We start from the raw sequence: 56277 nt of genomic DNA, 5'->3' as shown, positions 1-56277 counted from the left end.
GAGGCACCTCCAAGGGGCTGTACTTCCTCGCGGACGATCTGCCTGCCGATGCTGCCGCGCGCGACGCCGTACTGCTCGCAGCGATGGGCTCGCCCGACGACCGTCAGATCGATGGGATGGGCGGTGCGAATCCGCTCACGAGCAAGGTCGCCATCGTGTCTCGCGCCACGCGGCCCGATGCGGACGTCGACTATCTCTTTGCACAGGTCGTGGTCGACGAAGCGCGTGTCGACTACGGACAGAACTGCGGCAACCTCCTGGCAGGCGTGGGACCGTTTGCGATCGAGCGGGGGCTCGTAGCCACCGCAGGGGACGTGACCGACGTCGGCATTCACATGGTCAATACCGGGCAGGTGGCAGTCGCGACCGTGCAGACCCCGGGCGGCGTAGTGAAGTACGACGGCGACGTCGCCATCGACGGCGTGCCGGGTACGGCCGCCCCGGTGCCGTTGATGTTCCGCGACACGGCAGGCTCGTCTTGCGGCGCGCTGTTTCCGACCGGGCAACGTCAGGATGTCGTGGAAGGCGTCACGGTGACGTGCATCGACAACGGTATGCCGCTCGTGCTCATGCGCGCGGCAGACCTGGGGAGTACCGGCGCGGAGTCCTGCGAACAGCTCGAATCGGGCGCGGCGTTTCAGGACATGCGAGACAGGATCGAGGCGATTCGTCTGGCCGCCGGTCCGCGCATGAATCTCGGCGACGTGCGCTCGCGCACGGTGCCCAAAATGTGTCTCGTTGCCCCGCCGCAGGCCGGTGGTGCGCTCGCGACGCGTTGTTTCATTCCGCACCGTTGCCACTCGTCCATTGGCGTGCTGGCAGCGGTCAGTGTAGCGACGGCCGCAGCACTGCCGGGCACCGTCTGCCACGAGATGGCGGTGGTGCCTGACGGCGACGCTCCGCTGCTTGCCATCGAACATCCGACGGGCGAATTCACGGTGCGTCTGGTACTTGGCGCCGGTGTCGACGGCGGGCCGGACGTTACCGGCGCCGGACTATTGCGCACTGCTCGCTGGCTGTTCGACGGTGAGGTTTGCATACCCGCTCGAGTCTGGGCGCAGGGAGGGAAGTCATGACCATCGAACGTCCCCCGTTGCTCATGCTTCCCGGCTTGCTTTGCGACCAGGTGGCGTGGGCCGCGACTGCCGCGCTGCTGCCGCAATACGATTGCCGCGTTCCCGCGTGGGGCGCACTCGACAGCATCGAGGCGATGGCCGATCACGTGCTGGCGAGTACGTCCGAGCCGCGCTTCGCCCTCGCCGGGCATTCGATGGGCGGACGCGTAGCGCTCGAAGTCGTGCGTCGCGCTCCGCAGCGCGTGACGCATCTCGCGCTGCTCGACACCGGTTATCAGGCGCTGCCCGATGGCGAAGCTGCCGATAAGGAGCGCAGTGGGCGCGCGGCATTGCTCGCTCGTGCGCGCGAGGCCGGTATGCGTGCGATGGGACAGGTGTGGGCGACCGGCATGGTGCATCCCGACCAGATCGGCACGCCGCTCTTCGATGCGATTCTCGACATGATCGAGCGCAGCAATCCCGATCAGTTCGCCGCACAGATTCATGCGCTGCTCGGACGGCCGGATGCGACGTCGCTGCTCGGCGAGGTGCGTTGTCCGACGCTCGTGCTGTGCGGACGTCAGGACACCTGGAGCCCGCTCGCGCGACACGAAATCATGGCCGCCCTGATGCCGGACGCCGTGCTGCACGTCGTCGAACACAGCGGTCATATGAGCCCGATGGAGCGACCGCAAGACGTGGCCGATGCCATGCATGCGTGGCTCGCGCGTCCGGCGTCTTCCGAAGCACTCGCAAAGGAGCGGCCAGCATGACGCACGACACCACGCATCAGGACATGACATCCGGCGTCGATCCGAAGGCGCTCGACGTGCTGCTCGCGAAACAAGCGTGCCACGACCTCGTGATGCGCTTCGTGGCGTGTAACGACCGGCGCGATCCGCAAGGACTCGCCGCGCTGTTCGCCGACGAAGGCGTGCTCGTGCGCCCCAATGGCGACACGCTCGTCGGACCGGCCGCCATTGCGGCCGCCTATGCCGACCGGCCGGCGGACCGGCTCACGCGCCATCTCGTGGGCAACGTGCTGATCGACGTGACGTCGCCCACGGGGGCGATCGGCAGCAGCACGGTGCTGCTCTGGAGCGGATCGGCGCAGGACACGCCGGGGCCGTTCGGCCGTCCGGCGCAGGGCCGGCAGGTGATGGGGGAATTCGAAGATACGTTTGTCCGGACCGTGCAGGGCTGGCGCATTGCCCGCCGTGAAGCGCGTTTCACTTTCATTCGCGAGGCGTGAGGAAAAAACAGCACCGCACGTCGCGCCAAAAATCACCGGGGATCGATGCCGAAAGCGTAGTTCAGGAGGCGGCAGCGATCACCCGGCAGCGCAACAAGCGCAGGGAAAGGGCAGTACCTGAGTCGGCCGTAGTGCCGTCTTGAAAAAGGCTGGGCCGGCGACATTGCCACCGGTCCGGAGGTTGAAGTCTGTAGTTGCTGTGTATTTCAAAAACAAGGGGACAGAAGTGAAAGTGAAACACGCATTGGCCGCTGGCCTGCTGCTGGGTGCAGGCCTGGCTCACGCTCAAAGCAACGTGACGCTGTACGGGATCGTCGATACCGGTGTCGCTTACTACAACAACGCCGCCGGGGGCGGCAGCTTCATCGGCGAGCCGACGCTCACGGGCAAGGTGCCGTCGCGCTTTGGCTTCAAGGGTGTCGAGGATCTGGGCGGTGGTCTGAAGGCCGTCTTTACGTTGGAAAACGGCTTCCAGCCGGGCACCGGCAGCCTGAACTACGGCGGGCGTCTGTTCGGCCGTCAGGCGAACGTGGGGCTGTCGGGCGCATGGGGTACGTTCCTCATTGGCCGTCAGAACAACATGACGTTCTATGTCACGGGCAACGCCGACGTGATCGGACCGTCGATCTTCTCGCTGGCCAGTATCGACCCATACATCGCCAACGCACGTAGCGACAGCGCCGTCGGCTATATGGGCAAGTTCTCCGGCGTCACGCTCGGCGCGACGTACAGCTTTGGACGCGACGGCTCGGCCGCAGGGGGGCCGTCGGCCACGAACTGCGCGGGCAACGTGGCGGGCAACTACCAGGCGTGCAAGCAGTTCACCGGCCTGATCGGCTACGACTACGAGAACTTCGGCATCTCGGCCTCGTATGACCAGATGCGCGGCAACACGGGCGCCGCGGCACCGCTGACCAGCGCGAAGTACACCGACTCGCACTCGGTCGTCAATGCTTACTACAAGTGGTCGACGGGTCGCGTGGGCGGCGGCTGGATTCACCGCAACGTGAGCGCCGACGCAGCATCGCTGCGCTCGGACATCTACTTCATCGGCTTCACCTATCTGCCGACGATCACCTGGGCGTTCGACGCGCAGGCCATTCGTTATCAGTTGAAGAGCCGCGCCAACGCCACGATGCTTATCGGCCGCGCCACCTACTCGCTCTCGAAGCGCACGTCGCTGTATGGCATGGCCGGCTGGGTGGCGAACAGCCAGAACGGCGCCGTGGCCATTGCCGCAGGCGGCTCGGTCGTCACCGGTGGCAATCAGTTCGGTACGATGCTGGGCATCCAGCACACGTTCTGAGCGGTGGCTCTGACGACGCCAGAAAGCGCGGCATCGCGAGCGATTGACGCGCGTGAAACGTCCGGGGGGGCGTTTCACGCGTGATGCGATGCTGCGTCACTCCCTGCTGCGCGGCATACGACGTGGTGGCGGTGCCGCGCGCCACGAGAGAGTGATCCGGCAGACGTCGTGCGGCATGACCGTGCGCAGCCGAACATTCCCCGAGCTGCGCCATTGCGCATGATTTTCCTGCCCGGCCCGGGCAATGAGACTCGCCGCAAGCGAAGGTCTTCCCGGGCCGCATTTTTTCCGCTGTACGCGGAATTCCCCCGCGTGTACCTTCCTCGCCTGCTGTGCGTTTTGTGTTCCGAACCTGCCTCTCAATGATCTGCGTATGACCCAACCGAAGGCACCCTCCGCGCCGCTCGCCGAAGGAATGGCGGCGAGTGCCAGGCGTATCGCCGTGCCGTCCATTTTGATGGGGACCTTCCTCGGGAATCTGGACGCGTCCATCGCCAATGTCGCGCTGCCGACCATCGCGCGCGATCTCGTGGCCGATCCGGCGTCGACCGTGTGGGTCGTCAACGCATATCAACTGATTTTCGCGATGGCCGTGCTGCCGCTGGCGGCGCTCGGCGAGAAGCTCGGCTATCGGCGCGTCTTCCTGTTCGGCGTGGCCGGCTTCACGCTCGCTTCGGTCGGCTGCGCCCTTGCACCGAGTCTCGCCTGGCTTGTCGCGGCGCGTGTGGTGCAGGGTCTGTGCGGCGCGTGCATGTCGACCATCGTGCCCGCGTTGCTGCGCATGGTGTTTCCGCCCCAGATGGGTGGGCGTGCCATTTCACTGCTCGCGCTTACCGTGGCGTTATCGACGGCTGCCGGACCCAGCGTGGCAGCCGTCATCCTGTCGCTTGGCGACTGGCGCTGGCTGTTCGCCATCAATCTGCCGATCGGGCTGATCGCGTTTGCCGCGTCCTACCGATTTCTGCCGCACACGCCGGGGGCCGAGCGCCGCATCGATGTGCCCGGTGCCTTGCTCAACGCGGCCGCGCTCGCGCTCGTCATCGTTGGGGTGGGGCATGTGGGCGAGGGAGGGCATCACGGAGTGGCGGCGCTGCAGATCGTGCTCGGTCTTGTGGTGGCAATGATTCTCGTGCGCCACCAACGCACTCTCGCGACACCGTTGCTGCCGCTCGATCTGATGCGCGTGCCGGTGCTGGCGCTCTCGTCGCTCACGTCGGTGGCGTGCTATATGTCGCAGACACTGTCGTACGTCGGCATGCCGTTCCTGCTGCAACACACCCTCTCGCGCAGCGAGGGCGCGACCGGTTTGCTCATCACGCCGTGGCCGCTGGTGATCGTGTTCATCGCGCCGCTTGCCGGACGACTGTCGGATCGCTTCGACAGCGCCCGCATGAGTGCCCTCGGGCTGGGGGTGTTCGCGCTGGGACTCGCCTCGCTGGCGTGGCTGCCGGTGGATGCCGGGGATTGGGGCATTGCCGCGCGCATGGCGGTTTGCGGGCTGGGGTTCGGTTTCTTTCAGACGCCCAATAATCGCATCATCATGATGGGGGCGCCGCGTGAGCGAAGCGGTGCGGCGAGCGGGCTGATGACGATTGCACGCACGGTCGGCATGACGCTCGGTGCCGCGGTCGTGGCGCTGCTCTTCGACCTCTATGGGGATGACGGGGCGCGCGCCGCGATGGTGACGGCGACCGTTCTGGCCGCGGTTGGCGGCGGGGTGAGTCTGCTACGCATGCGGGCCAAGTCGCGCTGCGGGCACGACGGTGAGCGGGTGAGCGGATAAGCGGGTAAGCGTATAAAGGGGGTAAGCGGGTAAGCGGGTAGCGCAGGCAGACCTCGGGTCGCCGGTACGGCCATCAGGCCGGCTCGGCCGATTTGTCAAAGCGAGCCTCGCGCGCTAGCATCGTGCCTTGCCGTGGCTGCACCGCGCTCTCCGGCAAACAGGGCTAGTGCCCCAGGCGGTGTGGTCATCTTCACGTATCTCCTCGCATGAGTTCGCTATCTCCGTGCCTTCTTCTCACGTTCTGAGCCGGCGACGCCGGGCGCCTCGTGCGCGCAGCGAACACGGCGCGCGCGGTCCGGTCTGGCTGTTCGATCTGGACAACACGCTGCATCGCGCGTCGCACGCGATTTTTCCGCGCATCAACCGCGCGATGACTGCCTATATCGTCGAGAAGCTGGGCCTGTCGCAGGATGAGGCCAATCGCCTGCGCACGTCCTATACGGAGCGATACGGGGCGGTGCTGCTCGGCCTCATCAAACATCACGCCATCGATCCGCACGAGTTTCTGGCGCGTGTCCACGAGTTGCCGCCGCTCGTTGAGGTGCTGCGCGCCGAGCGTGGTCTCGCCCGTCTGCTCGCCGGACTGCCGGGGCGCAAGATTCTGCTGACCAACGCGCCCGCGCACTACGCGCTGCCGATCGTTGAAGCGCTGGGCATCCGGCGCCATTTCGAGCGCTGCGTGAGCATCGAGGACATGGCGGACCGGCGTGCCTGGCGAGCCAAGCCCGACGCGATCATGTTGCGCCGGCTGCTGGTGCGCGAGGGACTTGCACCGCATCGCACCTGGCTGGTCGAGGACACGCGTTCGCACCTGAAGCACTTGCGGCATTTCGGCATCAGGACGGTCTGGATCACGGGGCATCTGCCGGTCAGAAACAGCCTTGGCGACGCGATGCCGCGCAGTGGGCGCCCACACTACGTGGATATCCAAGTACAATCTCTGCGCGAGTTACGGGCGCGCCTAGCGACCGGGGTCTTAGCCCAGGCAGCCCGACAATCAAATCCCTACCGATAACGACCAGACGATGCAGCAGGAAAATTCTTCGAGCGGTGCCGGGTACGGCGCTGCCGATGCGCTGGAGGCCGCGCCCGCGCCGGTAAAGACAACCCGCCCGAAGCCGGGCGAGCGCCGCGTGCAGGTGCTGCAGACCCTCGCGGCCATGCTCGAGACGCCCAAGGGCGAGAAGATCACCACGGCCGCGCTCGCCGCGCGCCTCGATGTCTCCGAAGCCGCACTCTATCGCCACTTCGCAAGCAAGGCCCAGATGTTCGAGGGCCTGATCGAGTTCATCGAACAGACCATCTTCGGTCTGATCAATCAGATCTCCGCGCAGGATCAGGACGGCGTGACACAAGCGCGCGCCATCGTGCTGATGCTGCTCGGTTTCGCCGAGAAGAACCCGGGCATGACACGGGTGCTGACCGGCGAAGCGCTCGTCGGTGAGCACGAGCGTTTGCAAGAGCGTATGAACCAGTTGCTCGACCGCATCGAGGCGTCGCTGCGCCAGGTGCTGCGTCTGGCGGCTGCGCAGGGCACGTTGCCCGAGACGTTCGACGCCAACTCGCGCGCCAACCTGCTCGTGTCCTACGTGCTTGGCCGCTGGCATCGCTTCGCGAAGAGCGGCTTCAAACGCTCGCCCGCCGAAGGTGCCGAGCCGCAGGTCGCCGCGCTTCTGCGCTAAGACCGGGGGGTCTGCGCCCTCGGCGCAGATTACGCTATACTTTTGCAACCCGTGACGGGGCCGCCGGCGCTTTGGACCGGCCCTGTCGCGGTGATTGGCGCGCCGATTTGGTGACTCGCTTGCGGGCGCGCGGATGACGCTGCCGGGGTTTCCCGGGCAGTGGCATTCATTAAAAATGCGGCTAAAGAGGTCGTTCGCGCGCACCCCGCCGTTTTTCCGTCGACCCCTTTTCCCGCACAGAACGCTTCAGGACGCCGTCCGTCGATCATTCTCGACAGCGACGCCGGCCACGGCATGTTTCGGACAGGGATTTATGGAATCTTCAATCGGAATCGTCACGCCGCAGCGGATGCATTTCGCTGAGCCGCTGGCGCTGCAGAACGGCAGCACACTCGCGGGCTACGACCTGATGGTCGAGACCTATGGCGAATTGAATGCCGATCACAGCAACGCGGTGCTGGTTTGTCACGCGCTCAATGCGTCGCATCACGTCGCCGGTATCGCCGCCGACAATCCCAAGGACATCGGCTGGTGGGACAACATGGTCGGTCCCGGCAAGCCGCTCGACACCAATCGGTTCTTCGTCATCGGGGTGAACAACCTCGGCTCGTGCTTCGGCTCGACCGGACCGATGAGCCTCGATGAAGCGACCGGCACGCCCTACGGCGCGCGCTTCCCTGTCGTGACTGTGGAAGACTGGGTCAACGCGCAGGCGCGCGTGGCCGACGCGTTCGGCATTCACAAATTTGCTGCGGTGATGGGCGGCAGTCTCGGCGGCATGCAGGCGCTCGCGTGGAGCATCATGTATCCCGAGCGTGTCGGTCACTGTCTGGTGATCGCTTCCACGCCGAAGCTCTCTGCACAGAACATCGCGTTCAACGAAGTGGCGCGCTCGGCCATCCTTTCCGATCCGGATTTCCACGGCGGCAATTATTACGCACACGGCGTGGTGCCGCGTCGCGGGCTGCGGGTGGCGCGCATGATCGGTCACATCACCTATCTGTCCGATGAGGACATGGCGACCAAGTTCGGCCGGGCGTTGCGCCGCGCCGAAGCGCTGGTGGACGGCGTGAAAGCCGAGGGCAATGGCAACGGGCAGGACGATGGCTATCGCTTCAGCTTCGACGTGGAGTTCGAAGTGGAGTCGTACCTGCGCTATCAGGGCGATAAATTCGCCGAGTATTTCGACGCCAATACTTATCTGCTGATTACGCGCGCGCTCGATTACTTCGACCCGGCGCGCACCGTGGGCGGCGACCTGGCGAAGGCGCTGTCCCACACCACGGCCAAGTACCTCATCGTGTCGTTCACGACCGACTGGCGTTTTGCGCCCGCTCGCTCGCGCGAGATCGTCAAGGCGCTGCTCGATACGCGCCGCACCGTGAGCTACGCGGAGATCGATGCGCCGCACGGCCACGACGCCTTCCTGCTCACCGATTCGCGCTATCACAATCTGGTGCGCGCCTATTACGAACGTATCGCCGAGGAGGTTGGGGTATGAGTCAGCCCACTGTACCGGTCACCACCGCTCAGGCTGCGCATCTGGCCGCGTCGCGCGACCGTATTTCGGCGTCGCTGTCCGACCGGCCGGATTTCCGGGTCATCGCGCGATGGATCGAACCGTCGTCACAGGTGCTCGATCTCGGATGCAGCGACGGCTCGCTGCTGCGCCTGTTGATGGATGAGCTCGACGTGAGCGGCTACGGCATCGAGATCGACGATGCCGGGGTGCTCGCCTCGGCACAGCGCGGCATCAACGTCGTTCAGCAGAATATGGAAGACGGCCTGAAGCTCTTCGAGGATCAGAGTTTCGATACCGTCATCCTGTCGCAGACGTTGCAGACCATTCACCGTACGGCGGATATTCTGCGCGAGACGGTGCGCGTCGGGCGCGAGGCGATCGTGTCGTTCCCGAACTTCGGATACTGGCCGCACCGCCTGTCGGTGTTGCGGGGCCGCATGCCGGTGTCGAAGAGCCTGCCGTTTCAGTGGCACAACACGCCGAACGTGCGTGTGCTGACCATCAAGGACTTCGAGGCGCTGGCGCCGGATGTCGGCGTGAAGATTCTCGATCGCGCCGTGCTGCATAACGGGCGACTCGTGTCCGTGGGCGCGAACTGGCGTGGTAGTCTTGCGGTCTATCGCGTCAAGCGTTCCTGAACCGACGGCAGCTAACGGGGCAGCGAAGCGCCGGGCCCCTGACGGCTGAAGACACCCGGGGGCCGGGTGCCGCGCACCGCAGGCGGCTGGCCCCAACTGTCCTTTCCATGACCGATTCGCTGCCGCCCGACGACGGGCGCGTCTTTCACCCCACGCGGATGCTCATCTGCGTGATTCTCGGCTTCACCTCCGGCTTGCCGTTGTTCATCCTGCTCAATCTCGTGCAGGCATGGCTGCGCAGCGAGCACGTGGATCTCAAGTCGATCGGCCTGTTCGCACTGATCCAGTTTCCCTACACGTGGAAGTTTCTGTGGGCGCCGCTCATGGACCGCTTCGCACCCAACGTTTTCGGATGGAAGCCGGGCCGGCGGCGCGGCTGGATGTTCGTCACGCAATTGCTGGTGGCCGGCGCAGTGGCGGTCATGGGGACTTATTCGCCGCAGCGCGACCTGATGACGATCGCCGCGCTGGCGGCGGCGCTGGCGTTCTTCAGCGCGAGTCTCGACATCTGTTTGGATGCCTATCGACGCGAGTTGCTCTCCGACCGTGAGCAGGGGCTGGGCACGGCCATGCACGTGAACGCCTACAAGGTGGCAGGGCTCGTGCCGGGGTCGCTAGCCCTCATCATGGCCGACCATTTGCCCTGGTCGCAGGTGTTCTTCGTGACGGCAGCGTTCATGCTGCCGGGCATCGTGATGACGCTCGTCGTCAAGGAGCCGGAGATTCGCGGCACGCCACCGAAGACGTTGCGCGAGGCCGTGGTGGAGCCGTTTCACGAGTTCGTCACGCGCGGCGGCTGGTCGCAGGCGCTGCTGGTGCTCGCGTTCATCTTTCTCTACAAGCTCGGCGATTCGATGGCGACATCGCTGGCCACGTCGTTCTATCTCGATCTGGGGTTCACGAAGACGCAAATCGGCGTCGTGGCCAAGGCGACAAGCCTGTGGGCCAGCGTGGCGGGTGGCATCATCGGCGGGATCTGGCTGATCAAGCTCGGCATCAATCGCGGGCTGTGGGTCTTCGGGGTGCTGCAACTCGTGTCGGTGCTCGGCTTCGCATGGCTCGCGGAAGCCGGACCGGTCGTCACGGGACTCGGTGCGGTGATTGCGTTTGAAGCTTTCACAGCAGGGCTGGGTACGGCGGCATTTACCGCATACATCGCCCGCACGACAGACCCACGCTATACGGCGACGCAGTTCGCGCTGTTCACGAGTCTGGCGTCGGTGCCGCGCACGTTCGCCAACGCAGGCACCGGCTATATCGTGGATGGCGTTGGCTGGCTGACGTTCTTCCTCATTTGCACGGCACTTGCGCTGCCCGGCATGCTGCTGCTGCCGAAGGTCGCGCCGTGGGGCGCGGACGGTGACGGCGGCGATGGCGTGCCCGCAACGAGCGGCTCACGCTGACCGAGAGGGGGGCTGGGCGGCCCGTCCTGGACGCGGCCGCGCTGACGCGGCGTCGTTCAGGCGCCGCGGAAGGCGACCTTCTGACGCGTAACGACCTGAGTGGCGATGTCAGCGTCGTCCGGAATCGGCTCCCAGAAGAAGTCCCACTGGAAGATCGGGAGAAAGTTGAATTTTCTCGAGCGGAAGATGCCTCGGTTGCGTTTGAATTCGCTGTACCGATCCCCTTTGAACTGCCGATTCACCGACGTGAATGGCAAGAGGCGTTCCGCAATGTCCGGGAAATCCAGATTCGGACGTTCGTCCCGGAGCTTTTCGAGCGCTTCGAACTGATCCCGGCAAATGATCTGGATGGCAGTCTCCGGCATCTCGTAGCGCTGGGCCCACATGACATGCCAGCCCGACCGCGTGTCATTGATGAAATCCACGAGTTGCTGGCTCAACGTGTAGGCATCGGATTCGATATGGACGATCTTGTCCGCTCCCATGGCCCGCGCAATCGTCACCGAATGAAGGAAGCTGCGCCACCATCCGGGATACAGGCTCATGCTCTGCCGCCCCAGATTCTTATCGAACCGCACGATGCCGTGTACGGCCTGATGCGCCGAAGGGTCGCTGTTCGCGGGCACCGTCTGGATAATCGCGGCCGGCGGCAGATAGGGCGAACCGTCGTCGATCATGAGGATCTTGTCGGCGTTGATCGGTCCGTTCCGGTAGTAGTCGAGCCAGCGCCGATATCGATGCTGCCAGGCATCGGCATCCTTCATATAGCTGGTGCAGAACAAAAGCGTCTTCATCGTGCGATCCGTTACAGCGTGTGGTCGTAGTCAACCGTTAGCGGTGCGTGATCGCTGAACTTGATGTCGCGGAAGACCGAGGTCGCTTTTGCCTTGCCCGCGATGCCCTGCGTGGCGATCTGATAGTCGATGCGCCAGCCGACGTTCTTCGCATAAGCCTGTCCGCGGTTGCTCCACCACGTGTACTGGTCGGCACGCGGGTCGAGCGTGCGGAAGACGTCGACATAGCCGTGGTCGTCGAACAACTGCGTGAGCCAGGCGCGCTCTTCGGGCAGGAAGCCCGAGTTCTTCAGATTGCCCTTCCAGTTCTTGATGTCGATTTCCTTGTGCGCGATGTTCACGTCGCCGCACAGGATGACTTCGCGCCCTGCCGCCTTGAGCGCCAGCAGATGCGGCATGAAGTCGGCCATGAAGCGGAATTTGGCGGCCTGACGTTCCTCGCCGCTCGATCCCGACGGGATGTAGACGGAGATCACCGAAAGATTGCCATAACGGACTTCGACGTAGCGGCCTTCGGCGTCGAACTCAGCGTTGCCCCAGCCGACGACGATGTCGTCGGGCTCGCGTCGCACGTACACGCCAGCGCCGCTGTAACCCTTCTTTTCCGCGTAGTGGAAATAGCCCTGATAGTCGTGCGGCTTGAGGAAGTCCGGCGTCATGTCAGGCAACTGCGCCTTGATTTCCTGCACGCAGAGGATGTCGGCGTCCTGCTTGCCGAACCACTCGAAAAAGCCCTTCTTGGCGGCCGATCGCACGCCGTTCAGATTCGCGGTAATGATGCGCATGAGTGTCGATGCGCCGCGCTGGCGCGGCAAGGGGAAAATGTCAGCGGCAAGGATACCGCAATCGCAGCGTGGTGTCGGACGACGCAGGCGCCGGCCCTTGTGGCCGCGCCGTTTCGCGTTTCAGGCCGAAGACTGGAGCGTCACGGGCTTCGGGCGCCGCCAGCGATGGCCGCCTGCGCGTCACCGTCGCCGCCAGGGCCGAGGATGTCGCGCGCGAGCGCCAGCCAGCGCCGGGCCGCGTGCGACAGATACGAGTCGCGCCGCCACGCCATCGCCAGATCCCACGGGATCTCCGGATCGCGCACATCCGTTATCACGAAACGTTTCGGATCGAGCCGCGCGCAGAAGGGCTCAGGCAGCAGCGCGATGCCCACGCCGTTGTCCACCATCGACGCAATGAAGTCCCATTGGCTCGAACGTCCCGCAATCTTGGGGGTGAAGCCCGCGCGGCGACACGCGGCAATCACCCACTCGGACAACGCAAACCCTTCGCCGTAAAAGACGAACGGCTCATCGCGCAACTCGCCCAGACCGACCGAGGCGCGTCCCTCCCAGCGCGACTCGCGCGGGGCAATCAGGCGCAACTGGTAATGGCATACCGGCAGCACGTCGAGAATCGTGGGGTCGACCGGCAGCAGCACCGCGCCCAGCTCGATATCGCCCGCAAGCAACGCCTGCTCGATAGCGCGTGAGCCAGTCTCGAAGAGCTTCATCTCGATATCCGGATAGTGCTGATGAAAGGCACCGATCACCGGAATGAACAGATCGCCGCCGAGCGGCGGAATCCCGATCGACAATTCACCGCGCGCAACCGTCTCGAGATCGGCCAGTTCCTGCTGCAGCCGGGCGTAGGCGGCGAGCACGTCCTGACCGCGCTCGAAGACGACGCGTCCCGCGTCGGTCAACTGAAGCCGGCGGCCCAGGCCGCGCTCTTCGCGCAACATCAGCGGCGTTCCCAGTTCGTCTTCCAGCGCCTTGACCATCTTGCTCACGGTCGGCTGGGTGACAAACAACGCTTCCGCCGCCGCCGTGAAGCTCTGCTGTCGCACAACTTCCACAAATCCTCGCAACGCGCGCAGTTCCATTTTGGTTCTCTCTTTCGCACCAAAGTGGTGCTATTTGGCGGAAAGCCCCGTCCCGTCAGGCTTTCTTATGCACGATTAGGGTTAATACTTAAATTATTCCAATTTGGAATCGTTTTGATAATACTAATTCATTATATTTATGTTGCGGTGCTTCCTATACTGCACTTCATATTGATGCCAAACCCGGGAGCCCGCCATGACCAAGATGATTGCCAGCCGTCTGTATAGCCGCAGCAAGCGCATTGTCGACGTGGTTTGGCAGATCGCGCTGCTCACGGGTATCTATCTGGTGGCGGATGCTGCGGCGCGTCATTTTCATTTGCCGCTACCGGGCGGCGTGCTGGGGTTGCTGACCGTCGTGGCGCTGCTCATGAGTGGTGTGCTCAAGACGGAGAAGATCAAGCGCGGTGCCGACTGGTTTCTGGCCGAGATGATCCTTTTCTTCGTGCCGATGGTCGCGGCCGTCATGCAATACACCGATCTGCTGCGTCACGAAGGCTTGCAACTGCTCGCCGTGATCGGCGTGGGCACGGTGCTCGTGATGGTGTCGACGGCGCTGGCTGTCGATCTGGCCTGCCGTGCGGAGCGCCATCTGAAGCGCGCCCTCGTTCGCATTCCGGCTCGCCGCGCGCATGCGCACGACGCCCGCTGATGCTGCGCGAGCCGATCGTCTTTCTCATCACTCAACTTAGCGCTTGCCGGGTCTTGCCATGAATCATACGGCGCTCCTGCTGCTCGTCCTCACCGTCGTCTTCTATTACGTGTCGAAGCGCCTTTACGCGCGTTTCGGCAAGGTGTGGCTCGGCCCGGCCATTCTCGCGCCCGTGCTGCTTATCGCCGTGATGGTCGGCGGCGATATTTCCTACACGACGTACATTTCCGACTCGCGCTGGCTTGTGTGGCTGCTCGGCCCGACGACGATTGCGTTTGCCGTACCGATCTACGAGCACCGCGACATCATTCGCCGGCACGCGTTCGCGCTCATCGTCGGCGTGCTCGTCGCGATGATCGTGGCCGTAGGCAGTTCCTTCGTACTCGCCCGTCTGTTCGAGCTGCCCCCCGAGATGGCGCGCAGTCTGCTCGCCCGCTCGATCTCGACGCCGTTTGCCCTCGCCGTGTCGGATCAGGTCGGCGGTTCGCGCGATCTGGTGGGGCTCTTCGTCATCATCACGGGGTTCATCGGCATGCTGCTTGGCGAGGCGTTGCTCTCGTGGCTGCCGCTGCGCACTCGCATGGCACGCGGGGCACCGTTCGGTGCGGGCGCTCATGGCTTCGGTACTGCCAAGGCTCGGCAGATCGGCAGCGAAGAGGGCGTGGTGGCCAGCCTCGTCATGATGATCAACGGCATTCTGATGGTGTTCGCCGCGCCGCTGCTCGCCCATTTGCCGATCTGATGGTTTGACGGTCTGACCGGGCGGGGCAGGTGCGCCACCGCGAGCGGGTCTCGCGGCTGTCGTCTTCCACGCAAAAAAATACCCTTCAGGCGTCGCCTTGCCCCGACGCCACGCATCAGTTTTGCTACAATGCCGGGATCTTGAGGAGCGTTGCGACAGCCATCGTGCTGCCAGGCTCAAGATCCTTCCTATTGGCCCCGCCGGCCGCCGGTTTGCCCCGGATAGCATGGCGTGTGAGCCTCAAGAACGGCGCTCACGTCCCACTATCTAGTCTTTATTTAGAGAAAAGGAGGCGTGATGAACGCCGTAGTCGATTCGAAATTCTCCGATTTCCACGTTGCCGATATCAATCTCGCGGGTTGGGGCCGTAAGGAACTGACGATCGCCGAGAGCGAAATGCCGGGTCTGATGGCCACGCGTGCCGAGTTCAAGGCCAGCCAGCCGCTCAAGGGCGCGCGCATCGCCGGCTCGCTGCACATGACCATCCAGACGGGCGTGCTCATCGAAACGCTGGTCGCGCTGGGCGCCGAAGTGCGCTGGGCCTCGTGCAACATCTTCTCGACACAAGACCACGCCGCTGCGGCGATCGCTGCCGCCGGCATTCCTGTGTTCGCCTTCAAGGGCGAGTCGCTCGACGAGTACTGGGAATACAGCCATCGCATCTTCGAATGGCCGAACGGTGAGTTCGCCAACATGATTCTCGACGATGGCGGTGACGCCACGCTGCTGCTGATTCTGGGCAGCAAGGCCGAGAAGGATCTGTCGGTCGTTGCCAATCCGACCAACGAAGAAGAAGTCGCGCTGTACGCCTCCATCAAGCGTCACATCGCGATCGATCCGCAGTGGTACAGCAAGCGCCTGTCGCAAATCAAGGGCGTGACCGAAGAAACCACCACGGGCGTGCATCGTCTGTATCAGATGGAGAAGGACGGCACGCTGCCGTTCCCGGCCATCAACGTGAACGACTCGGTCACCAAGTCGAAGTTCGACAACCTGTACGGCTGCCGTGAGTCGCTGGTCGACGGTATCAAGCGCGCGACCGACGTGATGATTGCCGGCAAGATCGCCCTCGTGGCGGGTTACGGCGACGTGGGCAAGGGCTGCGCCCAAAGCCTGCGCGGTCTGGGCGCCACGGTGTGGGTCACGGAAATCGATCCGATCTGCGCGCTGCAAGCCGCCATGGAAGGCTACCGTGTGGTGACGATGGAATACGCCGCCGACAAGGCCGACATCTTCGTGACGGCCACGGGTAACTTCCACGTGATCGACCACGACCACATGGCCGCGATGAAGCACCAGGCCATCGTGTGCAACATTGGCCACTTCGACTCGGAAATCAACGTGGCGTCGACCCGCAAGTACGAGTGGGAAAACATCAAGCCGCAGGTCGATCACATCATTTTCCCGGACGGCAAGCGCATCATCCTGCTGGCAGAAGGCCGCCTCGTGAATCTGGGCTGCGCCACGGGCCACCCGTCGTTCGTGATGAGCAACTCGTTCACCAATCAGACGCTCGCACAGATCGAACTGTTCGTCGACGGCGCCAAGTACAAGAACAGCGTGTACGTGCTGCCGAAGCATCTGGACGAGAAGGTCGCGCGTCTGCACCTGGGCCGTATCGGTGCCGACCTGACCGTGCTGACCGACGAGCAGGCGAAGTACATCAGCGTCGACAAGAACGGTCCGTTCAAGCCGGCGCACTATCGCTACTGATCGGCATCGAGCCCGGACCTGTGTGTCAGGAATGCACGGGTGACGGGTAACGGTATGGCGCGGCGGTGCCGTTTGCCGCCGCGCCGGGCTTTACCACTGCCGGTGCCGGGATCGACATCCCGCACCGGCCTGTTCTTCGGAGCTTGCTATGCGTCTGCTGCTGATTTGGCTCATCAATGCCATCGCGCTTCTCATCCTGCCGTACATCGTGTCGGGCATTCAGCTCAAAGGCATCGGGACGGCGCTGATCGTCGCGATCGTGCTTGGCCTGATCAACGCGTTTCTGCGGCCGCTGCTCGTCGTGCTGACGCTGCCGGTCACGGTGCTCTCGCTGGGGCTGTTCATCTTCGTGATCAACGCCTTGCTGTTCTGGCTGGCGTCGCATGTCGTGAAGGGCTTCGAAGTCTCGGGATTCTGGGCGGCGCTCTTCGGCTCGCTGCTGTACAGCTTGATTTCGTGGATTCTGTCGGCGCTGGTGTTCGGCGGCGACCGCGCCACCAACGTGTAAGTGTCGACGCGCATTCGTCGACGGTGCTTTGCAGGAAACCGGTAGTCATGTCGCAAGCTCTTCGTGCCGATCAGGCGCTCGTCTCGCGTGGGCTGGCCGCGTCACGCACGGCTGCTCAACGTCTCATCGAGGCCGGACGCGTCTACTACGCGGGCACCGAAACGGCGCTGAAAAAAGCCAGTCAGGCGGTGGCGAGCGACGAAGCGCTCGAAGTGCGTGCGGCGGCCGACGGGTTGCCCGGCGAAGACCGCTACGTATCGCGCGGCGGGTTGAAGCTGGCCGGTGCGCTTGCACAAACGGGGCTCGACGTCACGGGGCGTGTCGCGCTCGACGTGGGGCTGTCGACCGGTGGCTTTGCCGACTGCCTCTTGCAGGCGGGCGCCGCACAGGTGGTCGGCGTGGACGTCGGTCACGGGCAACTGCACCAACGTCTGGCGGGTGAGCCGCGCCTCGTATCGCTCGAAGGCATCAACGCACGGCATCTGTCGCGTGAAATGCTCGATGAGCGTTTGGCGCAGCCTGCAACGCAGGACGGCACAAGCGACGCTTCGGCAGCGGCGATGACCGCCGTGCCGGACGCGGGCTTCGACCTGATCGTCGGGGACGTGTCGTTCATTTCGCTGACGCTGATACTGCCCGCGCTCGCGCCGCTGCTGGCCGGGACAGGCGATCTGCTGATGCTGGTCAAACCGCAGTTCGAAGTCGGGCGCGAGCACATCGGTCGCGGCGGCCTCGTGAAAGATGCCGCGCAATATGCGCAAGTGGAGACAAAGATCCGCACCGCCTGTGAAGCGCTGGGACTGACGGTAGCCGCGTGGCTCGACAGTCCCATCGCCGGGGGTGACGGCAACCGGGAGTTCTTCGTGCATGCGACGCGCGCGGCATGAGCGACTCCCTCGATAACAAGACGATCATGACGCAACCTTCCTTCAGTTTCGAATTCTTCCCGCCCAAGACCGCCGATGGCGCAGAGAAGCTGCGCGCTACGCGCCAGCAACTGTTCCCGCTGGGACCCAAATTCGTCTCGGTGACGTTCGGCGCCGGCGGTTCGACGCAGCAGGGTACGTTGGATGCGGTCATCGAAATCCAACGCGAAGGCGTGGAGGCGGCACCGCACCTCTCGTGCGTTGGCTCGACCAAAGAGAATATTCGCGACATCCTGAAGACGTATCGCGATAACGGTATCCGCCACATCGTGGCGCTGCGTGGCGATCTGCCGTCGGGGATGGGCGAGATCGGCGAGTTCCGTTATGCGTCTGAACTGGTCGAGTTCATTCGTGCGGAGACGGGCGAATGGTTCCACATCGAAGTGGCGGCTTACCCGGAATACCATCCGCAGGCGAAGTCGCCGCGTCTGGATCTCGAGCATTTCGCCAATAAGGTGAAAGCCGGTGCGAACGCCGCGATCACGCAGTATTTTTTCAATGCGGACGCCTATTTCCGCTTTGTCGAGGACGCTTCGCGGCTGGGTGTGGACGTGCCGATCGTGCCGGGCATCATGCCTATCACGAACTATTCGCAGATGATGCGTTTCTCGGAAATGTGCGGTGCCGAAGTGCCGCGCTGGATCGCCAAGCGCCTTGAAGGTTTTGGCGACGACCGTGAGGCGATCCGCGCCTTCGGGCTCGACGTGGTGACGGCGCTGTGCGAGCGCTTGCTCGCGGGCGGGGCGCCGGGCTTGCACTTCTATACGCTCAACGCTGCGTCGGCGACCAAAGCGATGTGGCAGCGCCTCGGTCTGTGAGGCACCACGCAATCGTTTGCCAACAGGTGGGCGGGTTGGAAGTCAATCCTGATCACAATTAAGTGATTTCCTAATCAAAAACACCACAAATAGGCGGTTTGCTAGGGATTTGGCGTGTTGTGACGCAAGGGAAGCTTAAGTAATATCCCTCGTGGGTTCGGCGGCGGATCGCCGCCGGGCGTCATTTCAAATCCCGAGGAGCCTATGAAACAGACTCACACCCTGCGTTTGCTTTTGGCCGCGACCTTGCTTGCCGGAGCGGCCGTGATCCCGCCCGCTGCAGCAGTCGAGCTCCCGAATAAGACCCTCGTGTATTGCTCCGAGGGCAGCCCTGCCGGTTTCGATCCGGGGCAACTCACCACTGGCACCGATTTCGATCCTGCCGACGCTATCTACAACCGCCTCATCGCTTTCGTACCGGGTGAAACCGGTGTGATGCCGTCGCTCGCGGAGAAGTGGGACATTTCGCCGGACAACAAGATCTACACGTTCCATCTGCGCAAGGGCGTCAAGTTCCACACGACCGAATACTTCACGCCAACGCGTGACTTCAATGCCGAGGACGTGAAGTTCACCTTCGATCGCATGGGCGATCGCGAGATGCCGTTCCGCAAGGCCTATCCGGCCGAGTTTCCGTATTTCGTCGACATGGGGCTTCAGGCCGACATCGACCGCATCGAGATCGTCGATCCGTACACCGTGCGTTTCGTGCTGAAGAAGGTCGACGCGCCGTTCATTCAGAACCTGGCGATGTCGTTCGCGTCGATCCTCTCGAAGGAATATGCGGACAAGCTGCTCGCGGCGAACAATCCGCGCGACATCGCGCTCAAGCCGGTCGGTACCGGACCGTTCATCTTCCGCAGCTACACGAAGGACGCCACGCTGCGCCTGGATGGCAACAAGGACTACTGGAACGCAAATCTGCCGCCGAAGGTCGGCAAGCTGATCTTCGCGATCACGACCGACGCGAACGTCCGTATCCAGAAGCTCAAGCGCAACGAATGCCAGGTCGCGACTTATCCGCGCCCGGCCGACGTCGATGCGCTCAAGGCCGATATCGCGGCGCAGGGCAAGGCGTCGAAGCTGAAGATGCCGGATCAGGTCGGCTTCAACCTCGGCTACGTGGCGTACAACGTGCAGAAGAAGCCGCTCGATCGCGTGGAAGTGCGTCAGGCGCTCGACATGGCGATCAACAAGAAGGCGATTCTGCAGTCCGTCTACGGCTCGGCCGGACAGTTGTCGAACGGCGCGCCGATGCCGCCGACGCAATGGTCCTACGACAAGAACATCAAGTCGGCCAGTTACGATCCCGAGAAGGCGAAGGCGTTGCTCGACAAGGCGGGCGTGAAGAATATCGAAATCACGCTGTGGGCGATGCCGGTGCAACGTCCGTACAACCCGAACGGCAAGCTCATGGCTGAAATGATTCAGGCCGACTGGGCGAAGATCGGCGTGAAGGCCAACATCGTCACGTACGAGTGGGGCGAGTACATCAAGCGCGCCAAGGCGGGCGAACACGATGCGCTGCTCATTGGCTGGACCGGCGACAACGGCGATCCGGACAACTGGCTCGGTGTGCTGCTCGGCTGCGACTCGATGAACGGCAACAACTTCTCGAAGTGGTGCTACAAGCCGTTCGACGATCTCATCAAGCAGGCGCGTCAGACCACGGATGTTGCCGTGCGTACGAAGTTGTACACGCAAGCGCAGGAGATCTTTGCGCAACAACTGCCGTTCTCGCCCATCGCGCACTCCACGCAATACAAGCCGATGGCCACGAACGTGAAGGGCTTCAAGCTCAGCCCGTTCAGCCGTAACAGTTTCGCTGGCGTGTCGCTGGACTGATCGAGTCCCGCCACACGGCGACTGCGTCAGCCGGCTTCGGCTGACGCCGGCCACAGGCAGCGTATGGGTATCAAGCAGGCAGACCCGGCCGCCGCGCCCGGGTTTGCCTTGCGCACCAAGACAAACGATCGTCTACGACTGATTAACGCGGCACAGCGCCAACCGTCCCTGCGCCGGGGGCGGGCGGTGCGCGAAGCCCCCACGGAACCGTCCTATGCTGAGATTCGTCCTGAGACGACTGGGCATGGTGATCCCGACTTTCATCGGCATCACTATCCTGGCGTTCGCGCTCATTCACCTTATTCCTGGCGATCCGATCGAAGTGCTCGTGGGCGAGCGGAACCTCGATCCCGTGATGCACGCCGAAGCGATGAAGCGGCTCGGACTCGACCAGCCGCTCACCACGCAATATTTCGTCTATCTGAAGCACGCGGCGCAGGGCGACCTCGGGCGCTCCATTGTCACCAATGAGGGCGTGCTTCACGAGTTCTTCTCCCGCTTTCCCGCCACGCTGGAGCTGGCCCTCTGTGCGATGATCTTCGCGCTCGCCGTCGGTCTGCCGGCGGGTGTCGCCGCGTCGCTGCGGCGCGGCAAGATGCTCGATCACACCACCATGGGGGCCGCGCTCACGGGCTACTCCATGCCGATTTTCTGGTGGGGTCTGCTGCTCATCATGCTGTTCTCCGTCAATCTGCAATGGACCCCGGTGTCCGGGCGAATCGGCGTGGAGTACGACGTGCCCGTCGTCACTGGCTTCATGTTGATCGACACGCTGCTCTCGGGAGAGCCGGGGGCCTTCAGCTCCGCGGTGAGTCATCTGATTCTGCCGACCATCGTGCTGGGCACCGTGCCGCTCGCGGTGATTGCCCGCATGACGCGCTCGGCCATGCTCGAAGTGCTTCGCGAGGATTACATCCGCACGGCGCGCGCCAAGGGCCTCTCGCCGTGGCGTGTGATCGTGGTGCACGCGCTGCGCAATGCGCTGATTCCCGTCATCACGGTGATCGGTCTGCAAGTCGGCACGTTGCTCGCCGGTGCGGTGCTGACCGAGAACGTGTTCTCATGGCCCGGCATCGGCAAATGGCTGATCGACGCCATTCTGCGACGCGACTATCCGGTAGTGCAGGGCGGCATTCTGCTCATCGCGACGGGCGTGATTCTGGTCAACCTGCTGGTCGACGTGCTCTATGGCGTCGTCAACCCGCGCATTCGGCACTGAAGGAGGTCAACCATGAGTGACACGCCTGCTACGCTGCCGCCTCCCGCCGCCGTGACGGCCACGCCTCGCGCGCATCTGATCCGGGAGTTTCTGCGCAGCTTCACCGCCAACCGTGGCGCCACCGCTGCGGCCATCGTGCTGCTGCTGATGTTCGCGGCGGCGATTTTTGCGCCGCTGATCGCGCCCCATAGCCCCATCGAGCAATATCGCGACTATGTGAAGATTCCGCCGGCATGGTTCGGCGGCGGCAATGCCCGGTTCCTGTTGGGCACCGACGAAGCCGGGCGCGATATTCTCTCGCGTCTGATTTTCGGCGCACGCCTGTCGTTCTGGATCGGCCTGTCGTCGGTGGTGCTCTCGCTGATTCCGGGCATTCTGCTCGGTCTGCTCGCGGCATTTTTTCCGCGTTGGCTCGACACACCGATCATGCGTCTGATGGACATGATGATGGCGCTGCCGTCGCTGCTGCTGGCCGTGGCCGTGGTGGCCGTGATCGGTCCGGGGCTTGCCAATACGACCATCGCCATTGCCATCGTGACGTTGCCTGCCTATGTGCGTCTGACGCGTGCGGCAGCCATCGGCGAGCTGCAGCGCGAATACGTCGTGGCGTCGCGCATGGCCGGGGCGGGCACGCTGCGGCTGATGTTCTCGACGGTGCTGCCGAACTGTTCGGCACCGCTCATCGTGCAGGCCACGCTGAGCTTCTCGGTGGCGATTCTCGACGCGGCAGCGCTCGGCTTTCTCGGTCTGGGCGTGCAGCCGCCGCTCGCCGAGTGGGGCTCGATGCTCGCGTCCGCCCGCGACTACATGGAAAGTGCCTGGTGGATTGTCACGCTGCCGGGACTTGCGATCGTCATTTCGGTGCTTGCGATCAATCTGGTCGGCGACGGCCTGCGCGATGCCCTCGACCCCAAACTGAAGCGAATCGCATGAGTCTGCTCTCCATTCGAAATCTATCGGTCGACTTCGATGGCGCGCGCGCCGTCGACGCCATCGACCTCAATGTCGGCCAGGGCGAAATTCTCGGCGTGGTCGGCGAATCCGGTTCAGGCAAGAGCGTGACGATGCTCGCGCTCATGGGTCTCATCGATGCGCCGGGCCGAGTGCGCGCCGACGAAGTGCGCTTCGACGGGCGTGATTTGCTGGGCGCGTCTGCGCGCGAGCGGCGAAGCATCGTCGGGCGCGACGTGTCGATGATCTTTCAGGATGCCCTCACGAGCCTGAACCCGAGCTACACCGTCGGCTACCAGATCGGCGAAGTGCTGCGCCGTCACATGGGGCTGCGCGGGCGGGCGCTGAAAGATCGCATCGTCGAGTTGCTGGAGCAGGTCGAGATTCCTGACGCGGCTAACCGGCTCGGCGCCTATCCGCATCAACTGTCCGGCGGGATGAATCAGCGGGTGATGATCGCGATGGCCATTGCCTGCCGTCCGAAACTGCTGATTGCCGACGAGCCGACGACCGCGCTCGACGTCACGATTCAGGCGCAGATCATGGCCTTGCTGCTGCAATTGCAGAAGGACTACGGCATGTCGCTCGTGCTGATTTCGCACGACCTTGCCGTTGTGGCGGAGGTCGCGCACCGGGTGGCCGTGATGTATGCGGGGCAGGTGATCGAAGTTCAGCAGGTGCCGGCGCTGTTCGACGCGCCGCATCATCCCTACACGGAAGCGTTGCTTTCGGCGATTCCCGAACACAACCGTGGCGTGCGCCGGCTGCACACCCTGCCCGGTGTGGTGCCGGGGCGCGACGACCGTCCGGCGGGCTGCCTGCTCTCGCCGCGCTGTCCGTATGCCGACGATCATTGCCGCACGGTGCAACCTGCCCTCGAGCCCTACGCCGGGCCGCAGGCCGTTGGTTCGCCGCTGGTGCGGTGCTTCAAGCCGCTGCCGCATGCGGCAGCGGGTGTACAGACAGGAGGAGCGCAATGAGTGAAACCGTTTTCGCGACACCTCCGGGAGCCCCACAGACGCCTGCGGGGCCAAGCACTGGCCGCGACGCTGGCCCGTTGGTGCTGTGCGCGCAGGATCTGACGCGCTTCTACACGGTGAACCGCGGGTTGATGCGCTCACCTGCCACCGTCAAGGCGCTCAATGGTGTGTCGTTCGAGCTGGCGGCCGGCCGCACGCTGGCCGTGGTTGGCGAGTCGGGGTGCGGCAAATCGACGCTGGCCCGGGTGCTGACGTTGATCGAACCTCCGACGTCCGGCAGACTCGCTATCGATGCCACTGAGACCACGGGGGCGTCGGCGGGACATCTGGCGCCGTTGCGCACACGCATTCAGATGGTGTTCCAGAACCCGTATGCGTCGCTCAACCCGCGCAAGACAGTGGGGCAGGCGCTCGACGAGCCGCTCGCTATCAATACCTCGCTCAGCCGTGCCGAGCGGGGCGAGAAGATTGCGACGATGATGCGCACTGTCGGCTTGCGCCCGGAGCATGTGGCACGTTATCCGCACATGTTCTCGGGCGGCCAGCGGCAGCGGGTGGCGATTGCCCGGGCGATGATCATGTCCCCGGCGATCGTCGTCGCGGACGAGCCCGTTTCGGCCCTGGATGTCTCAATTCAGGCACAGATCCTGAATCTTTTCATGGATTTGCAGGACCGATACGCGACGAGTTACGTATTCGTGTCGCATAATCTCGCCGTGGTCGAGCATGTGGCCGACGACGTCATGGTGATGTATCTCGGCCGCGCGGTCGAACACGGTCCCAAGGCCGCCGTGTTCGGCAAGCCGCTGCATCCGTACACCAAGGCATTGATGTCGGCGACGCCGGCGATCAAGCCGTCCGAGCGGCGCGTCAAGATTGCGCTGATCGGCGAGCTGCCGTCGCCGTTGCGGCCGCCGCCGGGGTGTGCGTTTGCGCCGCGCTGTCCGTACGCCGTCGATCGTTGCCGTGAGGAAGTGCCGCAATTGCGCAAGCTCGAAGGACGTCTGGTGGCGTGCCATCGGGTTGAAGACATTGAGGGATAACGAGATTGGGTGGACCACCACGCGCGACACCTGTTCGCCGGGGCGTTGCATTGACCGGCTGGCTGCTTGGGTGCCTGCTGATGACGCTCGCCGTCACGCTGGACGCAGCCTCGACCGTAACGCCGCGTGCGATCACGCCGCGAACGCTGCCGCTGGTGGTTCCGGAGCCCGGCGAGTCGCCGCCGGGCGCCAATCTCCCGTTCTACGAAGCCCGCAAGGGCGACATGACCATCTACGTGATGGGCACCCTGCATGTCGGCAAGCCCGACGATTATCCGTTCCGCAAGGTCGTGGTCGATGCGCTGCGCGTGTCGAACGTGGTGGCGTTCGAGCTGTCGCCTGACGATCTGACGATGTCGCAGGACGACGTGCAGAAGTACGGCATGTGCGCGCGCGCCTGTCTGCCGAAGATGATCCCCGCGCCGTTATGGCGGAAGTTGCGCGACCGTCTCAAGGGCAATCCGGCGATGCTTGCCGAGATTCGTCATATGCGTCCGTGGCTGGCGGCGCTGCTCGTCGAGACACTGGATTCGATGGGGGCCGACCTGCAAACGGAGTACGGCACCGAAAACCAGCTCGAGAACATCTATCGTGGCCGTATCGTCGGCCTTGAATCGCTCGCGGAACAGATGGATGCCTTCACCGGCCTCACGTCGGCCCAGCAGAACGAGTTGCTGGCTCAAGAGTTGGTGCTCACACCCAAGACGGCGACGGCGCAGGTGGAAACGTTGCATCGCCTATGGCGCGCCGGGGATGCGGAACTGGTCTTCGACTGGTCGCAAGGCAAGGCCGCGCAAGTGCGACGCAATGCGGCACTGGCCGAGGCCATCGACGAGCGCATTCTCTACTCGCGCAACCGGCGTTTCCTGGCGCGCATGCTCTTTCTTGCAGATCCGGGCAAGCCGGTCTTCGTCGCCATTGGCACACTCCACCTCGGCGGCCCGCACGGGGTGCTGCAACTGCTGCGCGAGCATGGCTTTTCGGTGGCGCAGCGGTAGTCCGGTGCAGGCATTAGAGAGACGGGCGATCCGCCTAGGAATCGCCCGAGAAATCAGCCGACCCGATGGCCTCGGCGCATCCCCTCAAGCCAGCATCCCGCGCGCCTCGATAAAGCGGATGATCTCCTGAAGGCCTTTGCCTTCCTTCATGTTCCCCATGACGAAGGGACGCATGCCGCGCATCTTCTGCGTATCCGAGCGCATGATGTCGAGCGACGCGCCAACGTACGGGGCAAGATCGGTCTTGTTGATGACCAGGAGGTCAGACTTGGTAATGCCCGGGCCGCCCTTGCGAGGAATTTTCTCGCCGCCCGCGACATCGATCACGTAGATCGTGAGATCCGAGAGTTCGGGGCTGAACGTGGCGGCGAGGTTGTCACCACCGGATTCGATGAAGACCACATCGGCATCGGGAAAGCGTTCGAGCATGCGCTCGACGGCCTCCAGATTGATCGACGCGTCTTCGCGGATCGCCGTGTGCGGGCAACCCCCTGTCTCGACGCCGAGAATGCGTTCGGGCTCCAGCGCACCGGCCACGGTCAGCAGGCGCTGGTCTTCCTTCGTATAGATGTCGTTGGTGATGACCACGAGATCGTAGCGCTCGCGCATGGCTTTGCAGAGCATCTCGGTCAGGGTCGTCTTTCCGGAGCCGACCGGGCCTCCGATGCCGACACGCAGCGGCGGATTCTTCTTGGTACGACGGGCGTTAGCAGAAGTCGTCATGGCGAATGTCGTGGGTGGCGGAGAAAGGGCGAAAAAAGGCAAAAAATGGGAAGACGCGACATATCGCGTCTCACGAACGGAACAGGCGTGAATACTGTGTCTCGTGACGCGACGCGAGAATCGCGAGCGCGGGGGAAAACGTATTGATCTGATCGTCAGGCAACGACGCCGCCCGATGGGCCGCGTCGACCACACGAGGGCGCAGCGCGACGATCACGCGTTGCGCCGCCAGTTGTCCGAGCGGAACCGCCTTGAGCGCACCGGCCACCTGGTTCTCGAGCCAACTGAACGCGTAAGCGACGAGCGTGTCGGTCAGCGCTGCGCCATGCGTCAACGCCGCGAAGGCGAAGGCCGTCGGCAATGCGATCGGACGCAACGCGGACAGATGCGCTCGCTGCGCAGGCTCGCCCCATTCCAGTGAGAGCGCGAGTTGCGTGAGCGACCAGCCCATCTGTTCGGTTTCCGCGCGCAACTCGGCAGCTTCGCGCGTTGCGAGCAGCCAGTCGTTCACACGGGCGAGCGACGCGACGTCGCCCGCTTGCCAGTGACGCCACTGTCTGGCGAGCAGCGCCATTTCGCCGGTCGTGAAAACACCGTCAAGCTGGCTGGCGATCCAGCGCTCGGCGCTCGGGGCGTCGTGAATGATGCCGTGTTCGACCGCGGCTTCGAGACCCTGCGAATAGCTGAAGGCGCCAATCGGCAGCGCCGGCGAGGCGAGATGCAGCAGCGCTGCGAGCGAATGCAGCGACGCGGTGGCAACCGGTTCAGTGAGAGGACTGGCCAGACTTGCCGTCATCGGTCGGACTCACAGGGATGGGCTCGTCGCCGGCAGCAGCGCTGTCCGGCGTATGGGAATGGCCGTGCCCGCAACCGGGGCCGTGCACGTGGACGTGACTGTGATCATCGTCGTGCGCGTGTGAGTGAGCGCAATCCGGGCCATGCACATGACCCGGCGAGTGATCGTGATGGCAGCCCGGACCGTGAACGTGCCCGTGGTCATGGTCATGGTCATGACCGTGCGAGTGACCATGATCAGGGTCGTGCGAATGTCCGTGATGCTCGTGGAACACCTGCTGTGCGAGCGCGAAGTCCTCGGCAAAGGTCGCATCGTGGCCGTGCTTGTGTCCGCCGCCATAGGCGCCCGCTTCGGGTTCGAACGGCATCAAGGCCTCGGCAACGTCGACGTCGAGCCGCAGCAGCATGTCGCGCAGCACCGGATCGTATTCGAGTTTGAGATAGCCGTCGCCGACTTCCACCGGGGTATGCCGGTTGCCGAGGTGATACGCCGCGCGAGTGAGCGCAAGCGCGGTGGCAGCGCTCACCAGCAGCACCGTCTCGGCAGCGGCTTCCACGCGAATGAGGCCACCGTCGTCGGCCACGAGCACATCGCCGCCGCGCAGCACGGTGCCGCGAGGCAGGAACAGCGCGACGTCTTCTCCGGTTTCCAGCGTGGCGCGCAGGCGGCTCTTGCTGCGGGCATCGAACGGCAACACGAGCGCCGGGGCGCGACGCGCGAGCGGCGCGGCAATGCGCCCGGCTTCGAAGCGTTTCTCGACGCGGCGCAACGTCGATGACGAGGCGCTATCTGCAGCGGTGGGCGATTGAGAATCTTGCGGCATGAGTCAGAAAAGGAAGTAGCGTTGTGCCATCGGCAACACGCTCGCCGGCTCGCACGTCAGCAACTGGCCGTCCGCGATGACCTGATAGGTCTCGGGGTCGACGCTGATGCGCGGCAGCCAGTCGTTGTTGATCATGTTGGCCTTGGTCACCTGCCGGATATCGCGCACCGGCACGATGCGCTTGGTCAGCCCGTAACGGCCGGCCACATCGCCATCGTACGCCGCCTGCGAAACGAACGTGAGGGAGGTCCGCGCCATCGCCCCGGCGCGCGCGCCGAACATCTCGCGGTAGTGCACCGGCTGGGGCGTCGGGATCGACGCGTTCGGGTCGCCCATGAGCGCCGTCGTAATCATGCCGCCCTTGAGAATCAGCGTTGGCTTCACGCCGAAGAACGCCGGTTCCCACAGCACCAGATCGGCCCACTTGCCCACTTCGATCGAGCCGATTTCATGCGCCATGCCGTGCGTGATCGCCGGATTGATCGTGTACTTCGCGACGTAACGTTTGACGCGGAAGTTGTCGGCCTGCGCCGTATCGGTACCCAGCGCGCCGCGCTGTACCTTCATCTTGTGCGCGGTCTGCCAGGTGCGCATGACGACTTCGCCCACGCGGCCCATGGCCTGCGAGTCCGACGAGATCATCGACAGTGCCCCCAGGTCATGCAGGATGTCCTCGGCGGCAATCGTCTCGCGACGGATACGCGACTCGGCGAACGCAATGTCTTCCGCAATGGCCGGATCGAGGTGGTGGCAGACCATCAACATGTCGAGATGTTCGTCGAGCGTGTTGATGGTGTACGGGCGCGTCGGATTGGTGGACGACGGCAGGACATTGGGCTCGCCGCACACCTTCAGGATGTCGGGTGCGTGGCCGCCCCCGGCACCTTCGGTGTGATAGGTGTGGATCGTGCGGCCCTTGATGGCCGCGACCGTCGCTTCGACGAACCCCCCTTCGTTGAGCGTGTCGGTGTGGATCGCCACCTGGGTATCGGTCGCGTCGGCGACCGACAGGCAGGCGTCAATGGCGGCGGGCGTGGAACCCCAGTCCTCGTGCAGCTTCAGACCGATGGCACCGGCTTCGATTTGCTCGAGCAGCGGTTCGGGTTGGCTGACGTTGCCCTTGCCGAGGAAGCCGAGATTGATCGGCCAGCCGTCCGCCGCTTGCAACATGCGCTCCATATGCCACGGCCCGGGCGTACAGGTGGTGGCGTTCGTGCCGGTCGCCGGTCCGGTGCCCCCGCCGAGCAGCGTGGTCACGCCGGACGAGAGCGCCTCCTCGATCTGCTGCGGGCAGATGAAGTGGATGTGGGAGTCGATGCCGCCTGCGGTGACGATCATCCCCTCACCGGCGATCACTTCCGTTGCACCGCCCAGCGGTATGGTGACACCGGGCTGGATGTCGGGATTGCCGGCCTTGCCGATACCCCAGATGCGGCCGTCCTTGAGCCCGATGTCGGCCTTGACGATGCCCCAGTGATCGATGATGACGGCGTTGGTGATGACGGTATCCACGACATCGGCGCGTGTGCGCTGCGATTGGCCCATGCCGTCGCGAATGACCTTACCCCCGCCGAACTTCACCTCTTCGCCGTAGATCGTGTAGTCGCGCTCGATCTCGATGATGAGTTCGGTGTCGGCCAGTCGCAGGCGGTCGCCCGTCGTGGGGCCGAACATTTCCGCATAAGCGCGGCGTGAAATTTTCATAACGCCCCCATGACACGGCCGGCGAAGCCGAAGACGCGGCGATCTCCTGCCAGCGCGACCAGCTCGACCGTACGTTGTTGCCCCGGCTCGAAGCGAACCGCCGTGCCGGCGGCAATGTTCAGACGAAAGCCACGTGCCGCTTCGCGATCGAATCGCAGGGCGTCGTTGACTTCATAGAAGTGGAAGTGCGAGCCGATCTGGATCGGACGGTCGCCGGTGTTGGCGACCGTCACGCTAATGGTCGGACGACCCTCGTTCAGCGTGATCTCGCCAGCGGCGGGCAACAATTCTCCGGGAATCATGAGCGTCTCCGAGAAGGCGTGAAGGCGTGAAGGCGTGACGGGCGCTCAGGTCGCTGCGGCGAGCAGCGACACGCCGTAGGTCAGCACGCCGGCCCCCAGCACACGCGGTAACCACACGGTGCGATTGCGCAGCGCAACGCCAGCCACGATACCGATGCAGTGCAGCACCCCGGTCGCGAGCAGGAAGCCAGCCAGGTAATGCATGGCGCTTGCCTGCGCCGGCAACTCGGCGCCGTGAGCGAAACCGTGGAAGATCGCGAAGGCGCCCACGATGGCGGCGCCAGCCCAGCCCGGCAGTCTCGCACGCGTGGCGAGCATCAGCCCGAGCACAAGCAGTGAAACGGCAATCATCGGTTCGACGCCCGGCAGTGAAAGCCAGTGCGACATGCCGAGCAGGCCACCTGCGGCGAGCATCGCGACGAAGGCCACCGGGGCAAGCCATACGCGTTTGGACGTGAGCGCACTCCACAGCCCGACGACGATCATGGCGCAAAGGTGATCTGCCCCGGTCAACGGATGAAAGAAACCGGCGGCGAAACTGCTGGCGGCGTCGTGGCCCGGATGGCCAGGGTGCGCGAGCGCGAGGCCCGAAGCGCTCACCAGGGCGAGGCCGGTTGCCACACGCGCGAGGCGACGGTGTGTGCGACCCGTGGCGTGGGCGGAGGTCACCAGAGAAGTGGCGGGCACTTCGCCGGCATCGTTGGCATTGAGGGGGCGGTCCACTGACATGAGACGTCCTTAGGATGTTGTGATCGACGACGAAAAATGGATACGAAGACGAATCGAAACCGGATCGCGCACGGGGCAGTGCATCGAGGCGTGCCGGCACTCACTCGCGTATGCCGCTTTCAGGGAATCGGGTGATGCACGGTGACGAGCTTGGTGCCGTCCGGAAAGGTGGCTTCCACCTGAATGTCCGGGATCATTTCGGGCACGCCGTCCATGACGTCGTCGCGCGTGAGCAGCGTGGTGCCGTAGTGCATCAGGTCGGCAACGGTGCGTCCGTCACGCGCGGCTTCCATGAGGGCGGCGCTAATGAAGGCCACGGCCTCCGGATAATTGAGCTTCAGGCCGCGCGCACGCCGGCGTTCGGCGAGCAGGGCGGCGGTGAAGATGAGCAGCTTGTCTTTTTCGCGCGGAGTGAGCTTCATCGTGACGAAGAAATTTCAATGCGAAGGGTTCATGGGGATGGCGCCGCTGCCGCACATCATAGGCGCGCGTTCACGTCTGCGCCACTGGGTTTTGCGGTCGACCCGGTGCGCACCAGAATTGTGCGAATCATCGGCATGGCAGACGCCAATCCCCGGCGATGTCATTGGCAGATGAACCGCTGCAACTCCGGCGTGGAGGGCTGAGTGAAGAGCTGCTCAGGCTCGCCCGACTCCCAGATCTTGCCCTGATGCATGAACACCACGCGATCCGATACGTGCCGGGCGAAGCGCATCTCGTGTGTGACGAGGATCAGCGTCATGCCCTCGGCCGCGAGGTCTTCGAGCACCTTGAGCACTTCGGCGACCAGTTCGGGATCGAGCGCCGAGGTGATCTCGTCGCACAGCAGCACGGCCGGACTCATGGCGAGCGAGCGCGCAATGGCCACGCGCTGCTGCTGGCCGCCCGAGAGCTGCGACGGATAGCTGTCGAACTTGTCGGCCAACCCGACTTTGGCGAGCATGGAGCGGGCGACTTCGCGCGCTTCGGCGCCCGAGGTCTTCTTGACGACCTTCTGCGCGAGCATCACGTTCTCACCCGCCGACAGATGCGGGAACAGGTTGTACTGCTGGAACACCATGCCGACCTTCAGACGCAGCGCGCGCAGGTCGGTGTCGCGTGCGCCGACGTGGACACCGTCGACGGCCACGCTGCCGGCATCGAAGCGCTCGAGGCCGTTGAGCGTGCGCAACAACGTGCTCTTGCCCGAGCCGCTCTTGCCGATGATCGACACGACCTGACCGCGCTCGACGTCCATGTCGATGCCCTTGAGCACCGGGTTTTCGCCGAAGCGCTTTTGCATGCCCCTGACTTCAATGAGCGACATGGAGTTTCCTTTCAAGATGACGCGCCCACAGCGACAGCGGATAGCAGGCAGCGAAGTAGAGCAGAGCGACGAGGCCGTACACGGTGAACGGCTGGAACGTCGCGTTGGTAAGCATGGTGCCCGTCTTGGTCAGTTCGTCGAAGCCGATGATCGACGCGAGCGCCGTGCTCTTGACCACCTGCACCGAGAAACCGACCGTGGGCGCGATGGCGATGCGCAGCGCCTGTGGCAGGATGACGTGGCGCAGTTGTTCGCCGTAGCGCATGGCAAGGCTCGACGACGCTTCCCATTGACCGTGCGGAATCGCGTCGACGCAGCCACGCCAGATTTCCGTGAGATAGGCGCTCGTGTAGAGCGTGAGACAAACGGCGGCGGCCACCCACGGCGAGACATCCAGGCCAAGCAGCGGCAAGCCGAAGAACACCAGAAACAACTGCATGAGCAGCGGCGTGCCCTGAAAGACTTCGATGTACAACGCCACGGCATTCGCTGCCCATTGCACGCGACCCACGCGCACCACGAGCAGCAGCAGGGCAACCAGACCGCCGAATACGAAGGCGATGGCCGAGAGTGCGAGCGTCCAGCGTCCGGCCAGCAACAGGCCGTGCAGCATGTCCCACGTTGAGAACTCGGTCATCGCGCACCTCCTCTGACCTTGACCGTGCCGCGAAAGAGACGGCGTGCGCAGCGCATCAACACGCGGCGCAGCGCAATGGCGAGCACGAGATACAACGCGGTGACGATCAGATAGCTTTCGAACGCCCGGAACGTGCGCGACTGCACAAAGTTGGCGGCGTACGACAGATCGGGCACGGAGATTTGCGAGACGACTGCCGACCCGAGCATGACGATCACGATCTGGCTGGCGAGCGCCGGAAACACCTTGGCGAACGCCTGCGGCAGGATCACATGACGCAGGATCTGGCCGCGCGTCATGGCGAGCGACAGCCCGGCTTCTGACAGCCCGGTGGGCACAGCACGCATGCCTGCCCGGATGATCTCGGTGGCATACGCGCCGAGGTTCACGCTCATGGCGACGATAGCGGCGGTCGTCTCGTCGATATGAATACCGAGGCTCGGCAGACCGAAGAAGATGAAGAAGAGCTGCACGATGAACGGCGTGTTGCGGATCAGCTCGACGTACAGGCCCGCGATGGCCTTGAGCCACATCGGCCCCTCCTCGCGGGCAACGGCGCACAGTGCGCCGACGATCACGCCTACGACCGTGGACACGGCCGTGAGGGCGATCGTCAGCGCGGCGCCGCGCACAAAGAGCATCAGGTATTGCCGCAGATCGGCAAAGTCGAGGACGTAATGCATGTGAAGCCGGTGGTGAGTCGTGCGGTGAAACGTGCCGGAAAACGGGCGGCGATCAGAGATCGGCCGGCAGCGGCATGCCGAGCCACTTCTGCGAGATCTTGCCAAGCGAGCCGTCCTTCTTCGAAGCCGTGAGGATGTCGTTGACCTTGGCGAGCAGTCGCGGCTCGTTCTTGTTCAGGCCGACAAAGCAGGGCGAGTTCTTGATGAGAAACTTCGGCTCCGGCAGCTTGGGCGGGTGCTTGGCGACAATCGCAGCGGCCACGACGTTGCCCGTAGCAACGAGTTGCACCTGACCCGAGAGGAAGGCGGAGATCGTGCCGTTGTTGTCTTCGAAGCGTTTGATCGTGACGTCGGCCGGCGCGATCTTCGACAGTTCCAGATCTTCCACGGCACCGCGCGTCACGCCAATGGTCTTGCCCGAAAGGTCGGCGGGCTTGGATACGGCCAGATCCTTCGGACCGAAGACGCCGTTGTAGAACGGGGCGTACGCTTCCGAGAAGTCGATGACCTTCTCGCGCTCGGCGTTCTTGCCGAGGCTGGAGATGACGAGGTCAGCCTTGTTCGTCGTGAGGTAGGGCACGCGATTGGCGCTCGTCACGGGGACCAGCTCGAGCTTCACACCCATGCCCTTGGCGAGCAGGGCGGCCGTGTCGATGTCGTAGCCAACAGGCTTCATGTCCGGACCGATGGAGCCGAACGGCGGGAAGTCCTGCGGCACGGCCACGCGCAGGGTGCCGCGCTTGACGATGTCGTCGAGTCCGTCGGCGTGCGCGTCGCGCGGCATCGCCACGGCGAAGGCGGCGATCGCGCTGGCGGCGAGCATCAACGTGGTGAAGGCACGGCGCGCACGGGCGCGTGCGCCGACCGTGGCGGCAACGGCTTCATGAGAAACAGCGGTACGGGTGAACGGCAGCATGACGGCAACCTCGGGGATCGGGGGAGAAGCATTCCGGTAACAGGAGTGTTCCGGCGGCCGGATCATCTGGTCTGACCGGTCGATACAGTGAGGTAGCAGGAATCGTGCCTGGGGTAGCCAAAGGCCGGGGTACTCAGGACTCGGCGGGCAGGCGGGCACCAGCCGCCTGAGCACCGGCGGCTGCGGGAGGCGGAAGCGCGGCGGGCAAGCCCAATGTTGGTGCGAAATCAGGCTGGCGAGGATCGTGCGGCGCGCGGTGCGTCACCGTTATGGTGCGGCGATTGCGTTTGTCGGCTTACGTCGACCAGAGGCGCAACGGTTCGGCGGGCACGCCATGGACCTGCGGGCGCAGCGTAAGCCAATGCGAGATCAGCAACTGGCGCACCGTCTCCATGTCGTGACCGAGCACGCGCAGCACGAGCACATTGCCGGGCAGACAGGTGATCCCTGCGCGCAGTCCGTCGTTGAACGGCAGCGCTTCGGCGAGCGATTCGGCGAGCGCTCGCGTACACGCGTCGCCCACGGCCCACAGGGCGCCGAACACCGGGAATCCGGCGAGGCCGGTGATGCCCGTGCGCTGCGCGTCGTCAGCGCCGAGCACGGCCTGCTCCGCCCACAGCAGACGATCCTTGGCGTCGCGCAATTCGAAGTTCGAACGCCAGCGGCCCTGCGTCCATTGTTCTCCGGCGGCCTGCCGGCCGAGCAAGGTGGCGTCCCAGCCAATGACGGTCGCGCCTTCGCCAAGCCGCACGGTGATGCGCTGGCGAGCATCGGCATGTTCGAACACGATGTTCTCGAGCGGCAGCCAGTCGAGTTTTGCGCCGTCGTGTACGGTGAGGGTGATGTCCTGCGTGCCGAAGCGGCCCTGCGATTTGTACCACTTGGTCGCGCCGGGCGTGGTCAGCACGGCATGGGCGTTATCGCCGACAACCACGTCGATGGACAGCGCGTCGCCGCCGGCAATCCCGCCGGGCGGATGCACGACCACGGCGTGACAAATCCCCGGGCCTTCCGGATGAAGTGATTTCTGGACGACGAGCGGGCCTTGATGGCGCCGGGTGGCGAGGACAGTGCGCGCATCTTGTCGCGCAAAGCCCAGCGTCAGCTCGGCATGCCAGCCAGTGGAGGAAGCGTGCAGGGAATTCATGAAAAAGAATCGGCCGTGGATGCCGCGAATCTAGCACGCGGCGGGCAGGCGCGGCAGCTCAGTGCGTCTGGTGCGCGGGGTGTGCCGGGTGTGCCGGGTGCGCCGGGTGCGCGTCATACCGCCACCATGTGCCGCACGCCGTCGGCCTCCATGTCCTTGCCGAGTCCGCTCGCGACAATGGCGCCGCGACTCATCACGCGATAGTGATCGGCGAGTTCGAGCGCAAAGTCGTAATACTGTTCGACGAGCAGCACGGTCATGCCGCGCTCGTCGACCAGGCGTCGCAGCGTTGCCCCGATATCCTTGATGATCGATGGTTGAATGCCTTCGGTCGGCTCGTCGAGAATCAATAGTTGCGGGTCGCTCATGAGGGCGCGCCCGATGGCGAGTTGCTGCTGCTGTCCGCCGGACAGATCGCCGCCGCGACGCTGCTTCATGTCGCGCAACACGGGGAAGAGTTCGTAGATGTGCTCAGGCACGCCGAGTTTGGCCTCGCGTGCCGGGCGGCTCGCCGCACCGATCAGCAGATTCTCTTCGACGGTGAGGCGCGGGAAGATCTCACGGCCCTGTGGCACGTAGGCGAGGCCGCTCGCCACGCGCGCATACGATGGCGCAGAGGTGAGCGTTTTGCCGCGCCACGCGATGCTGCCGGACTTGACGGGCACCACGCCCATGAGGCACTTGAGCAGCGTGGTCTTGCCAACGCCGTTGCGCCCGAGCAGCACGGTGAGTTGCGCATCGGGCACGGTGAATTCCACGTTGCGCAGAATATGACTGCCGCTGTAGTACTGATTGAGTGCGTGAATTTCCAGCATGGTCAGCGTCCCAGATACGATTCGATCACGCGCTCGTCGCGCTGCACGACGTCGAGCGTGCCTTCGGCGAGCACCCGGCCTTCGGCCATGACGGTGACAAGACCCGTGTCGCCCGCGAGCGCGGCAACAAACGCCATGTCGTGCTCGACCACCATCATCGAACAATGCCCACGCAGGCGATTGAGCAACTCGGCAAGCTGCGCCGTCTCTTCATCGGTCATGCCGGCGGCAGGTTCGTCGAGCAAGAGGAGTTGCGGCTGCTGCATGAGCAGCATGCCGATCTCCAGGCGTTGCTTCTGGCCGTGCGACAACTGTCCTGCGCGCACATGCGCCTGATGTTCCAGATGCGTGAGCGCGAGCACCTCCTCGATGCGATGCCGTATGGCCGGCGTAAGCATGGCCCATAGCGAGCGGAACCAGCGCTTGTCGCCTGCGCAGGCGAGTTCGAGGTTCTCCCACACGCTGTGATGCTCGAACACCGTCGGCTTCTGAAACTTGCGGCCGACACCGGCCTGCGCAATGGCCGGTTCGTCGAGCCGGGTGAGGTCGAGCGTCTGGCCGAGGAAGGCGCGTCCGGCGTCGGGGCGGGTCTTGCCCGTGATGACATCCATCATGGTCGTCTTGCCGGCACCGTTCGGGCCGATGATGCAGCGCAGCTCATCGGTCTGGATCGATAGCGACAGGTCGTTGAGCGCGCGAAAACCGTCGAACGATACGGAGATGTTCTCGACATACAGAATGAGGCCATGCGACGTGTCGATCTCTCCCGGCACGACGAAGTGCGACATGCCCGTAGTGTCACCGCTGACATTGACGCTGACGGCGGCTTCGGGCGCGTCGGCCAGCTGCCAACTGATGTCGGCCATGTAATTGTTCATGCGCGGTCTCCGGTAACAGGGTGCGGCGCATCGCCCTCGGCGGCGGCTGGCGCGTGTCGAACGCGCTTGCGCGAGCGTTGCGTGACGAGTCCGATCACGCCCTGCGGCAGCAGCAGCGGCACGAGCACGAACATCGCGCCGAGGAAGAACAGCCAGTACTCGGCGAAGTACGCGGTGAAGAAACTCTTCGCGCCGTTGACGAGGAACGCTCCGGCAATCGCGCCCACGAGCGAGCCGCGTCCGCCGATGGCGACCCAGATGGCCATCTCAATTGAGTTGACCGGCGCCATCTCGCTCGGGTTGATGATGCCGACCTGCGGCACGTAGAGCGCCCCCGCGACGCCGCACAGCATGGCGGACAACGTCCACACGAACAGCTTGTAACTGAGCGGCCGGTAGCCGAGGAACATGGCGCGCGACTCGCCGTCGCGAATGGCGGTGACCACGCGGCCGAACTTCGATACGACCAGCGCGCGGCACAGCAGGAACGCGCCCACCAACACCGCGAACGTCACGAGAAACAGCACGGTGCGTGTGTTCGCCGAGGTGATCGAGTAGCCGAGAATGCGCTTGAAGTCGGTGAAGCCGTTGTTGCCGCCGAAGCCCGTCTCGTTGCGATAGAAGAGCAGCATGGCGGCGAACGTCAGCGCCTGCGTGATGATCGACAGATATACGCCCTTCACGCGCGAGCGGAAAGCCAGATAACCGAAGATCCAGGCGACCACACCGGGCAGCGCCACGACGAGAAACATCGCCCAGGCGAAGTGTTCGGTGCCGGTCCAGTACCAGGGCAGCGACTTCCAGTCGAGAAACACCATGAAGTCAGGCAGGTCGCTGTGATACACACCGTCGCGACCGATGCCGCGCATGAGGTACATGCCCATCGCGTAGCCACCCAGCGCGAAGAACAGACCGTGGCCGAGACTGAGAATGCCGCAATAGCCCCACACCAGATCGAGTGCGAGCGCGGCAATCGCGTAGCACATGATCTTGCCGACGAGCGTCATCGCGTAGGCCGACAGATGCAGCGGATGCGTGGCGGGCAACACCAGCGCACACACTGGCACCAGAATCGCCACCGCGAGTACGAACGCAAGAAGCAAAGGCGCGACGTACTTCGGCAGGAGACGGGCGCGCGCCGGCACATCCAGCGAGATCAGCGGCGAGGTGCCCTCTGGCAAAAATTTCGACGTCTGCATTCAGGCCTCCGCGCTGCGCCCTTTGAGCGCAAACATGCCCTGCGGGCGTTTCTGGATGAACAGCACGATCAGGATCAGCACGGCGATCTTGGCGAGCACGGCGCCCCACACCGGTTCGAGCAGCTTGTTGGCAATGCCCAGACCGAACGCGCCGACGATGGTCCCCGCGAGTTGTCCCACGCCGCCCAGCACCACGGCCATAAACGAATCGATGATGTAGCTCTGCCCAAGATCCGGTCCGACGTTGCCGATCTGCGAGAGCGCACAGCCACCCAACCCGGCAATGCCTGCACCGAACGCGAATGCGTAGCTGTCGACGCGGCCCGTTCGCACGCCGACGCAGGCGGCCATCGACCGGTTCTGCGTCACGGCGCGGATGAACAGGCCGAGACGCGTGAGATTGAGCACCGACCACGTGAGCGCCACGACCACCAGCGCAAATATCAGAATCACGATGCGGTTGTAGGGCAGCATCAGGTTGGGCAGCACGGCGATACCGCCGCTCATCCACGAAGGATTGACGACTTCGACGTTCTGCGCGCCGAAGAGCGTGCGCACCCCCTGAATCAGCAGCAGGCTGATACCGAAGGTCGTGAGCAGGGTTTCGAGCGGCCGTCCGTACAGATGCTTGATGACGGTGCGTTCCAGCACGAGGCCGAGCACTGCCGCCACGAGAAACGCGGCGGGCACGGCGGCAACGAGGTAGAAGTCGAACGCGCCCGGCAAGAAGCGCTGGAAGAGTGTCTGCACCACGTACGTGGCATACGCGCCGATCATGAGGAACTCGCCGTGCGCCATGTTGATGACGCCGATCAGGCCGTAGGTGATGGCCAGGCCCAGCGCGGCGAGCAGCAGCACGCTGCCCAGCGACAGGCCGGCGAATACCGTGCCGAAGAACTCGCTGCGACGTTGTGCGGCGGCCAGTTGTGTGAGCGCGATATCGGCCGCGCTGCGCACGTTGGCGTCGGGCTCGGCGTAGGTGCCGTCGGCTTGCTTGGCAACGATGGGCAGCAGCAGATCCCGCATTTGCGGATCGCCCGCGGCGGCGATCAGATCGATGGCTTCGCGGCGCTTGGCCGGATCGGTATCGTGCAATGCAGATTGCGCCCAGAGTTGATCGAGGCGTTTGCGCAGCGCGGGATCTGTCTCTTTCTGGCGTGCCTGCTCGATGCGAGTCTTGAACGCGGGCGACGGGTTTTGCAGCATGGTGTCGATGGCCTGCGCGCGGGTGTCGTGATCCGGCGAGAGCAGGGCACCCGCAGCAGCGGCCGTGGCAACCTTGGCGCGCAGCACGTTGTTGAGCGTGAGCGATCCGGCGTCGTCAGCCTTGACGGGGGCGCCCGTGATCGGATCGACGTATTTGTCTGCGGTCTGGATAGCGATGCGATCGCCCACGGTCACGGCCGAATCGTCGGCCAAGGCCTTGAGGAGCGCGGCGGCCTGCGGCGAACCGTCGGCCGCGAGGTGATCGATGGCTTGCGCCTTGGCGTCGAAATCGTCGCCTGCGAGCGCGGTGAGGTCGGCGCCGGTGACGGCGGCCCGGGCCGTGGAGGGTGTTGTCAGCGCGGCGCCCAGCGACATCAGGACAAGGGCGGCAGCGGTCCAGCGTCTTATCGTTATCATCAAAACCTCTGCGTGCGCCGGAGACCGTCCGCACGGCTCCGGCGCAAGGAGTGAAAGGAAGGTCAGACTTTGTCGGGCTTGCCTTCATTGCCCGCGATGAACGGGCTCCACGGTTGTGCGCGCACCGTCGTCTTGGTCTTCCACACGACGTTGAACTGACCGTCCGGGCGAATCTCGCCGATCATTACCGGCTTGTGCAGGTGGTGGTTGCCGTCCATGACCATGTCGAAGCCGTCCGGCGACTTGAAGGTCTGGCCGATCATGGCAGTGCGCACCTTGTCGACGTCGACGCTGCCCGCCTTTTCGACTGCCTGCTTCCACATGTGCATGCCGACGAACGTGGCTTCCATCGGATCGTTCGTGACGCGTTTGTCGCCGCCCGGCAGACCCTTCGCCTTGACGTAGGCGAACCACTCCTTCTTGAAGGCGTCGTTGGTCGGGTTCTTCACCGACATGAAGTAGTTCCAGGCGGCGAGGTGTCCCACGAGCGGCTTGGTATCGATGCCGCGCAGTTCCTCTTCGCCCACGGAGAACGCCACGACCGGTACGTCGGTAGCCTTCAGGCCCTGGTTTCCGAGTTCCTTGTAGAACGGCACGTTCGAGTCGCCGTTGATCGTGGAGATGACCGTGGTCTTGCCGCCTTGCGCGAACTGCTTGATGTTGGCGACGATGGTCTGGTAGTCGCTGTGACCGAACGGCGTGTAGACCTCCTGAATATCCTTGTCGGCCACACCCTTCGAGTGCAGGAAGGCGCGCAGGATCTTGTTGGTCGTGCGCGGATAGACGTAGTCGGTGCCCAGCAGGAAGAAGCGCTTGGCGCCGCCCCCTTCCTTGCTCATCACGTATTCCACGGCCGGAATGGCCTGCTGGTTCGGCGCAGCGCCCGTGTAGAAGACGTTCTTCGACATCTCTTCGCCTTCGTACTGCACGGGGTAATAGAGCAGGCCGTTGAGTTCTTCGAAGACAGGCAGCACCGACTTGCGCGACACCGACGTCCAGCAACCGAACACGGCGGCGACCTTGTCCGTGGTGAGCAACTGGCGGGCTTTTTCCGCGAAGAGCGGCCAGTTCGAGGCCGGGTCGACGACGACGGCTTCGAGCGGACGTCCCATCACGCCACCCTTGGCGTTGATGTCGGCGATGGTCATGAGCGCGACATCCTTGAGCGACGTCTCCGAGATGGCCATCGTGCCCGAGAGGGAGTGCAGGATGCCGACCTTGATGGGCTGTTTGCTCTGCGCAAACAAGTTGGGCGCCATGCCGGTGAGCGATGCGGCGCCCGAGAGGGCCGCCATCTGGAGTAGCGTGCGTCGTTTCATGGTACGTCTTCCCCTTTCCTGGTTAGACCGGCGGATCCGGTATGGGGGGACTTACGCAAAGGTCGTGCCAGCGGCAAGGGATCGACGCGTTTCATGTCCCCGCAGGGGAGGCGCGATGCCGGGCACGCCACGTGGACTGGTGTACAAGTCAAGACCCCATCTGGTGTACAAGGCGACGATGGCCGGCGACGGCTGGTGTTGACCGGGCGCGAGGGACGCGCCGAAGGTCAGCCTGGGTATCGGCCTTTCGGCTGATGGGCGAACGGCGGGCGAAGCACGTTGGTGCGGCGGCGCGCAGAGTTGGTGCGCACCGAGTTGGCGCGATGTCGCGGGTAAATGTTGTGGAGGGGCTGAGGGGGGCGAGGTGATCCAGGTGGCCGAGGTCGCCACCATGCCGCGCCGTGCGGTCGATGGCGAAGCGGCGGGCGCATTCGGGATGACATCGCCGCGTGGCATTTTTTGATGCATGATTGGCATTCGTGCCAAACCGGCCGACGGCAAGATCAGGACTCCCGACGACTCCCCGACTTGTTCGACATCACACTCATGACCGATACCATTGCCGGGCGCACCGCGCCGCCCTCCGAACCCGGGCACGCCGAGCACCAGCGGCGCCGCATGGGCCGCCGCTACGCCGCCGTGCTGGCCGCATGTCAGGCGCTGTACACGGCCGCCTTGTCCGTCGACCTCACGTTGACGGGACTGGTGGGCTACATGCTGGCGTCCGACAAGGGCTATGCGACGCTGCCGTTCTCGCTGATTACCGTGGCGTCGGCCATCACGACAATCTTCGCGTCGATGCTGATTCAGCGTTTCGGCCAACGTCTGGGCTTCGCGCTGGGGGCGTTGTTCGGCACCGTCGGCGGGCTGGTTTCGGTGGTGGCGATCTACGAGCGTCACTTCGCAATGTTCTGTGCGGGCACGGCATGTGTGGGGGTATTTCAGGCATTTGCGCGTTACTACCGGCTGGCGGCTGCGGACGTCGTACCTGTCGAAGACAAGCCGCGCGCGATCTCCATCGTGCTCACGGGCGGCGTGCTGGCGGCGGTGATCGGCCCGGCGCTGGCCGCAGGCAGCAAGGACTGGCTCGCGCCCGTGACGTTCGCGGGGTCGTATCTGGTCGTCACGCTGCTCTCCGGGATTTCGCTGTTGTTGCTCGTCGGCTTTCTGCGCAATTTGCCGGTGCATGCGGCGAGCGGTACGACGGGCGACGCGGCGGCGTTACCTGCGCGCCCGCTCGGCGAGATCATGCGTCAGCCGATCTATATGGCGGCATTGGCCAACAACCTGATCGGCTTCATGGTGATGATGTTCGTGATGACGGCGACGCCGATTGCGGCCGTGGCGTGCGGGCACAGCATCGACGATGGGGCGCACATCATCGAGTGGCATCTGGTGGGGATGTATGCGCCGTCGTTCTTCTCGGGGCATCTCGTCAAGCGCTGGGGGGTGGTGCCGGTGCTGCTGGCGGGCATTGCGATGAGTGCCCTGTGCGGTGTGCTGGCGCTGATGTCGACCAGTCTGCCGTACTTCTACGCGGCGCTGGCGTTCCTTGGCGTGGGCTGGAACTTTATGTTCGTGGGCGGCACGACGTTGCTCACCCTGTCTTATCGACCGGCGGAGCGTGCGCGGGCGCAGGCGGCGAATGAATTCATCACCTTTGCCGGTACCGCCATCTCGAGTCTGTTCGCAGGGCAACTGCTCGCTCGCTTCGGCTGGGCCACCATCAATCAGGCAACCTTCCCGTTGCTGGCGATCGCGGCGCTGGCGACCGTGTGGTACGCCCTCGACGCGAAGCGCCGTCCGGTGCAGGCGACAGCCTGACGATCCTCAAGCGCCTCACAGTCCTCTTCACACACGACCATGAGCCAACCTCGTCTCGTAGCCTTTCTCATCGTGCCGCCGTTCGTGCTGCTCGATCTCGCCGGGCCGCTCGATGCGTTTCACGCGGTCATCCGCAACTTCACGGAGTCGGGACAGGCCGCGCCTTATCGCACGGTGGTGGTGTCAGAGCACGGCGGCCCGGTGGAGACCGGGTCGGGGATCACGCTGCATACGGAGCCGATGCGCGCGCTCGAAGCGATGCCGGTCGACACGCTGATCGCGGTAGGCGGGGCGGTGGCGCATCGCCCGGCGGTGCCGGGTGAGGTGGGCGAGTGGCTGCGTGACTATGCCCCCAGCGTGCGACGTGTGTGTTCAGTGTGCGTGGGAGCGTTCATTCTGGGGGCGGCGGGGCTGTTGAACGGGCGCCGCGCAACCACGCACTGGCTGGATACGGCAATGTTGCAGACGTGTTTCCCGCAGGCGAGGGTCGAGTCCGATCCGATTTATGTGCACGATGAACCGGTGTGGACGTCGGCCGGGATCACGGCGGGCATCGACCTCGGCCTGGCGCTGGTCGAGGACGACTGCGGGGTGGACGTAGCGTTACAGGCGGCGCGTCGGCTCGTGGTGTTCCTCAAGCGCGCAGGCGGGCAATCGCAGTTCAGTCCGCCATTGCGCGAGCAGGTGGCGGCCGGGGCGCCGTTCGGCGAGTTGCATGCGTGGATGTCCGAGCGGCTCGATGGCGACCTGTCAGTGGTGCGTCTGGCCGAGCAGGCGAACATGAGTCCGCGCACGTTCGCCAGAAGCTACCTCGCGCGCACGGGATCGACCCCGGCGAAGGCGGTCGAGCGGATGCGTCTGGAGGCGGCGCGTTTTGCGTTGCTCGACTCGGAGGCGCCGCTCAAGCGCATTGCAGCGCGCGTGGGCTTCGGCGACGAACAGAACCTGCGCCGCGCGTTTCAACGCCAATATGGCGTGACGCCTGTGGCGTACCGGGAGCGGTTTGGGCTGAACGTCTGAGGGCCTCCTCGATGCTCTTCATATCGGTCGCGCAATGCATATTGCGTTGCGATGCGCCATATTTTTTCGGAATTTCCCAATTTCAAGACTGACCTTCTACGGTCAATACTCTTCCTCACCCGCTATTCATTGTCTTCACCGAGACACGGCATGGGGTAGCGCGTCTTGTTGACGCCCCGCAATCAACGAGACGATTTTCTTCGCGGGCGCTTAGGAGACGCGCGATTGGTGTACGACACGCTCACGCGCACGTTGGGTATCACCAACCTCCAGTTCCTGCTGCCGGACGAGTCACATGATTCGGTGAAAACGGCAGACGTGGCGGCGCTGAAGCGATTCAATGAGGCCCTCTTTGAATGCTGGGCGGCAGACGAGCGAGGCGTTGTGCGTATCCGTTCCATCGACCGCATGCTCGATGCCATTCTGGCGGACGAAAAACGTAAGGCGGAAATCTGGCGCGAGACGAAGCAACGTGTCGTGTTCACGCTATCGAGCGGCGGTGACATCGGCCACGACGATACCTTGAGAAACGTGATTCCCGATATCTTCTACGCTCGCATGAACGTTGCGGATGTGACGTTTTCCGAGTTCCTGGCCTGGCACGCGACGGTTAGCGCACTACTGGCGCGCCGCTCGGCAGCGGCGGCGTGCCGCTCATGCTTGTGGCGAGAGATATGTGAGATCGCAACGAGAGCCGATACCCCCTTGCATCGATGCAAGGATGGCATTGCGGACCAGCACACCATCTATTGCGACTGTCTGAAGGCGACCTACCAGAAAGGCGCCGAATATCTCGCATTGCGGGGCATTCCCATCAACGACATATCCCGCAATTTTGTGGAGATTCATTGAATGTTTCTTTGGCGTCTGGCAAAGCTCACGCTGGCGGCAAGTCTCGGTCAGCTGGACGTCGACGCCGTACCGGCATTGGCGTCAATCACGTCCTATCGGCTTACGCCTGAGGACCGGCCGCCAGTTTCCCCGCCGCTGCCCGATCGAGAAAGCGGAACAGGCGGGCATCGTCCGAATATGCGACGTTGAAGCGGAACCAGTGGCAGGGTTCGGTGTGCGCGAGGAAGAATTCGCCCGGCGCCAGCATGATGCTCTCCAGCAACGCGGCTTCGGCCAGTTCGCGTGCCGGTGGCGCCGTCTCGGGCAAGCTGCCGCACACGAACATGCCGCCTTCCGGCTGGGCCAGCAGCGTCACCCCGTGCGACTGCAATTGCGTGATGAGACGTGCGCGCGAACGCGTCAGGCGATCCGACAGACGTTCGATGTGTTTGCGGTGACGTCCCTCGGTGAGAATCGCGTGCACGATGCGCTCGTTGATTTCCGAAGACGTGAGCCCCGCCACCATCTTGCTGCGCGCAATTTCATGCGCCAGTTCGCGCGAGCATGCCAGATAGCCCACGCGTACCGACGGCGAAATCGTCTTCGAGAAGCTCGACACGTAGATCACTCGCGACAGGCCGTCCATTGCCGCCAGCGACGGTGTGCCCGCCGGGGCCAACTCGCGATAGATGTCGTCCTCGACGATCCAGAAACCGTGTTGCTCGGCGCACTGAAGAATGCGATGCGCGGAGGCCGGAGAGAGCGAAGTCCCCAACGGATTTTGCAGTGCGGGGTTCACGAACAGCGCGCGCGGACGATGCGTCTGGGCGGCCTGCTCCAGTGCCGCGAGATCCAGACCCGCTTCCGTGCGCTCGATGCCCACCACATTCAGGCCCGCCAGACGCAATACCGCCAGCAAATTGCAATACGCCGGCGCTTCGACCAGTACCGTGTCACCCGGCTTGAGCAGCGTGCGCACGATCAGGTCGAGCGCCTGTGTCGCGCCGTGCGTGAGCACGATGTGCTCGGGCGGTGCGTCGATGGACAACTCGCCAAGACGGCGTGCCAGCCACTGACGCAACGGCCCGTACCCGTGCGGATGCCCGTAATGCGCGAAATGTGCGCCCGGACCCTTCGAGAGCGAACGCAACGCGCCGTGCAGCCCGTCCTCGTCGAGCCAACTGTCCGGCAACCATCCGCAGCCGCTTTTCACGGCGATGGAGTCATCCGCAAAGATCTCGGAGAGCAACCACGCGTTCGTGACCTCGCTTGCCGCTGCGCTGACTGTCAGGGCACCGCCCGGACTGACGGGGCCGGCTTCGCGCGCGTCCGCCGCGCCCGCGACGAAGAACCCCGCCCCGCGCCGGGCGACGAGCGTGCCGTGCGCGACGAGACGGTCGTATGCCTCCACGACAGTAAATGTGCTGATGCCGTGCGCTTTGGCCAGCGCGCGAATCGACGGCATTCGCATGCCCGCGTGCAGCGTCTGACGCTGCAACGCACGCTCGACCTCCCGCACGATCTGGTCGACCAGAGCTTCCGGCTGGGCGCGATTCAGGGAAAAGGCGAGTGGCTGGACCATGATGTCAGGACGGCGATGGCGGTTTGCGTCGTGTTCGTGTGCAAGTGGGCGGCAGCGGGCGGTGTGCGGCCGAAGACCGGGCCGCCTTGCGAGCCGCTCGTTCCCACGTGGTGGGGGATTGGCGCGTGCCCGCCACATCGGCTGTTGCCAATACAGTTGAGGCAATTAACCGATACAGAATATACATTTTCCGAGTGACTGTACATGTCTGTACCGGTCGGCCTCTCGTAGGATCGATGCCATCCACCCGTGGCGATTTGTTTTGCTGTCCGCGGGACATCCTGATCGTGCCAAGACCTGAGGGGCCCCCGCGATGAACATGAAAGACCTGAATCTCGACATGACGGCGTTCTGGATGCCGTTCACGAACAACCGTCAGTTCAAAAGCTCGCCGCGCCTGTTGGTGAAGGCCGAGGGCATGTACTACACCTCGTCGGACAATCGCCAGATTCTCGACGGAACGGCCGGTCTGTGGTGCGTGAACGCCGGTCACTGCCGCACCGAGATCGTCGAGGCGATCCGTCAGCAAGCCGGTGAAATGGACTTTGCGCCGACGTTCCAGATGGGCCACCCGAAGGCGTTCGAAGCCGCGAGCAAGATCGCCGCCATCACGCCGCAGGGGCTCGATCGCATCTTCTTCACGAACTCGGGGTCCGAATCGGTCGACACCGCACTGAAGATCGCTCTCGCATACCACCGCGCCCGTGGCGAAGGTCAGCGCACGCGCCTCATCGGTCGCGAGCGCGGCTATCACGGCGTGGGTTTCGGCGGTATTTCGGTCGGCGGGATCTCGCCGAACCGCAAGGCCTATTCGGGCCAACTGCTGCCCGCTGTCGATCACCTGCCGCATACGCTCAACATCAAGGAAGCCGCGTTCACGAAGGGCCAGCCGACGTGGGGTGCGCATCTGGCCGATGAACTCGAGCGTCTGGTCACGCTGCACGATGCGTCGACCATCGCCGCCGTGATCGTCGAACCGCTCGCCGGCTCCACTGGCGTGCTGGTGCCGCCGCAGGGCTATCTGCAAAAGCTGCGCGAGATTTGCGACAAGCACGGCATTCTGCTGATTTTCGACGAAGTCATCACCGGTCTCGGCCGTCTGGGCAAGCCGTTCGCCGCGCAGTACTTCGGCGTAACGCCGGACATCATCACGATGGCCAAGGGCGTGAATAACGCGGCGGTCCCGATGGGCGCCGTTGCGGTGAAGACCGGCGTGCACGACACCATTGTCGATGCCGGTAACACGGGCGCCATCGAGTTCTTCCACGGCTATACGTACTCGGGTCATCCGCTCGCGGCGGCGGCGGCTTGCGCCGCACTCGATGTGTACAAGAACGACGGCCTGTTCGAGCGCGCCGCGAAGCTCGCCCCGTATTTCGAGAAGACCATCCACGGTCTGCGCGATCTGCCGAACGTCATCGACATTCGTAATCTGGGGCTGGTCGGCGGTATCGAGATGTCTACCCGCGACGGCAAACCGGGCGCGCGCGCGCATGAGGTGTTCGTCAAGTGCTTCGAGAAGGGCGCACTGGTGCGTTACACGGGCGATATCCTCGCGTTCTCGCCGCCGCTCATCGTGAGCGAAGCGCAACTCGACGAGCTGTTCGGCATCGTGGCAGAAGCCATTCGCGAGACAGCGTAAGCGACGTTGCCTGCCTGCGGGGCGGCCTTGGCGCGATCCGTGCGCCGGGCCACCCTGAGACGCGACGATGCCGGCGCACACCGGCATCCGAACGCAAATGAAAACGCCGTCCGGGGATGCCCGCAGACGGCGTTTGACTTGAGTGCGACGGTGCGCGCCGGGATTATCGAACCGGCGCGATCTCGATGCCTTCGTCGAGCAGGAAGCGGCGAATGCGTTGGGCGAACGCCACGGCGTGTTCGCCGTCGCCATGCAGGCAGACGGTTTGTGCCTGAATCGGCACGAGCGTGCCATCGATGGCGCGCACGCGCTGCTCGCGCACCATCATCAGCGTTTGCGCCAGCGCATCTTCCTCGCGCTCGATCAGGGCGCCGGGAGTGCCGCGTTTGACGAGCGAACCGTCCGGATTGTAGCCACGGTCGGCAAAGACTTCCTCGACAGCCTGCATGCCTGCGGCACGCGCCGCCTTCACCAACTCACCCCCCGCCAGCCCGAAGACAGCCAGATCGGTGTCGAACGCGCGAATCGCTTCGACGAGCGTCTCTGCCAGCGCCGGATCGCGCGCCGCCTGATTGTAGAGCGCGCCGTGCGGCTTGACGTGCGAGAGCCAGCCGCCTTGCGCCCTGACCATCGCGGCGAGTGCGCCGATCTGATACAGCATGCCCGCGCGAACCTCGTCGAGCGGGAGCTGCATTTCGGTGCGGCCGAAATTCTCGCGGTCGGGGAAGCTCGGGTGCGCGCCGATGGCGACGCCATTCTTCAGCGCCCAGCGCACTACCTGCTGCATCGTGCCGGCGTCGCCCGCGTGCCAGCCGCAGGCCACATTGGCCGAGCTGACCAGGGCGAGCAGCGCCTCGTCGTCATCGCAACCTTCGCCGAGGTCGACATTCAGATCGATCTTCATCATGGATTCTCCTGCCGGGGCATGCCGCCGCGTGTGCGCAATGTCAGCGCTTGCGCGTGATGGCCGGTACCCGCGGTGTATTCAGAATGCCGCGATCGTGCCACGCTAGCGCGCGCTCGATCTGGGCAAGATAACGTAACTGTTCACGCAGTGCCTCGCGCGCTTCGGCGGCGCTGCATTCCGAGAAATAGAGGGTGCCGCCGAGCCTCGCCTGTCCGAGCCGCCACAGGTCGGCGCTGATGACGGTGCCGATTTTGGGGTATCCGCCAGTGGTCTGAGCGTCGGCCAGCAATATGATCGGCTGCCCCGACGGCGGCACCTGAATCACGCCCGGCAGCACGCCGTGCGAGAGCAGATCGTGACTGCGATTCTTCTTGCGCTCGAGCGGCTCCGGTCCCGACAGGCGGTAGCCCATACGATTGCTGTTGGGCGTCACCTGCCAAGGGTTCTCCCAGAAACGCTTGTGCGTGGCGGCGGTGAAGTCGTCGTATTCCGGACCGGGCAACACGCGCACGCGATGCGCCAGCGGGTCGGACAGCCACACCGGCGGACGCACCCCCAACGGCTCGACGTGGCGCACGGCGGCGCCGGCGTGGCCGATGGCGATGCGGTCGCCGTCGCGCAAGGCACGGCCTTCGAAGCCGCCAAAGCCGGCGGCCAGATCGGTGCTGCGCGAGCCGAGTGTCTCGGGCACGTCGATGCCGCCAGCCACGGCCAGATAGGTGCGCATGCCGAAGCGGGCCGGGCGCAGTGTCAGCGTCTGGCCACGCGCCACGGGGAAACGCCACCACGACCACACGGGCGTGCCGTCGAGATCGGCGTGACAATCGGCGCCGGTGAGCGCCACGAGAGTGGCAGCGCTAAAGCGCAGCACGCACGCCCCCATCGTAATTTCGAGCGTGGCGGCGTTCAGGTCGTTGCCGACGAGACGGTTGGCGACGGTGCAGGCGAGTGAGTCGACGGCGCCGCCGCTGGCCACGCCATATTCGCGCTGTCGAGGACGGCCCAGATCCTGAACCGTGGTGAGCAGGCCGGCACGCTGGATGTCGATCACAGGTCGAGACTCGCGATAGTGAAGCGCACGCGATCGCCCGGGGCCAGTAAGGCGGGCGGGGTCGCGGCGGGGTCGAACAGGGCGCTCGAGGTGTGGCCGATGATCTGCCAGCCCCCGGGCGAGGTGAGTGGATAGATGCCGGTCTGATTGCCGCCGATGCCCACGGAGCCGGCCGGCACCGACAGTCTCGGCTCGGCGCGGCGGGGCGTGGCGATCGAATCGTCGAGGCCGCCAAGATAGGCGAAGCCCGGCTGGAAACCGAGAAAATAGACGATGTATTCCGGTGCGGTGTGCCGCTGTACGACGGTCTTCGGCTGAAGACGCGCAAGTTTGGCAACGTCAGCCAGATCCGGGCCGTGCTGGCCGCCGTAGTGAACGGGGATCTCAATGTCGCGTCCAACCTCCCCGGCGGCCGGCTGCGTCTGCCAGGCGTCGCGCAGGCGCTCGCCCAGCACGTCGATGTCGGTGGTGAGCGGGTCGAACAGCAGCGTGAGGTTGTTCATGCCCGGCACGACTTCGCGCACGTCGGGCCACTCGCGGGCGAGGGCGGCTACGTGCCAGACGCGGCGCTGCGTGGCAAGCGTAGGCGTGGCACCCGCCTCGCACACGAGCGCACTGTCGCCGAGCGGCAGAATCTTGAGCGTTGTCATGGATTAGCGATGGGTGCCGCGAGGGCGTGCAAAGGTGGCGGATTCCGTCACGATGGCGTCGAGCGCCAGATCATGGGCTTCGGCGCTGAGGTGTTCGATCTCGAGCGCGTCGTAGGCGATGCCGAGCGTTTGCGGGGAGGGTGTCATCGAATGCAGGGTACGGTCGTAGAAGCCGCCGCCGTAGCCCAGTCGCAGGCCATCGCGAGTAAAACCTACACAGGGCACCAGCAGCAGGTCGGGCACCAGCACGTCGGCGTCGGCAGGTACCGGAATGCGGTAGCGGCCTTCCTTCATGGGCGTGGCCGGCGTCCAGCGGTGGAAGACGAGTGGCGTGGCCGGGGCGGTGACCACCGGCAGCGCGGCCAGACGAGGTGCCTCGGGGGACGCCTGGGCGAGCCATGCCGAGACGACCGCGCGGGCATCGAATTCGCCCTGAATCGGCCAGTAAAAGCCCACACAGCGCGGCGCGCGGCGCGACAGTTCATCGCCCAGCCGTGCAGCGAGCGCGGCATCGCGCGCTTCGCGTCCGGCGAGCGTGGCGCGCTCGTCGAGCAATGCCTTGCGCAAACGTGCTTTCCCGGTGGTTGATTCCATCCCATTTCCGGCGGTTTGGGCCGCCGATTGGGCGGGGTCCCGTGCTATGCTTGAATCCACTTTTTAACCGACGCTCCCCGAAGATGTCAGAACGTTTGACCCGAGTATATCGCGCCGCTGCGCTCGCCCTGACCGCTGCCGCGCTCGTCGCTTGCAGTACGACCCAGGCGACCGGCCGTCCCAAGGCGCAATCGGCGGCAAGCCGCTCGGCGACATCTGCCGACGCGCTCTCGCAACGCTCGCCCGACGACATCTTCGTGCAGCTGCGCGAAGCCGCGCGCGCCAACGATGCGCCGCGCGCCACGGCGCTCGCCGCCATGCTCACCGACTACGACGTGCCGTCGTACGTCCGGTACTTCCAGATCAAGTCGCGCATGTTCGATCGCTCGGGCAAGGCGCTCATCGATACGCCCGACGACGATATCCGCGCCTTCTTGCGCACGTATGACGGTCAGGCAATCGCCGACCGCATGCGCAACGACTGGCTGCTGGTGCTCGGCAAACGCCACGACTGGCAGACGTTCGACGCCGAGTATCCGAAGTTCGTGCTCGACGACGACACGCAGGTCAAGTGCTACGCGATGATGTCGCGTGCCGCACGTGGCGAGAACGTCACGCAGGCTGCCACCGATCTGCTGACCACGCCGAAGTACTACGGCGAGGGCTGCGTCGACATGATCAATACGCTGGCCGCAAGCGGCCAGTTGCCCCGCAAGGAAGTCTGGCACCAGATTCGTCTGGCGTACGAGGAAAACTACACCTCGCTGGGCAAGCAGATTGCCGACGCACTCGGTGCGGTGCGTCCGGACGACAGCCTGCTCGATATGGCGGCGACGCGCCCGGCGCAGATTCTCGCGCGCGGTGTCGACGGCACGGAGGCGTCGCGCCAGCTCGCGCTGCTCGCCGTCGTGCGCATGGCCCGCAGCGATGCCATGCTCGCCGCAAGCAGCTTCTCGAGCGTGGCCGGTAGCCTGTCGCAGGACGAGCGCGCGATCGGCTGGGGCGCGATCGGCATGCGCGGCGCGCTGTCGCAGAATCCGATGGCCATCAGTTGGTACCGTCAGGCCGGTAGTGCCAAGCTCTCGAACACGGCGCAGGAATGGAAGATTCGCGCGGCACTGCGCGCAGGCGACTGGAATCTCGTGCGTACCGGGATCGAAGCGATGCCCGCAGCGTTGCGCGAAGATGGCGTCTGGACGTATTGGTACGGCCGCGCATTGCGCGAAGCCGGGCAGGGCGACGCCGCCCGCGCGCAGTTCCAGAAGATCGCCATGCAGACGAACTTCTACGGCCAACTGGCGAACGAGGAGCTGGGCAACAAGACGTCGCTGCCCCCGCGCACGACCGTCACCAAGGCGGAGATCGACGCGAACCGCGCGAACCCCGGCTTTCAGCGTGCGGCCAAGTTCTACGATCTGGGCCTGCGTTTCGAAGGCAATCGCGAGTGGAACTGGGAACTGCGCAACATGACGGATCGTCAGTTGATCGCCGCCGCGCAGTATGCCAACAGCATCGAGCTGTTCGACCGCGCCGTCAACACCGCGGATCGCACGAAGGCCGAGCACGACTTCACGTTGCGCTATCTGATGCCGTTCCGCAGCAAGGTGGAGCCGCTGGCGGCTGCCGTCGATCTGGACGAGGCGTGGGCGTACGGCCTGATCCGTCAGGAGTCGCGTTTCATTATCAATGCGCGATCGTCGGCCGGCGCCGGCGGCCTGATGCAGGTCATGCCAGCCACCGCGAAGATGGTCGCCAAGCAGATCGGCATGGATTACCAGCCCGGCATGATGCACGACATCGATACCAATATCCGTCTGGGTACCAGCTATCTGTCGGATATCTACAATAAGTTCGACGGCTCGGCCGTGCTGGCGTCCGCTGGTTACAACGCTGGCCCGGGGCGGCCCCGCACGTGGCGCTCCACGCTGGACCGTCCGGTCGAGGGGGCGATCTTCGCCGAAACCATTCCGTTCAACGAGACGCGCACGTATGTCGAGAACGTGCTGTCGAACACGACGTATTACTCGGCCGTGATCACGGGCCGTCCGCAATCGCTCAAGGAGCGGCTCGGCGTGATCTTGCCCCAGTGACGGGGCCGCAGTCCCACAGTCATGACGCGGAGGTGACGCATGCGCTATAACGTTTGTGTCGTCGGTGGCACCGGCTTTATCGGCAGCCATCTGGTAGCCCGGCTGGTGACCCTGGGACACGCCGTGCGTTTGCCGACGCGACGCGTCGAGGCGGCCAAGGCGCTTGGCGTGTTGCCTGGTGTGGAACTCGTCGAGTGCGACGTGCACGACCCGCGCGCGCTGGAGCGCGTCATCGCGGGTTGTGATGCCGTCATCAATCTCGTGGGTATTCTGCACAGCGACCGGGGCACGCCCTATGGCCGCGCGTTCGCCCGTGCTCACGTGGAGCTGCCGCGCAAGATCGCGCAGGCATGCAGCGACCGTGGCATCGACCGCCTCATCCATATGAGCGCACTCGGCGCCGATTCCAACGGCCCGAGCATGTATCAACGCTCCAAGGGCGATGGCGAGGTGGCGATTCGCGCGACGGGCATCCCTGTCACGATTTTCCGTCCGTCGGTGGTGTTCGGTCCGGGCGACAACTTCCTGAATACGTTCGCAAAGCTGCAACGGCGTTTGCCGGTGGTGCCGCTTGCGTGCGCCAAGGCCCGCTTTCAGCCGATTTATGTGACGGACGTTGCGCAAGCCTTCGCGGGCGCACTTGATAACGACGCTACCGTTGGCAAGACCTACGAACTAGGCGGCCCAGACGTCTACACGCTCGAAGCGCTGGTGCGCTTTGCCGGTGCGGCGTGCGGTTGTGAGCGACCGATTCTGCCGTTGCCGGACAGCACTGCGCGTTTGCAGGCAGCGATCTTCGAGAGGTTGCCAGGCGAGCCGATCATCACGCGTGACAATCTCGACTCGATGCGGGTCGACAATGTCATGAGCGGCCCGCCGGCCCCCGAACTCGGACTCACGCTGAACGGGCTCGAAATCGCCGTCGATTATCTCGGTGGCGACAACTGGGAGCGGCGTCTGGCGGATTACCGGCGCACCGCGGGGCGCTGACGTTTCACTCTTCCCCATCAGGCGCGCGGCAACCCCCGCGACGCACGCAAGGAATGTCCTCATGCAACTGATCATCGCCAACAAAAAATACTCGTCATGGTCGATGCGTCCATGGGTTGTGCTCAAGCACTTCGGCATCGCGTTCGAAGCGCAGAACGTCTGGCTCGCGCAGCCCGACACTCGCGAGCAGATCCTGCGCTATTCCCCCACGGGCAAAGTGCCGTGCCTGATCGACAACGGTATTACCGTCTGGGACTCGCTGGCCATCTGCGAATACCTGGCCGAGAGCTATCCGCATCTGCCGCTGTGGCCGAAGTCGCGCGAGGCGCGGGCTCATGCGCGTAGTATCTGTGCCGAGATGCACAGCGGTTTTACCGCGTTGCGCACAAACATGTGGATGAACCTCGGTGCGCATTGGCCGGGCGCGGGCGCGACGCCCGAGGCGCTGGCCGACATCCGTCGTGTCGAAGCCATCTGGGAAGATTGCCTCGCGCGTTACGAAGGCCCGTTCCTGTTCGGCGACTTCACCATTGCCGACGCGTTCTATGCGCCGGTGGTGATGCGCTTTGCGACCTTCGAGCCGTCGTTGTCGGCGCACGCACAGGCGTATGCCGACCGCATCCGCGAGGTGGCTGCCGTGCAGGCATGGGTGGCTGCGGGGCGTGCCGAGACGGTGAGCATTGCTTATTACGACGTGCGTCCATGAAGATTTACGCTGTCGGCGGCGCGATTCGCGACGCCATGCTGGGACTGCCCGTCAAGGATCGCGACTACGTGGTGGTCGGCGCGACCCCCGAGGAAATGGTGCGGCGGGGCTTCAAACCGGTCGGGCGCGACTTTCCGGTGTTTCTCCATCCCCAAACCCGTGCCGAATACGCGCTCGCACGCACGGAGCGCAAGACGGCTCGCGGCTATCACGGCTTTTCTTTCTATTTCGCCCCGGAAGTCACGCTGGAAGAAGATCTCGTGCGGCGCGACTTCACCATCAACGCGATGGCGCGCGAAGTCATGCCCGACGACAGTCTGTCGGACGAACTGGTCGATCCCTACGGCGGCAAGCGCGATCTCGAAGCGAGGGTGTTCCGGCACGTTGGCGCAGCTTTCGCGGAAGATCCGGTGCGGATTCTGCGTTGCGCCCGGTTTGCCGCGCGCTTCACGGACTTCGGCGTCGCTGACGAAACGCTTGCCCTCATGCGCGAGATGACGGCCAACGGCGAAGTCGACGCGCTGGTTGCCGAGCGTGTCTGGCAGGAAATTTCACGCGGGCTGATGGAGCGCCAGCCGTCGCGCATGTTCGACGTGTTGCGTGCGGCGGGCGCGCTCGAGCGCATTCTTCCCGAGCTGGCCCAGTTGTGGGGCGTGCCGCAGCGCGCCGATTTTCATCCCGAAGTCGACACCGGCGTGCATGTGATGATGGTGATCGACTACGCCGCGCGGCAGGGCTATTCGTTGCCGGTGCGCTTTGCCGCGCTCACGCACGATCTCGGCAAAGGCACGACGCCAGAGGACGTGTTGCCGCGTCACCTCGGGCATGAGGGGCGTAGTGTCGGATTGCTCGGGCCGTTGTGTGCGCGTTTGCGTGTGCCGGTCGAATGCCGCGAGCTGGCGCAGGTGGTTGCGCGCGAGCACGGAAACATCCACGGCAGCCAGAAGTTCGGGGCGGCGGCGCTGGTGCGTTTGCTGGAACGGTGCGATGCCTTGCGCAAGCCCGACCGGTTCGTTGAAGTGCTGCAGGCTTGCGAGGCCGATGCGCGCGGACGCGGCGGCGATTTCGCAACCGCGCCTTATCCGCAGCG

Annotated in this window: 54 protein-coding genes, 1 pseudogene and 1 riboswitch (2 of these 56 cut by a window edge); of the genes and pseudogenes, 30 read left to right on the top strand and 25 right to left on the bottom strand. The window is 64.4% G+C overall.

Annotation, left to right across the window (positions count from 1 at the left end):
* The 10 genes from PBR20603_RS02850 to PBR20603_RS02805 form a co-directional block, all read left to right on the top strand.
* Positions 1-1076, top strand: partial view of a 4-oxalomesaconate tautomerase gene (locus PBR20603_RS02850; RefSeq protein WP_150558003.1) — the 3' portion only. 43 nt of this gene lie to the left of the window's left edge; only the last 1076 of its 1119 coding nucleotides appear in the window; its start codon lies beyond the left edge, outside the window; the stop codon is at positions 1074-1076.
* Positions 1073-1828 (top strand): alpha/beta fold hydrolase, encoded by a 756-nt coding sequence (locus tag PBR20603_RS02845; protein WP_174977754.1) that lies wholly within the window; start codon positions 1073-1075, stop codon positions 1826-1828. Before PBR20603_RS02850 ends, PBR20603_RS02845 begins: the two co-directional genes overlap by 4 nt.
* Positions 1825-2307, top strand: a complete 483-nt coding sequence (locus tag PBR20603_RS02840; protein WP_150558002.1) for a nuclear transport factor 2 family protein — start codon at positions 1825-1827, stop codon at positions 2305-2307. The genes PBR20603_RS02845 and PBR20603_RS02840 overlap by 4 nt, the downstream gene beginning before the upstream one ends.
* A 226-nt stretch (positions 2308-2533) precedes the next feature.
* On the top strand, positions 2534-3613 hold the full coding sequence (locus PBR20603_RS02835) for a porin (RefSeq protein WP_425495778.1): 1080 nt from the start codon (positions 2534-2536) through the stop codon (positions 3611-3613).
* 373 nt (positions 3614-3986) lie between these two features.
* Positions 3987-5396: an MFS transporter gene (locus PBR20603_RS02830; RefSeq protein WP_246174342.1), complete on the top strand. Its 1410-nt coding sequence runs from the start codon at positions 3987-3989 to the stop codon at positions 5394-5396.
* A 223-nt stretch (positions 5397-5619) separates the two neighbouring features.
* Positions 5620-6411, top strand: coding sequence for a pyrimidine 5'-nucleotidase (locus PBR20603_RS02825; RefSeq protein ID WP_246174341.1), 792 nt, complete (start codon positions 5620-5622; stop codon positions 6409-6411).
* 10 nt (positions 6412-6421) lie between these two features.
* The gene (gene slmA, locus PBR20603_RS02820; protein ID WP_150558000.1) at positions 6422-7078 is read left to right on the top strand and encodes a nucleoid occlusion factor SlmA; all 657 of its coding nucleotides are present in this window, start codon (positions 6422-6424) and stop codon (positions 7076-7078) included.
* 313 nt (positions 7079-7391) lie between these two features.
* Complete coding sequence (gene metX, locus PBR20603_RS02815; protein ID WP_150557999.1) at positions 7392-8579, top strand: homoserine O-succinyltransferase MetX; 1188 nt, start codon at positions 7392-7394, stop codon at positions 8577-8579.
* The gene (metW, locus tag PBR20603_RS02810; protein ID WP_246174340.1) at positions 8576-9238 is read left to right on the top strand and encodes a methionine biosynthesis protein MetW; all 663 of its coding nucleotides are present in this window, start codon (positions 8576-8578) and stop codon (positions 9236-9238) included. Before metX ends, metW begins: the two co-directional genes overlap by 4 nt.
* 107 nt (positions 9239-9345) lie before the next feature.
* Positions 9346-10641: an AmpG family muropeptide MFS transporter gene (locus PBR20603_RS02805; RefSeq protein WP_150557998.1), complete on the top strand. Its 1296-nt coding sequence runs from the start codon at positions 9346-9348 to the stop codon at positions 10639-10641.
* 56 nt (positions 10642-10697) lie between these two features.
* Here PBR20603_RS02805 and PBR20603_RS02800 read toward each other — a convergent pair whose 3' ends face one another.
* The 3 genes from PBR20603_RS02800 to PBR20603_RS02790 all read right to left on the bottom strand — a co-directional run bounded on the left by PBR20603_RS02800 (position 10698) and on the right by PBR20603_RS02790 (position 13305).
* Positions 10698-11435, bottom strand: a complete 738-nt coding sequence (locus PBR20603_RS02800; RefSeq protein ID WP_150557997.1) for a hypothetical protein — start codon at positions 11433-11435, stop codon at positions 10698-10700.
* An 11-nt stretch (positions 11436-11446) separates the two neighbouring features.
* The gene (locus PBR20603_RS02795; protein ID WP_150557996.1) at positions 11447-12220 is read right to left on the bottom strand and encodes an exodeoxyribonuclease III; all 774 of its coding nucleotides are present in this window, start codon (positions 12218-12220) and stop codon (positions 11447-11449) included.
* 140 nt (positions 12221-12360) lie between these two features.
* Complete coding sequence (locus tag PBR20603_RS02790; RefSeq protein WP_150557995.1) at positions 12361-13305, bottom strand: LysR family transcriptional regulator; 945 nt, start codon at positions 13303-13305, stop codon at positions 12361-12363.
* A gap of 196 nt (positions 13306-13501) precedes the next feature.
* Here PBR20603_RS02790 and PBR20603_RS02785 point away from each other — a divergent pair, with 196 nt between their 5' ends.
* The 12 genes from PBR20603_RS02785 (at position 13502) to PBR20603_RS02730 (ending at position 25700) form a co-directional block, all read left to right on the top strand.
* Positions 13502-13957 (top strand): CidA/LrgA family protein, encoded by a 456-nt coding sequence (locus tag PBR20603_RS02785; protein WP_150557994.1) that lies wholly within the window; start codon positions 13502-13504, stop codon positions 13955-13957.
* Positions 13958-14015: 58 nt separating this feature from the next.
* Entirely contained in the window at positions 14016-14699 is a 684-nt protein-coding gene (locus PBR20603_RS02780; protein WP_150557993.1) for an LrgB family protein, read from the top strand.
* A gap of 136 nt (positions 14700-14835) precedes the next feature.
* A riboswitch (S-adenosyl-L-homocysteine riboswitch) is annotated at positions 14836-14961 on the top strand.
* A 35-nt stretch (positions 14962-14996) separates the two neighbouring features.
* On the top strand, positions 14997-16412 hold the full coding sequence (gene ahcY / locus PBR20603_RS02775) for an adenosylhomocysteinase (protein WP_150557992.1): 1416 nt from the start codon (positions 14997-14999) through the stop codon (positions 16410-16412).
* Between the two features lie 148 nt (positions 16413-16560).
* A complete protein-coding gene (locus PBR20603_RS02770; protein WP_010805566.1) occupies positions 16561-16920 on the top strand; it encodes a phage holin family protein in 360 nt (119 codons plus the stop codon).
* A 47-nt stretch (positions 16921-16967) separates the two neighbouring features.
* On the top strand, positions 16968-17807 hold the full coding sequence (locus tag PBR20603_RS02765) for a TlyA family RNA methyltransferase (protein WP_150557991.1): 840 nt from the start codon (positions 16968-16970) through the stop codon (positions 17805-17807).
* Between the two features lie 26 nt (positions 17808-17833).
* On the top strand, positions 17834-18664 hold the full coding sequence (gene metF, locus PBR20603_RS02760) for a methylenetetrahydrofolate reductase [NAD(P)H] (protein WP_150558309.1): 831 nt from the start codon (positions 17834-17836) through the stop codon (positions 18662-18664).
* A gap of 204 nt (positions 18665-18868) precedes the next feature.
* On the top strand, positions 18869-20509 hold the full coding sequence (locus tag PBR20603_RS02755; protein WP_150557990.1) for an ABC transporter substrate-binding protein: 1641 nt from the start codon (positions 18869-18871) through the stop codon (positions 20507-20509).
* A gap of 214 nt (positions 20510-20723) precedes the next feature.
* The gene (locus tag PBR20603_RS02750; protein ID WP_150557989.1) at positions 20724-21728 is read left to right on the top strand and encodes an ABC transporter permease subunit; all 1005 of its coding nucleotides are present in this window, start codon (positions 20724-20726) and stop codon (positions 21726-21728) included.
* 12 nt (positions 21729-21740) lie between these two features.
* Positions 21741-22661, top strand: coding sequence for an ABC transporter permease subunit (locus PBR20603_RS02745; RefSeq protein WP_150557988.1), 921 nt, complete (start codon positions 21741-21743; stop codon positions 22659-22661).
* Positions 22658-23659: an ABC transporter ATP-binding protein gene (locus PBR20603_RS02740; RefSeq protein WP_150557987.1), complete on the top strand. Its 1002-nt coding sequence runs from the start codon at positions 22658-22660 to the stop codon at positions 23657-23659. The genes PBR20603_RS02745 and PBR20603_RS02740 overlap by 4 nt, the downstream gene beginning before the upstream one ends.
* A complete protein-coding gene (locus tag PBR20603_RS02735) occupies positions 23656-24702 on the top strand; it encodes a peptide ABC transporter ATP-binding protein (RefSeq protein ID WP_246174339.1) in 1047 nt (348 codons plus the stop codon). Before PBR20603_RS02740 ends, PBR20603_RS02735 begins: the two co-directional genes overlap by 4 nt.
* A gap of 50 nt (positions 24703-24752) precedes the next feature.
* The gene (locus PBR20603_RS02730) at positions 24753-25700 is read left to right on the top strand and encodes a TraB/GumN family protein (RefSeq protein ID WP_343041908.1); all 948 of its coding nucleotides are present in this window, start codon (positions 24753-24755) and stop codon (positions 25698-25700) included.
* Between the two features lie 84 nt (positions 25701-25784).
* On the opposite strand, the gene ureG is transcribed toward PBR20603_RS02730, so the two are convergent.
* From ureG to urtA, 17 genes and pseudogenes are all read right to left on the bottom strand, one after another.
* A complete protein-coding gene (gene ureG, locus PBR20603_RS02725; protein WP_042113987.1) occupies positions 25785-26423 on the bottom strand; it encodes an urease accessory protein UreG in 639 nt (212 codons plus the stop codon).
* A 70-nt stretch (positions 26424-26493) separates the two neighbouring features.
* Positions 26494-27219: an urease accessory protein UreF gene (locus tag PBR20603_RS02720; protein ID WP_150557986.1), complete on the bottom strand. Its 726-nt coding sequence runs from the start codon at positions 27217-27219 to the stop codon at positions 26494-26496.
* Positions 27220-27361: 142 nt separating this feature from the next.
* Positions 27362-27988 (bottom strand): annotated as a pseudogene (ureE, locus tag PBR20603_RS02715) (urease accessory protein UreE); the annotation flags it as partial.
* Between the two features lie 57 nt (positions 27989-28045).
* Positions 28046-29746: an urease subunit alpha gene (ureC, locus tag PBR20603_RS02710; protein ID WP_150557985.1), complete on the bottom strand. Its 1701-nt coding sequence runs from the start codon at positions 29744-29746 to the stop codon at positions 28046-28048.
* A complete protein-coding gene (locus tag PBR20603_RS02705; RefSeq protein WP_150557984.1) occupies positions 29743-30048 on the bottom strand; it encodes an urease subunit beta in 306 nt (101 codons plus the stop codon). The genes ureC and PBR20603_RS02705 overlap by 4 nt, the downstream gene beginning before the upstream one ends.
* A 45-nt stretch (positions 30049-30093) precedes the next feature.
* A complete protein-coding gene (locus PBR20603_RS02700; protein ID WP_246174386.1) occupies positions 30094-30669 on the bottom strand; it encodes a HupE/UreJ family protein in 576 nt (191 codons plus the stop codon).
* Between the two features lie 227 nt (positions 30670-30896).
* Positions 30897-31199 carry an urease subunit gamma gene (locus PBR20603_RS02695; RefSeq protein ID WP_023598019.1) on the bottom strand — a complete coding sequence of 101 codons (303 nt, stop codon included), beginning with the start codon at positions 31197-31199 and terminating at the stop codon, positions 30897-30899.
* A gap of 161 nt (positions 31200-31360) precedes the next feature.
* Positions 31361-32083, bottom strand: coding sequence for an amino acid ABC transporter ATP-binding protein (locus PBR20603_RS02690; protein ID WP_150557982.1), 723 nt, complete (start codon positions 32081-32083; stop codon positions 31361-31363).
* Complete coding sequence (locus tag PBR20603_RS02685; RefSeq protein ID WP_150557981.1) at positions 32070-32720, bottom strand: amino acid ABC transporter permease; 651 nt, start codon at positions 32718-32720, stop codon at positions 32070-32072. Before PBR20603_RS02685 ends, PBR20603_RS02690 begins: the two co-directional genes overlap by 14 nt.
* Entirely contained in the window at positions 32717-33403 is a 687-nt protein-coding gene (locus PBR20603_RS02680) for an amino acid ABC transporter permease (protein ID WP_150557980.1), read from the bottom strand. The genes PBR20603_RS02685 and PBR20603_RS02680 overlap by 4 nt, the downstream gene beginning before the upstream one ends.
* A 52-nt stretch (positions 33404-33455) precedes the next feature.
* Positions 33456-34226 carry a transporter substrate-binding domain-containing protein gene (locus PBR20603_RS02675; RefSeq protein ID WP_150558305.1) on the bottom strand — a complete coding sequence of 257 codons (771 nt, stop codon included), beginning with the start codon at positions 34224-34226 and terminating at the stop codon, positions 33456-33458.
* 388 nt (positions 34227-34614) lie between these two features.
* Complete coding sequence (locus PBR20603_RS02670; RefSeq protein ID WP_150557979.1) at positions 34615-35466, bottom strand: urease accessory protein UreD; 852 nt, start codon at positions 35464-35466, stop codon at positions 34615-34617.
* 113 nt (positions 35467-35579) lie between these two features.
* Positions 35580-36281 (bottom strand): urea ABC transporter ATP-binding subunit UrtE, encoded by a 702-nt coding sequence (urtE, locus tag PBR20603_RS02665; protein WP_150557978.1) that lies wholly within the window; start codon positions 36279-36281, stop codon positions 35580-35582.
* 2 nt (positions 36282-36283) lie between these two features.
* Positions 36284-37069 (bottom strand): urea ABC transporter ATP-binding protein UrtD, encoded by a 786-nt coding sequence (urtD, locus tag PBR20603_RS02660; RefSeq protein WP_246174385.1) that lies wholly within the window; start codon positions 37067-37069, stop codon positions 36284-36286.
* An 86-nt stretch (positions 37070-37155) separates the two neighbouring features.
* Positions 37156-38358, bottom strand: a complete 1203-nt coding sequence (gene urtC, locus PBR20603_RS02655; protein WP_150557977.1) for an urea ABC transporter permease subunit UrtC — start codon at positions 38356-38358, stop codon at positions 37156-37158.
* The gene (gene urtB / locus PBR20603_RS02650; RefSeq protein WP_150557976.1) at positions 38359-39981 is read right to left on the bottom strand and encodes an urea ABC transporter permease subunit UrtB; all 1623 of its coding nucleotides are present in this window, start codon (positions 39979-39981) and stop codon (positions 38359-38361) included.
* 62 nt (positions 39982-40043) lie between these two features.
* Positions 40044-41240: an urea ABC transporter substrate-binding protein gene (urtA, locus tag PBR20603_RS02645; protein ID WP_425495784.1), complete on the bottom strand. Its 1197-nt coding sequence runs from the start codon at positions 41238-41240 to the stop codon at positions 40044-40046.
* A gap of 606 nt (positions 41241-41846) precedes the next feature.
* Between urtA and PBR20603_RS02640 the strand changes: the two genes are divergently transcribed.
* The 3 genes from PBR20603_RS02640 (at position 41847) to PBR20603_RS02630 (ending at position 44996) form a co-directional block, all read left to right on the top strand.
* Positions 41847-43124, top strand: a complete 1278-nt coding sequence (locus PBR20603_RS02640) for an MFS transporter (RefSeq protein WP_150557974.1) — start codon at positions 41847-41849, stop codon at positions 43122-43124.
* A 39-nt stretch (positions 43125-43163) separates the two neighbouring features.
* Positions 43164-44144 (top strand): GlxA family transcriptional regulator, encoded by a 981-nt coding sequence (locus PBR20603_RS02635; RefSeq protein ID WP_150557973.1) that lies wholly within the window; start codon positions 43164-43166, stop codon positions 44142-44144.
* A gap of 225 nt (positions 44145-44369) precedes the next feature.
* Positions 44370-44996: a radical SAM protein gene (locus tag PBR20603_RS02630; protein ID WP_150557972.1), complete on the top strand. Its 627-nt coding sequence runs from the start codon at positions 44370-44372 to the stop codon at positions 44994-44996.
* Positions 44997-45096: 100 nt separating this feature from the next.
* On the opposite strand, the gene PBR20603_RS02625 is transcribed toward PBR20603_RS02630, so the two are convergent.
* Positions 45097-46557, bottom strand: a complete 1461-nt coding sequence (locus tag PBR20603_RS02625) for an aminotransferase-like domain-containing protein (protein ID WP_150557971.1) — start codon at positions 46555-46557, stop codon at positions 45097-45099.
* 313 nt (positions 46558-46870) lie between these two features.
* Here PBR20603_RS02625 and aptA point away from each other — a divergent pair, with 313 nt between their 5' ends.
* Entirely contained in the window at positions 46871-48199 is a 1329-nt protein-coding gene (gene aptA / locus PBR20603_RS02620; RefSeq protein ID WP_150557970.1) for an omega-aminotransferase AptA, read from the top strand.
* Between the two features lie 163 nt (positions 48200-48362).
* On the opposite strand, the gene pxpA is transcribed toward aptA, so the two are convergent.
* The 4 genes from pxpA to PBR20603_RS02600 are packed head-to-tail and all read right to left on the bottom strand — an operon-like array spanning position 48363 to position 51401.
* Positions 48363-49103, bottom strand: coding sequence for a 5-oxoprolinase subunit PxpA (gene pxpA / locus PBR20603_RS02615; protein ID WP_174977774.1), 741 nt, complete (start codon positions 49101-49103; stop codon positions 48363-48365).
* Positions 49104-49146: 43 nt separating this feature from the next.
* Complete coding sequence (locus tag PBR20603_RS02610; protein ID WP_150557968.1) at positions 49147-50157, bottom strand: 5-oxoprolinase subunit C family protein; 1011 nt, start codon at positions 50155-50157, stop codon at positions 49147-49149.
* Entirely contained in the window at positions 50154-50807 is a 654-nt protein-coding gene (gene pxpB, locus PBR20603_RS02605) for a 5-oxoprolinase subunit PxpB (protein WP_150557967.1), read from the bottom strand. The genes PBR20603_RS02610 and pxpB overlap by 4 nt, the downstream gene beginning before the upstream one ends.
* A 3-nt stretch (positions 50808-50810) precedes the next feature.
* The gene (locus PBR20603_RS02600; RefSeq protein WP_174977753.1) at positions 50811-51401 is read right to left on the bottom strand and encodes a 5-formyltetrahydrofolate cyclo-ligase; all 591 of its coding nucleotides are present in this window, start codon (positions 51399-51401) and stop codon (positions 50811-50813) included.
* Between the two features lie 83 nt (positions 51402-51484).
* Here PBR20603_RS02600 and PBR20603_RS02595 point away from each other — a divergent pair, with 83 nt between their 5' ends.
* From PBR20603_RS02595 to PBR20603_RS02580, 4 genes are all read left to right on the top strand, one after another.
* Entirely contained in the window at positions 51485-53491 is a 2007-nt protein-coding gene (locus PBR20603_RS02595; protein WP_150557966.1) for a lytic transglycosylase domain-containing protein, read from the top strand.
* A gap of 39 nt (positions 53492-53530) precedes the next feature.
* Positions 53531-54481, top strand: coding sequence for a complex I NDUFA9 subunit family protein (locus PBR20603_RS02590; protein ID WP_150557965.1), 951 nt, complete (start codon positions 53531-53533; stop codon positions 54479-54481).
* A gap of 61 nt (positions 54482-54542) precedes the next feature.
* Positions 54543-55187, top strand: a complete 645-nt coding sequence (locus PBR20603_RS02585) for a glutathione S-transferase family protein (protein ID WP_150557964.1) — start codon at positions 54543-54545, stop codon at positions 55185-55187.
* Positions 55184-56277, top strand: partial view of a multifunctional CCA addition/repair protein gene (locus PBR20603_RS02580; protein WP_150557963.1) — the 5' portion only. The gene runs 157 nt beyond the window's last position; only the first 1094 of its 1251 coding nucleotides appear in the window; its start codon is at positions 55184-55186; its stop codon lies beyond the right edge, outside the window. Before PBR20603_RS02585 ends, PBR20603_RS02580 begins: the two co-directional genes overlap by 4 nt.

This window comes from Pandoraea bronchicola, assembly GCF_902459805.1.
Taxonomy (GTDB): domain Bacteria; phylum Pseudomonadota; class Gammaproteobacteria; order Burkholderiales; family Burkholderiaceae; genus Pandoraea; species Pandoraea bronchicola.
Note: the sequence above shows the minus strand (reverse complement) of the source record. Positions and strands in the feature narration are given on the sequence as shown.

What these genes read in the sequence shown, in the direction of transcription:
- PBR20603_RS02685 (WP_150557981.1), bottom strand. Translation starts at nt 32,720, where the DNA reads ATGACCGAGTTCTCAACGTGGGACATGCTGCACGGCCTGTTGCTGGCC.
- PBR20603_RS02785 (WP_150557994.1), top strand. Translation starts at nt 13,502, where the DNA reads ATGACCAAGATGATTGCCAGCCGTCTGTATAGCCGCAGCAAGCGCATT.
- PBR20603_RS02745 (WP_150557988.1), top strand. Translation starts at nt 21,741, where the DNA reads ATGAGTGACACGCCTGCTACGCTGCCGCCTCCCGCCGCCGTGACGGCC.
- pxpA (WP_174977774.1), bottom strand. Translation starts at nt 49,103, where the DNA reads ATGAAGATCGATCTGAATGTCGACCTCGGCGAAGGTTGCGATGACGAC.
- PBR20603_RS02705 (WP_150557984.1), bottom strand. Translation starts at nt 30,048, where the DNA reads ATGATTCCCGGAGAATTGTTGCCCGCCGCTGGCGAGATCACGCTGAAC.
- PBR20603_RS02680 (WP_150557980.1), bottom strand. Translation starts at nt 33,403, where the DNA reads ATGCATTACGTCCTCGACTTTGCCGATCTGCGGCAATACCTGATGCTC.
- ureG (WP_042113987.1), bottom strand. Translation starts at nt 26,423, where the DNA reads ATGACGACTTCTGCTAACGCCCGTCGTACCAAGAAGAATCCGCCGCTG.
- PBR20603_RS02595 (WP_150557966.1), top strand. Translation starts at nt 51,485, where the DNA reads ATGTCAGAACGTTTGACCCGAGTATATCGCGCCGCTGCGCTCGCCCTG.
- urtA (WP_425495784.1), bottom strand. Translation starts at nt 41,240, where the DNA reads ATGGCGCCCAACTTGTTTGCGCAGAGCAAACAGCCCATCAAGGTCGGC.
- ureC (WP_150557985.1), bottom strand. Translation starts at nt 29,746, where the DNA reads ATGAAAATTTCACGCCGCGCTTATGCGGAAATGTTCGGCCCCACGACG.
- PBR20603_RS02695 (WP_023598019.1), bottom strand. Translation starts at nt 31,199, where the DNA reads ATGAAGCTCACTCCGCGCGAAAAAGACAAGCTGCTCATCTTCACCGCC.
- PBR20603_RS02635 (WP_150557973.1), top strand. Translation starts at nt 43,164, where the DNA reads ATGAGCCAACCTCGTCTCGTAGCCTTTCTCATCGTGCCGCCGTTCGTG.
- PBR20603_RS02585 (WP_150557964.1), top strand. Translation starts at nt 54,543, where the DNA reads ATGCAACTGATCATCGCCAACAAAAAATACTCGTCATGGTCGATGCGT.
- PBR20603_RS02670 (WP_150557979.1), bottom strand. Translation starts at nt 35,466, where the DNA reads ATGAATTCCCTGCACGCTTCCTCCACTGGCTGGCATGCCGAGCTGACG.
- PBR20603_RS02625 (WP_150557971.1), bottom strand. Translation starts at nt 46,557, where the DNA reads ATGGTCCAGCCACTCGCCTTTTCCCTGAATCGCGCCCAGCCGGAAGCT.
- metF (WP_150558309.1), top strand. Translation starts at nt 17,834, where the DNA reads ATGACGCAACCTTCCTTCAGTTTCGAATTCTTCCCGCCCAAGACCGCC.
- PBR20603_RS02780 (WP_150557993.1), top strand. Translation starts at nt 14,016, where the DNA reads ATGAATCATACGGCGCTCCTGCTGCTCGTCCTCACCGTCGTCTTCTAT.
- PBR20603_RS02675 (WP_150558305.1), bottom strand. Translation starts at nt 34,226, where the DNA reads ATGCTCGCCGCCAGCGCGATCGCCGCCTTCGCCGTGGCGATGCCGCGC.
- PBR20603_RS02590 (WP_150557965.1), top strand. Translation starts at nt 53,531, where the DNA reads ATGCGCTATAACGTTTGTGTCGTCGGTGGCACCGGCTTTATCGGCAGC.
- PBR20603_RS02640 (WP_150557974.1), top strand. Translation starts at nt 41,847, where the DNA reads ATGACCGATACCATTGCCGGGCGCACCGCGCCGCCCTCCGAACCCGGG.
- PBR20603_RS02795 (WP_150557996.1), bottom strand. Translation starts at nt 12,220, where the DNA reads ATGCGCATCATTACCGCGAATCTGAACGGCGTGCGATCGGCCGCCAAG.
- urtB (WP_150557976.1), bottom strand. Translation starts at nt 39,981, where the DNA reads ATGATAACGATAAGACGCTGGACCGCTGCCGCCCTTGTCCTGATGTCG.
- PBR20603_RS02740 (WP_150557987.1), top strand. Translation starts at nt 22,658, where the DNA reads ATGAGTCTGCTCTCCATTCGAAATCTATCGGTCGACTTCGATGGCGCG.
- PBR20603_RS02790 (WP_150557995.1), bottom strand. Translation starts at nt 13,305, where the DNA reads ATGGAACTGCGCGCGTTGCGAGGATTTGTGGAAGTTGTGCGACAGCAG.
- PBR20603_RS02600 (WP_174977753.1), bottom strand. Translation starts at nt 51,401, where the DNA reads ATGGAATCAACCACCGGGAAAGCACGTTTGCGCAAGGCATTGCTCGAC.
- PBR20603_RS02845 (WP_174977754.1), top strand. Translation starts at nt 1,073, where the DNA reads ATGACCATCGAACGTCCCCCGTTGCTCATGCTTCCCGGCTTGCTTTGC.
- PBR20603_RS02735 (WP_246174339.1), top strand. Translation starts at nt 23,656, where the DNA reads ATGAGTGAAACCGTTTTCGCGACACCTCCGGGAGCCCCACAGACGCCT.
- PBR20603_RS02720 (WP_150557986.1), bottom strand. Translation starts at nt 27,219, where the DNA reads ATGACGGCAAGTCTGGCCAGTCCTCTCACTGAACCGGTTGCCACCGCG.
- PBR20603_RS02830 (WP_246174342.1), top strand. Translation starts at nt 3,987, where the DNA reads ATGACCCAACCGAAGGCACCCTCCGCGCCGCTCGCCGAAGGAATGGCG.
- slmA (WP_150558000.1), top strand. Translation starts at nt 6,422, where the DNA reads ATGCAGCAGGAAAATTCTTCGAGCGGTGCCGGGTACGGCGCTGCCGAT.
- urtE (WP_150557978.1), bottom strand. Translation starts at nt 36,281, where the DNA reads ATGCTGGAAATTCACGCACTCAATCAGTACTACAGCGGCAGTCATATT.
- PBR20603_RS02800 (WP_150557997.1), bottom strand. Translation starts at nt 11,435, where the DNA reads ATGAAGACGCTTTTGTTCTGCACCAGCTATATGAAGGATGCCGATGCC.
- PBR20603_RS02765 (WP_150557991.1), top strand. Translation starts at nt 16,968, where the DNA reads ATGTCGCAAGCTCTTCGTGCCGATCAGGCGCTCGTCTCGCGTGGGCTG.
- PBR20603_RS02750 (WP_150557989.1), top strand. Translation starts at nt 20,724, where the DNA reads ATGCTGAGATTCGTCCTGAGACGACTGGGCATGGTGATCCCGACTTTC.
- urtC (WP_150557977.1), bottom strand. Translation starts at nt 38,358, where the DNA reads ATGCAGACGTCGAAATTTTTGCCAGAGGGCACCTCGCCGCTGATCTCG.
- PBR20603_RS02805 (WP_150557998.1), top strand. Translation starts at nt 9,346, where the DNA reads ATGACCGATTCGCTGCCGCCCGACGACGGGCGCGTCTTTCACCCCACG.
- pxpB (WP_150557967.1), bottom strand. Translation starts at nt 50,807, where the DNA reads ATGACAACGCTCAAGATTCTGCCGCTCGGCGACAGTGCGCTCGTGTGC.
- metW (WP_246174340.1), top strand. Translation starts at nt 8,576, where the DNA reads ATGAGTCAGCCCACTGTACCGGTCACCACCGCTCAGGCTGCGCATCTG.
- ahcY (WP_150557992.1), top strand. Translation starts at nt 14,997, where the DNA reads ATGAACGCCGTAGTCGATTCGAAATTCTCCGATTTCCACGTTGCCGAT.
- PBR20603_RS02690 (WP_150557982.1), bottom strand. Translation starts at nt 32,083, where the DNA reads ATGTCGCTCATTGAAGTCAGGGGCATGCAAAAGCGCTTCGGCGAAAAC.
- PBR20603_RS02755 (WP_150557990.1), top strand. Translation starts at nt 18,869, where the DNA reads ATGAAACAGACTCACACCCTGCGTTTGCTTTTGGCCGCGACCTTGCTT.
- PBR20603_RS02840 (WP_150558002.1), top strand. Translation starts at nt 1,825, where the DNA reads ATGACGCACGACACCACGCATCAGGACATGACATCCGGCGTCGATCCG.
- metX (WP_150557999.1), top strand. Translation starts at nt 7,392, where the DNA reads ATGGAATCTTCAATCGGAATCGTCACGCCGCAGCGGATGCATTTCGCT.
- urtD (WP_246174385.1), bottom strand. Translation starts at nt 37,069, where the DNA reads ATGTCGCACTTCGTCGTGCCGGGAGAGATCGACACGTCGCATGGCCTC.
- aptA (WP_150557970.1), top strand. Translation starts at nt 46,871, where the DNA reads ATGAACATGAAAGACCTGAATCTCGACATGACGGCGTTCTGGATGCCG.
- PBR20603_RS02770 (WP_010805566.1), top strand. Translation starts at nt 16,561, where the DNA reads ATGCGTCTGCTGCTGATTTGGCTCATCAATGCCATCGCGCTTCTCATC.